Genomic DNA, 57,671 nt, shown 5'->3' with positions numbered 1-57,671 from the left:
CAATTGGCTTGGCGGGTTTGGGTGTGACCCTGGACGCAAACCTTGGGTTGGCCCGGCCGAAAACAGCTAACCCCGATAAGGAGGTGGCAGTAGCCACGGTTAGCGGCAAAGTGCACGCCCAAGGCCAAGGCCTTGCGGGCGTGGCCGTTACTGATGGCATTACCGTGACGCTCACCGATGCCAAGGGCCAGTATACTCTGGAAAGCAGCGGCGCCACTGAGTTCGTGTATATTTCGGTACCGCGCGGCTACGAGTTTCCGCACGAGCAGGGCGTGGCCCGCTTCTACCGCAAAAAAGAACCCGTGCGCGGCCGTGTCAAGGCGGATTTCGAGCTGCGCAAGCTCACTCAGGACGATACACAGCACAACTTTATTGTGTGGGCCGACCCGCAGATGATATCCAAGGCCGATGCCGCCGAGTTCAAAGCCAACGCCGTACCCGACACGCAGAAGCTGATAGCCGGCTACGGCGCAAACACCTTGTTTCACGGCATCGGTTGCGGCGACTTGGTGTGGGACCATTTCGAGCTGTTCGACGATTATCAGCAGGGCGTGGCCAGCACCGGCATTCCGTTCTTTCAGGTTATCGGCAACCACGACCTGGACCTCACGGCCCGCACCGACGACCATTCCGCCGCTACCTTCAAGAAACTATTCGGCCCCACTTACTACTCGTTCAACCGAGGCGAGATTCACTATGTGGTGCTCGATGATGTGTTCTTCATCGGACCACCCAAAAAGTACATCGGCTACCTTACCGAGCGGCAACTGGCGTGGCTGGAACAGGACCTGGCCCACGTAAAGCCGGGTGCCACGGTGGTAGTAAGTTTGCATATTCCGCCTTACACCCGGCAGCATCTGCGCAACAAAGACAAAGAAGAGCCTATGGGCGGCGTGGTGTCCAACCGCAAGGAGCTGTACCGCTTGCTGAAGCCCTACAAAGCGCACATCATGTCGGGGCATACGCACTTCAACGAAGTGCTGCTAACCGAGGAAAACGTGGTGGAGCACGTGCACGGCACCGTGTGCGGCGCGTGGTGGACCGGCCCGATTTGCACCGACGGTACGCCCGGCGGCTACGGCGTGTACGAGGTGCGCGGCAGCGAAATAAAGTGGTACTACAAAGCCATTGGACAGGAGCGTAGCCACCAGTTTCGCATCTACCCGAAAGGCAGCCTGCCCGACCGCCCCGACGATTTGGTGGTGAACGTTTGGAACTGGGACCCGAGTTGGAAAGTAGCCTGGTTTGAAGACGGCACCCGCCGCGGCGAGATGCAGCAATACACCGGCCTCGACCCGCTCTCGGTGCGGCTCCATGGTGGTCCGAATTTGCCTGCCAAACACAAATTCGTAGATCCTACCCTCACCGACCACCTGTTTGTGGCCGGCGTGTCGGCGCAAGCCAAGGAAATCCGCGTGGAAGTTACCGACCGGTTCGGGCAAGTCTACACCGATACGCTGTCGGCATAAGGACTTTGATGGCGTGGAGCCGCGCCGCTGCCCGTCTCCTCGTTGTTACTATAACTAGTGGACTGCCTGGTTCATTTCAAGCAACACGGAGACGAGTAGTGGCGCGGCTCTACCGTTTCTATGCTACCTTTCTTTGGTTATGATAAAGCCCCTGCTTTCGTTTTTGGTGTTGCTGACTGCTCACTTCGCCACGGCCCAAACCACCACATTCGACCGGCAGGGCCACCGCGGCAGCCGCGGCCTCATGCCCGAAAACACGGTTCCGGCCATGCGCAAAGCGCAAGACTTGGGCGCAACCACCCTGGAAATGGATGTGCTGGTGAGCCAGGACAACCAGTTGCTCCTCTCCCACGACCCCTACATGAACGCCGACTTTGTGCTAGCCCCCAACGGGCAGCCCATCCAGAAAGCCGACGAGCAGAAACACCGCCTCTACGCCCTTCCCTACGCCGAAATCCGCCGCTACGATGTAGGAAGCCACGGCAACCCCAAGTTTCCGCGGCAGCAGAAGCTGCGCACCTACAAACCCCTGCTAGCCGAAGTTATCGACTCCGCGGAGGCGTATGCCCGCTTGAAAAAGCTGCCTGCTCCACGCTACAACATCGAAACCAAAACCTCCCCGGAAGGGGACGGCAAGCTGCATCCGGCGCCACCCGAGTTTGTAAAGTTGCTGCTGGCGGTGGTCCGGGCCAAGGGTATAGCAAGCCGCGCCACCATCCAGTCGTTCGATCCGCGCACGCTGGAGCTGGTGCATCAAGCCGAGCCAACGCTGCACACTGCGCTACTGGTGGAGAACCTGCAAGGCCTGAAAGCCAACCTAGCACGGCTCAGCTTCCAGCCCACCATCTACAGTCCCAACTACAAGCTCGTAACCGCCCCGCTGGTCGAGGCTTGCCACAAGGAAGGCATTCAAGTTGTTCCCTGGACCGTAAATGCCACCGCCGACATTGAGCGCCTCACGCAGTTGCAGGTAGATGGCATCATCACCGATTACCCTGACCTATTTGCCACGCTACCGAAGCCTTAACACTCATAATTGGCCGGGAGTTGCAAGTAGTTAGCTACATGCCAATTACTTACGACTTTCGGCCGGCTACTTAATGGTCGCTCTTTACGCCCGCTTCAATAGCCACCGTCAAGCGGTTTTCTGCGGGCGGCACCGGGCAGGAATAAGCTGAGCTGTAAGCACAAAATGGGTTGTAGGCGCGGTTGAAATCAAGTATCAGTTGGCCGTTTTTGATTTGGCTGGTACGCAGGTCTAGATAACGGCCGCCGCCGTAGCTGGTGTGCCCGTTGGTTTGGTCGGTGAAGGGTACGAAGAGGTAATCTTCATAACCCGTTGTGCGCTGCAAGCTCAAGCTTTGGTACACCGTAAGGTGCTGCGGGAGGCCGTTGAAGCTGAAGTGCAGCTCCCCGTATTTGCGGTACAAGGGCTTGCGGCCATTGCTGGTTTGCATCACAAACGGGGTCTGCGTGGAGTCGCGCACAAAACGGGCTTGCACGCAGGCCGCATAGTTGACGGGGAAGAAAGGCAGCCCGGCAAACTCGTTTCGCACTGCCACGGCCAATGGCGAGCGGCTGGCGTCTTTGTATTCGGCATTCAGCTCGGCCTGAAACTCCGCTACCATTTTACTATGCTCTTCTTTCGAGGGCAGCAAGGTAGCTGCTGTAGTTTGGGCTTGCGCCGCAGTTGAAAGCGCTAGTATGTATAGCAAAAACAACTGAATAAAAAGCCGCATGTGGTAAGACGTTAGTGCTGTCATGTAGGCCCTATCCACCTAGAGCAACGTCGTGCTTCAACAAGCTTAGCCTGCTGGTTTTAGGTGGATAGGCTCTTTAGTATTGATTGGTAAAGCTAAACTACCTCCAACAATGCGAGGCAGCCCGCCTATCGGCGCAGCCATTTCGTTGGTGGTTTGCTCTGGAAAGAAGGTGTATGCTCCTTCCTATCTTTTCAAGCTGCCCCTGCGGGCTAGCGGCTAAAAAAGTGCTCGGTGCATCAAGTTTGTCCGCTTCGATGCGGCCCATTTTACTAATTTCTCTATTCCATCATATTACTGATAGGTATGCTTATATTGAACGACCATCTTTAGAGCGGTGCTGGTTGCTTACACCCAGCTATCTAAATTTCCTGATGCTTGTTGTCTAACTCAGTTTGCACACTGCATATTCGCATTTAATTGTTCCGGCGGTAATGATGATTTTTTATTTTAGCTTATGAAATTAACTATTAATTTCTTTCTTCTATTTCTATTTGTGCTTTGTCAGCCAGTGCTTGCGCAATCCGCTTCTGAGGATACAACGCTCGTAACATCGGCCATAACGCAATTCGAAAAGCAGTACGGCGCCTATTATCCCGTTCATCCGCAATTATTCAACGGCCCCCAATATGTAGATTATTCGACGCGGTACCACAAAAAAACCGGGCACCAACTTTTTGCAGTTGCCGAAAAGCAAAATGGGAATCTCTATTACAACAACCAGTATTTCTCTGGCCTGCAATTCACCTACGATGTAGTGCTTCAGCAAATTGTACTGCAACATCCTACTACGCCACTCTACCTACGCCTTATCAACGAAAAAGTGAGCTATTTCACTCTTGGCGGGCACCGCTTCACACGAGTGGTAATAGACAGTTTGTCGGATCAAATTCTTCGCACTGGTTTCTATGAGGTTTTGGTTGATGGAAATGTGGAATTATTAGCAAACCGATCTAAACAAATGCAGGAGAAAATAGAAAACACCTACATAAACGTCGAATTTATTGTAACCGATAAATTATTTCTTAAAAAGAATGGCGCGTATCATACTGTCAATAAAAAAAGCTCCATCTTAAAAATACTGGCGGATCGAAGTGAAGAACTGAAAAAATACAGCAGCTCTAAAAAACTTAAATTCAAAAAATCGACTCGTGAATCTTCTATAGTGCAACTGGTTGAATACTACTGTAGTTTGGCCGCAAAATAATGCACTTAAATATACTAGTGCGTTATTTCCCTTCGAGTTATCTAGCGCTTTCTATGAAACACAGGTACCGCCTATTTCTTTTCCTTCTTACTCTAGCCAGTTTCACCGCCTACGGTCAGCAGCCAATTGAAAGAAAGGTCAGTGGTAATTTCACTCATCTGCCGTTCGAGCAGTTTGCTAGCCAAATAGAGCAGCAAACCACTGTTCATTTCTACTTCGACCCGGCTGCCGTCGACAGCCTCTATGTTACGCTGCAAACGCAGGAGCAACCCCTACGCAGCGTACTAGAGCAAGCGTTGCAGAATACGCCTTTCCACTTCGCTATCGATGATGAAAACCGGGTTTTTATTACCTCGGGCATACCTATTGATCCTACTTTATCGGAAGATTTCTTTCGGCCAGCACCACCGGAAGCCGGGGCGGCTACAGCGCAAACCAACGAAACAGTTGCCCGGCCTAGTGCAACAGTTCGGTCGCGCTACGTGCGTGAAGCTGAGTTTAAAGTGTACGAGCTAGGCGCTGGCGGCGCGGCGGGCAGCAAGGCGACGCTTGCTGGTCATATCCGGGATTTGAAGTCTGGGGAGCCTACCATTGGGGCCACCATCTACACCGATAACCCCGCCGTTGGCACGAGCACCGACCAATTCGGCTACTACTCCCTCACCCTTCCCGTAGGGCGCTACGACATTAAAATCAGGGGCATTGGCATCAAGAACACCAAGCGCCAAGTGATTTTGCGCGGCAATGCCAAGCTGGAAATTGAAGTGGAAGAAGATATCACGCCGCTGAAAGAAGTGGTGATTGAAGCCGAAAAAGACAAGAACGTTTCGGGGATGCAGATGGGCCTCGAAAAGCTCGACATCAAAACCATGCGCCAAGTGCCCACTGCCTTCGGCGAAACCGATATTCTGCGCGTAGTGCTCACGCTGCCCGGTGTGAAATCGGTGGGGGAAGGCAGTACGGGCCTAAACGTGCGCGGTGGAGCCACCGACCAGAACCTGATCCTCTTCAATGGCACTACCATCTACAACCCGTCGCACTTGTTCGGCTTTTTCTCGGCCTTCAACCCCGATATTCTGCAAACGGTAGAGCTGTACAAAAGCGCCATTCCGGCCAAGTACGGCGGGCGCTTATCCTCGGTGCTGGAAATCAAAACGCGGGAAGGCAACAAGAAGAAGTTTTCGGGCTCCGGCGGCATCGGTCCGCTTACCAGCCGCCTGACGCTGGAAGGCCCCCTCGTGAAAGACAAAAGCGCGTTTATTATTAGTGGCCGTACCAGCTACTCCGACTGGATTCTGCGCCGCTTGTCCAACAGCTCGTTCCGGCAGAGTTCTGCTTCCTTTTATGACCTCAGCGCCCATTTCAACTACCAGTTAGACGAGAAGAACTCGGTTTATGCTACCGGTTACCTCAGCGCCGATAAATTTCAACTGGCCAGCGATACTTCGTACCAATATGTGAATCAAAATGCCAGCCTGAAGTGGCAGCACAACTTCAACAACAAGCTTTACAGCGTGCTTACGGGCGCTTACAGCCACTACGCCTACGATATAACCAGCGTGGAAAACGCGGTTAATGCGTCGAGCCTAAAGTACGGCATCAACCAAACCAACGCACAGGTTGATTTCAGCTACTTTCCTAACGCCAAGCACACTATCGATTTTGGCGTTAGCTCGCTGTTCTACAATATCTCGCCGGGCAGCCTAACGCCTAACGGCGATAGTTCACTGATTCGCCCCGACATTCTGGCCCGCGAGAGGGCGGTGGAAAGTGCCTTCTACGCCTCCGACCGGATTGATATCAACCAGCGGCTTTCCTTCTCAATTGGCCTGCGCTACTCGCTCTTCAATGCTTTGGGGCCACGGGAGGTGTACCAATACGCTCCGGGCCTATCCAAAACCGAAAGCTCGATAACTGATACAGTTCAGTACCAGTCGGGAAAGGTGCTCGCCACTTACCACGGCCCGGAGTACCGCTTGTCGGCGCGTTATTCACTGTCCGATAATTCGTCGGTGAAGGTTAGCTACAACCGCACGCGCCAGTACATTCACCAGCTTTCCAATACGGCCTCCGTCTCGCCGGCTGATATCTGGAAGCTCAGCGACTCTAATATCCGCCCTCAAGTTGGCGACCAGGTATCGGTGGGGTACTACCGCAACTTCAAGTCCAACACCATTGAAACGTCCATAGAAACGTATTACAAGTCGCTACGGGACTTTGTGGATTACAAAAGCGGGGCTACCCTCATCTTGAACCACCACATCGAAACCGACATTGTGAATGCGCTAGGCAAGGCGTACGGCGTGGAATTGCTGGTAAAGAAGCTAACCGGCAAGGCCAATGGGTGGGTAAGCTACACGTATTCCCGCTCCCTAGTGCAGGTGAACTCGGGTACCACCTCCGACATGATCAATGGCGGCCGCTACTACCCCAGTAACTTCGACAAGCCGCACGATTTCACGATGATCGGCAACTATCGTTTCAGCCGGCGCTTTAGCAGCTCGCTGAACTTCACCTACAGCACCGGTCGCCCAATCACGCTACCTCTGGCAAAGTACTACGTGGCCAACTCCTTACGGGTGTATTACTCGGACCGGAATGCCTATCGGGTGCCCGACTACTACCGCGCCGATTTTGCTTTGAACATAGAAGGCAGCCACAAGGTGAAGAAACTAGCGCATAGCTCCTGGACGCTTGGCGTCTATAATCTCACGGGGCGCAAAAACCCGTATTCAATCTATTTCAAATCAGAAAACGGCCAAATCAAGGGGTACAAGCTTTCTATTTTCGGCCAGCCCATTCCAACTATCACCTACAATTTCAAATTCTAGATGCGGGCACTTTTCTCTCTTCGAGTGGCTCTGGCCTGGTGCGTAGTCCTCCTCTTATCTGGGTGTATCGATTCTTACATGCCCGAGGCTATCAATGCCGATACTAATTTTTTGGTGGTAGACGGCTTTATTAACAGCAACGGTATTACGACGATAAACCTTTCGCGCACCTACAACATCAGTTCAGCGGCGGCGGCACCCAAGGAAGCGAAGGCAACTGTGTATCTGGAAGAGGAAAACGGGGTGCGCAACGTGCTCCGAGAAAGCAGTCAGGGCACTTACACGTCCGCTCCTTTGCGCTTGAACCCGACGAAAAGATATCGGCTTTTTATAAGCGCAACTGGCGGCAAAGACTACGCTTCCGATTTTGTAATAGTCAAAACCACGCCTCCCATTGATAATGTTGCTTGGCAAGCCGTGCCGACCGGTCTCAACATCTACGTTAACAGCCACGACAACACCAGCGCCACTCAGTACTACCGCTGGGAATACGAGGAAACCTGGGAAATCACGCCTCCCTATGCGCCCGCGGTTGAGTACAGGAACAACCGCATTCAAGACATTACCACCCCGTACCCGCGTCTGTGCTGGGGCACCTTCAAGTCCGTCGATATCGAACTCACCAATACCACCCGGCTGAACCAGGATATTGTCTCCAACTATTTGCTCCGCTCGTTTCCTACCACTGCCAACCAATTCAACACCACCTACAGCCTATTGGTAAAGCAGTACGCCCAAACAGCCGAGGAATATATGTATTGGGATTTGCTTAAAAAGAACACCGAAAACATCGGTACTTTGTTTGACCCGCTTCCGGCTCAGGTTACCGGCAATGTTCACTGCCTCACCGACGAAACGGAGCTGGCCTTAGGCTATATCGGGGCGCACTCGGTAGAGGAAAAGCGCATCTTCATTCGCCGCGCCGAATTGCCCCGTACCTGGTTTGTGCAGACCGGCTACGAGCGTTGTGTCCCCCCTGACAGCGTCTTTTTTTTCAAACCACCCCCTCAACCTCCTATCGCCCAGATACTACTGGGAGCTTTTGGTGGGTCTGCTTATTTTCCCATTGGACCACTCTTTGAATCTAGTGGTCTGATTGGGTACACAGCTCAGTCCCGGGATTGTATCGATTGCCGCACGCGTGGTACGGCAGGTAAGCCTAGCTTCTGGCCTTAATATTCCCGTGAAACGCATGCGCTGCAACAACTATGAGTGTATCTAAAAGTCAGGCTACGGTAGGCCCGGGTGCCTACATCGGGTTGGTGCTGTGGCTGGTGCTGGCCACTATCGGAACGGCGCACAGCCAAACCGACTCTTTGGGCGGCATTGCCAGCAAGTTCCGTCGTTATCAGCAGGCCGCCTTGCCTGAGAAGCTCTTTCTTCACCTCGACCGCCCCCTGTATCTGAGCGGGGAAATGATGTGGTTTAAGGTCTACGCGGTGGAAGGCACTTATTCGCGGCCTCTACCAGTAAGCACGGTAGCCTATGTGGAAGTGCTCGACAAAGCAAAACGGACAGTAGCGCAAGGTAAAATCCCTCTAAAGCAAGCTACTGGTCAAGGTTCTTTCTCCCTGCCGTCCTCTTTACCTTCAGGCACTTACACCGTTCGGGCGTACACCGGCTGGATGAAGAACTTTGGGCCCGAGCACTACTTTCAGAACACCGTTACGATAATCAATCCGTTGGTGGCTTCTGGTTCGGCAGCCCCGAAGGATTCAACTGCCTATGATGTGCAGTTCTTTCCGGAGGGTGGGAATTTGGTGCAGGGACTCAGCAGCAAAGTGGCCTTCAAAATCACCGCCAAGACGGGCACGAGCGTGGCCGCGCAAGGCAAGCTCTTAAACCAGAGCGGCGCGGTGGTGGCCACGTTCAAAACGCTACGCTCTGGGATGGGAAACTTCACGCTCGTGCCAGAAGCCGGCGCCACCTACACCGCCCTAGTTACAGTGGGCAAACAGGTTACCAAGCATAGTTTGCCGCGCGTGTTCGAGCAAGGCTACGTGATGCACCTGGAAAACAGCAGCACCGACCCGCTCACCTTAACGGTAAGTTCAACCGACCTGCAACCCGGCACTGTTTTCCTGTTGGGGCATTCGCGCCAAAAAGTTTCGGTGGCAACTCAGGGACAACTAGTTAACGGGCGCGCAACCTTTACTATCAACAAAAGCCAGCTGCTGGATGGCATTTCGCATTTCACCGTGTTCGATGCCCAGCAGAAGCCTTTATGCGAGCGGCTGTACTTTCAGCAGCCCAAGAAAAAACTTTCCATCACGGCCCGACCCGATAAAAACCAGTACTCTCTCCGCGACAAAGTGACGATAGCGCTAGCCACTGCTACTCAAGAGGCGCAACGCACCGGCGCTACTTTATCAATGGCCGTGTACCGCCTCGACTCGCTCACTACCGCTCCTACAACTGACATCAACAGCTACTTGTGGCTAACTTCGGACCTGAAAGGCGCGATTGAAAACCCGGAATACTACTTCACCGCTGCCAGCCCGGAAATTGCGGAAGCCGCTGATAATTTGATGCTAACCCAAGGCTGGAGCCGGTTTCGGTGGGAAGAGGCGCTTGCCACAACCCCGCCCGTTTTCCGCTACTCACCGGAGCTAAAGGGACACGTTGTGCAAGGGCGCATCACCCAAGCCGGCACCAACAGACCAGTGAAAGGGGCTATAGCTTATTTGTCGAGTCCTAGCCGCATCACCCAGCTCACCACCGACCGAAGCAACGAAGATGGCCTCGTCCAGTTTGAGATGAATCACTTCAATCAACCCAGTGAGATTGTGGTTCAACTTGATCCGCAGCAAGACAGCACCCACCGGATTGACATTCTGAATCCTTTTTCTCAGCAGTTCGCCCCTGCGCCCACGCCGCCTTTCATCCCCCTCACCCGTTTCCAGCAAGCTTACGCCAAGCGGCATTTTCAGACGCAGGTACAAACTATCTACTCCAAGAAGTACGAGAACCGCTATAATATACCGCCCGCCGACAGTATGGCATTTTATGGTAAGCCCGACGAAACCTACTTGCTAGACAAGTACACGCGCTTTAAAGTGTTGGAAGAGGTGATGCGGGAATACGTACCGGGCGTGGTAGTCAGAATTCGGAAAGATGGTTTTCACTTCTTGGTGGTTGATAAAGTCAACAAAACTATGTTCACTGAAAACCCGCTGGTGCTGCTGGATGGAGTGCCCATTTCCAACCTCAATAAGATGATGGCCATGGACCCTCTGAAAATCCGGAAGCTGGATGTAATTGACAGCCGTTACTTCCAGGGCATGGCTTTGTACAGCGGGATAGTGAGTTTTACCACGTACAAAGGCGACCTAGAGGGCTTCCCCCTCGATTCGCGGGTGTTGGTGCAGCAGTACGAAGGCGTACAGAACCAGCGGGAGTTCTACGCCCCCCGCTACGATACGCCCGCGCAAAAGCAAAGCCGACTACCCGATCTGCGTAACCTGCTGTACTGGAATCCGGCCATTACCACCACTACTGGCACCGACGCCAGCAAGCTGGAGTTTTACACCGGCGACCAGGCCGGACGTTACTTGGTGGTGGTGCAAGGTTTGTCCCCCAAGGGAGCTGCGGGCAGTGCTAGTTTCACGTTTGAAGTGAAGCAGGCGCTGTAGCCGTTTAATGCCCTGCCGAATTTAAACAACAAGGGCCGCAAGAAGAACTTGCGGCCCTTGTTGTTGTGCCTATTCTAGCACCACGCGTCGGGTCACGGGACCATCGGCGTAGTCGACGCGGAGCAGATACACGCCGGCCGGCAGATGCTGTACGGGCAACGTTAGCGCCGCTTTAGTTATCGGCTCGCTTAAAACAGTTTTGCCGAGGGCATCGAGCAACACCAATTTCTGCGGCTTCGCGGAGGCATCTAGGCTAAGGTGCAGTTGCTGCCGTGCCGGGTTGGGCCACGCTTCTAGCTGGGCCACGCTTTGGCGGCTACCGACTGCTAGCACGTTGGGAGCCGTAAAGCGGGCCAGTGACACGCGGGGCTGACCACCAATGGTGCTGAAACTCCCACTCACGACAAAGGACTCGTCGGGCTGCAATAGCAGGGCTCCAACGCCAGTCGGGACGGCGTTCAGGAAAGAGGCATCATGAGAGCCATTCGGATTTAGCCGGACGAGGGGCGTGTTGTTGCTCGCGCCGTTTATCGTCAAGAAACTACTGCCAACTAAAACTCGACCGTTGGCGTAGCGCGCCAACATCGATACCCCGTTGCCTGCTAACACCGGCGGAGTGTAGCTCATATCGATAGTCCCGTCGGGGTTGAGTTGCGTTAGGTGCGTGCGGGCCGTGCCGTTGTAGCTAGTGAAGAAACCACCGGCCAACAATTGGTTGTTCGGCAACAACAACAGCTTATTGACGGTAAAAGAAGCGGTGGAAGACCCCATTCCAGCAGCAAAGCTGTTGTCGCGGCTGCCATTAGCGTTGAGGCGAACCAGGCCGGGCGCTGTGCTTAAACCCGTTCCTCCTACGTAATGCTTGCCATCGGGCAAGGCAAGCAGACTAGCAACACTCCCCCCCAGAACACCTGCTCCCACCTGATTGGCATAGCTGGCATCAATGGTGCCGTTGGGCAACAAACGGTGCAGCGCACTATTATAGCCGCCCATATCAATGCGGCTTCCACCAATCAGAATTCCTCCGTCTGCCTGCACCACCAGCGCGCTTATCATGTTGAAAGAGCTTAGTGCGGATGTAAAAACCACAGGCGGCGCTGTGAAGGACGCATCAGCACTTCCGTCGGCTAACAAGCGGGCTACTACGGGTGAAACCTGCGCCTGACTCCCGACAGTAGCAAACGTACCTCCCAGCACTAAGCGCCCATCAGGCTGCACGGCAACTTGCCGAACCGGCCCATCAACGCCCGCTAGCTGGAACGAGGAGTCGAGCGTACCATCGGCGTTGAGGCGGGCCACGTTGCCGGCAGCTTGCCCATTGATCTGCCAAAAACGACCCGCAACAAGTAGTTTCCCGTTGCTTTGCAACTCCATATCATCGACACTGCCCCGCTGCGTAAGGGCCGGGCGCAGCGAGCTTATTGCCTGCGCGTTGTCGTTCACTTGCAGCAGGCTTACGTTGCGGATGGTGCCATACCGGCTGAAATCGCCGCCAATCAACACGTTGCCGTTCGACAAAACTTTCAAGCTATACACGTTGCCGCCCAGCTGACGCCGGATAGCAAACTGCGAATCGCGCTGCCCATTGGCCAGAAAGCGCGTTACGTACGTATCGCCACCTGTGCCACCATAGTCGGCAAAGCAACTGCTCAGGAGCACTCGGCCGCTGGCATCTACCACAAACTGGTCGCTATTCCAAGTACTGAAGCTCAAGCAAGTAGGCGCCGCAGACAAGTTAAATGACGTGTCCAACTGACCATTTGTATTGAGCCGAACAACCTGCTGAGTTGAAAAACTATAGCCGTGAACCAGAATGTAGTTGGTACGCGGGTCCAAGGCGACGGCCAAAACTTCAGCGCCAGTGGTTGTGGACGTACTGGATACGGGGTTGAACGTGGTATCCAGGGAACCGTCGGCGTTCAGCCGTAGCAACCCGCTGCGCCCCGTGTTGTTGTAATTCTGAAAGTTGCCACAAACCAGAATCTTCCCGTCGGGCTGCACCTCTACTCCCCGAACGGTCACTCCGCCAACATTGGCACCAACGAATCCGGCCCCTAAAGCTGTTGTGAAAGCTTGGTCGACACTGCCATCCGCATTCAACCGCACCAAATTATTTGTTGCCACTCCATTGAAGTTGGTAAAGCTGCCACTTACCAAGATTTTACCGTCGGCTTGCACCGCCACATCAGTTACCGTTAACGGCTGGATTCCACTTCCTACTGAAAAGTTTGCCGCCACGCTACCATCCGCATTTAACTTAGCGAGTGTGTTGAACTGCTGGCCACCTACTATAATGGAGAAGCCTTGCAGTAAGATTTGGCCATTGGCGAGTAGCCTGATCTTGAAAATGCTGGACTGGCAGGCCGCCGTATTCGTAAAGGCTTGGTCGAGCGTGCCATCGGCATTCAAACGTGCCAACCCCACGGCTGGGCTGCCGTTTACCTGCGTAAAGGTTCCGCCTACCAGGTACTTGCCGTCGGGTTGCTGGAGGGCATTGTACACGGTGCCCGATTGTTGAATGTCGATAGCGGCAAATGTTGGGTCGAGTGTTTGCGCACTTGCCGTCCGCCCTCCAACGCCGATTGTCACTGCAAGAAAAGCTGTGCGTAATAATTTTTTCATAGTTGAATTTGTTGCTGTTTAAATAAGCTGATCAGCAAAGCTAGCTCATTTCTCTGCCAGGTAGCAGTAGCTGTTTCTTACTTTTGTCCTTATATGACCGACTCTTCCCAACCCGCCAAGAAGTTATTCCTGCTCGACGCTTTTGCCCTGATTTACCGCGCGCATTTCGCCTTCAGCAAAAACCCGCGCGTCAATTCCAAAGGCCTCAATACCGGCGCTATTCTCGGCTTCACTAACACCCTGGTGGAAGTGCTGCAAAAAGAAAAGCCAACCCACATTGGCGTGGCGTTCGATGCCCAGAAGAAGACGTTTCGCCACGAGAGTTTTGCCGACTATAAAGCCCAGCGCCAAGCCATGCCCGAGGACATTGGCACGGCTATTCCCTACATCAAAAAAATCATCCAGGCCTTTCACATCCCCATTCTGGTCGTGGATGGCTTCGAGGCCGACGACGTAATCGGCACCCTGGCCCAGCGTGCCGAGGCGCAGGGTTTCGAGGTGTTTATGATGACGCCCGACAAAGACTACTGCCAGCTCGTCACCGAGAAAATTAAGATCTACCGGCCCGCCTTTATGGGCAACGCCGCCGAGGTGCTCGACGTGAACCACGTACTGCAACGCTTCGAGATTGAGCGGGTCGAGCAGGTGATTGATATCCTGGGCTTACAGGGCGACGCCTCCGACAACATTCCGGGCATTCCGGGCATCGGCGAGAAAACCGCCAAAAGCCTGATTCAGCAGTTTGGCTCGGTTGAGAATTTGATTGCCAACTCCGACCAGCTCAAGGGCAAGCAGCAGGAAAACGTGCGCAACTTCGCCGAACAGGGCTTGATGAGCAAGGAACTGGCCACCATCCACGTCAATGTCCCAATTGATTTCGAAGCCGACAAGCTGGTACTCGACAAGCCCGACGAAACCCAACTTCGCAGCCTGTTCGACGAGTTGGAGTTCCGGCAATTAGCTGCTCGCATTTTGAATGGCGGCGAGAAGGCGGCCGCAGGACCAGCAACCGCTGCTGACCGCGCAAACCCTCGGTCCAGCTCCCGGCGGCCGAAAGTGCCCGCCGGCCAAGCCAGCTTGTTCGGCAACAGCTCCGATGCCGCCGTAGCTATTGGGGCCGAGGAAGGCGAAACGGGCAACTTCGGCGCGCCCGCTGGGCCGCGTCTCACCCTCGCCGACGTGCCCCACCAGTACCACCTCATCGATACGCCCGAGCTGCGCGAGTCGCTGCTCAACTTCTTGCTTCAGCAAACCGAAGTCAGCTTCGACACCGAAACCACTGGTCTCGACACCATGACGGCCCGGCTCGTAGGGCTCTCGTTTTGCTGGCTGCCCGGCGAAGCCTATTACGTACCGGTTCCGCAGGACGACCACGCCGCGGCGCAAGCTTTAATTGACGAGTTCCGGCCGTTTTTCGACGCCTCGGGCATCCTCAAAATTGGCCAAAATATCAAGTACGACCTTACCATTCTGCGGCACTACGGCGTCGAGATTCAAGGGCCGCTCTTCGATACCATGTTGGCGCATTACTTGTTGGAGCCAGATATGCGCCACAACATGGACGTGCTGGCCGAGACTTACCTGCATTACACGCCCGTGGCCATCACCTCGCTGATCGGCAACAAAGGCAAAAATCAGAAAACTATGGCCGACCTCCCGCCGGCTGAAGTATCGGACTACGCCTGCGAAGACGCCGATGTGACCCTGCAACTCAAGCACGTATTCGAGCCGATGCTGAAAGAAGTGGGGCTGTTGGATTTGCTGAACGAAGTGGAAAACCCGCTGGTGCCGGTGCTGTCGGCCATCGAGTACGAAGGCGTGAAGATTGACTCCAGCGCCATGGGTGAGTATTCGGCCGAGTTGCAGGGCTACATTCAAGAAATCGAGCAGCAGATTTTCGCGGCGGCCGGCCAGGAATTCAATATTGGCTCGCCGAAGCAACTCGGCGAAGTTCTGTTCGATAAATTAGGCCTAGGCGGCGGCAAGATCAAGAAAACCAAAACCGGCCAGTACGCCACCGGTGAGGAAATCCTGAGCGTGCTGGCCGCCGACAACCCCGTGGCCGGCCTGATTCTGGAACACCGCCAGCTCACCAAGCTGCGCTCCACCTACGTGGAGGCGCTGCCCCAACTGGTGTGCGAACTAGACGGCCGCGTGCACACCAGCTTCAACCAGGCTGTAACGGCCACCGGCCGCCTCAGCAGCACCAACCCCAACCTCCAAAACATTCCGATTCGCACCGAGAAAGGCCGCGAAATCCGCAAAGCCTTCGTGCCCCGCGACGAACACCACGTACTGCTGGCCGCCGACTACTCACAAGTGGAACTGCGCATCATGGCCGATTTTTCGGGCGACAAAACCATGATTGAAGCCTTCCGCCTAGGTCAGGATGTTCACACTAGTACGGCCAGCAAGGTGTTTCGTGTGCCCTTGGATCAGGTGGATGGCGAGATGCGCCGCAAAGCCAAAACCGTCAACTTCGGCATCATCTACGGCATATCATCGTTTGGTCTGGCGCAGCGCATCGGTATTTCGCGCAAGGAAGCCACCGAAATTATTGAGACGTACTTCGAGGAATTTAGCGCCGTGAAGAAGTTCATGGACGAGAGCATCAATAAGGCGCGCGAGCTGGAATATGCCACTACCCTGCTCGGCCGCCGCCGCTACCTGCGCGACATCAATTCGCGCAACGCCACTCTGCGCGGCTACACCGAGCGTAACGCCATCAACGCCCCCATCCAAGGCACCGCCGCCGATATCATCAAGAAGGCCATGATCAACATCCACGAGTGGCTGCGCGACGAGAAACTGGCCACCCGCATGATCCTACAGGTGCACGACGAATTAGTGTTCGACGCCGTGAAAGAGGAAATCGACTACATCACGCCCAAGGTAAAAGAGCTAATGACTACCGCCCTGCTCCTCCCCCACGGCGTGCCGCTGGAAGTAGAAGTAGGCACCGGCAGCAATTGGCTCCAAGCGCACTAGATTGCAAGTAGTACCATAGGACAGCAAAAGCCCCGCTTCCAATAGCTGGAAGCGGGGCTTTTGCTGTCCTATGGTACTACTTAGCTGAAAAGGTCATACGGTTTACGGTAGTGACGCCGTTGCTCGTCTCAGATTCAGAAAGCACAAATTTAGTAGTGCTAATTTCCTCAATCGTACCAGTAAAGCTGTATTCAACACTTACAGATGAAGACTGAGAAGACTGATCAATGGCAATGGCCGTTAAGGTTTTATCGTTGTTTGTCAGTGCCCAGTTACCGTTGAAAGTCTGCGCCGAAAAACACTTCGATGCTCCTTCATCAGTGGTAAACTTGCTGTTTGCTTCAAACTTGTAGATGTTGTCTTTAGAGCAAGCAGGAGCGGAATCATATTCGTTGGTAGCATTTGCACTGCCTATCTTTTCGGTGTAAGCCGTGATAACCCAGCTTTTAGCCATCAATAACTCCGAGGTGGTTTTGGGAGCTGCATCTTCGTTTTTGTCGCCGCAAGAAGCAAAAATGCCCGTGAGGGCCAGGGAGGAAAGTAATAGTACTCGTTTCATAAAAAAGGTAGTGTGAAAAGATAAATATCCGGCCAAATACAGACCTAGCTATTCAATGATATAACGCACTTTGTAATAGCAGAAAAGAATCGACTCAACAAAGCTACAGATCTTAACAATATAAATATTCTAACTGTGCTCAATTTTAATTTCCACTTAAATTTTCTAGTTTATACATTATTGAATAACTATAAAATGCTTTTTATTTTATCCTAAAGCCCATTCAGACGAATTGGCAATACAAGCAATTGACAGCCAAGCATTATATTACCACAATAATTTATTGAACTTTACCGCTAAAAGCATTTGTAAAACGCACTGCTTGGGCAGCCTGTACCATATAACCACACCTTGAACGAAACACAAACCTCAGCAAGACCCAAGGCGTGGTAGCTACTTCGCGTTCTTCGCGACCACAAACATCCGGTCGCCGAAACGGCCGGTGAGTTGGTTGAGCCAGTAGGTAGGATACTGGCCGAGCAGTTTGCCTGCTTGCTCCACCGGGTTGCCACCTAACCGGATTTGTTGCGGTTTCTTGACGGGGTTCAGTAGATCCACAACCTCGAACTTGTGCTTGGCTAGCAGCTTACGAATAGTGGTAGGCGTGAATTCGTAGAGATGATAGGGCGGCAAATCCATGCGGCGCTGCCGACCGAGCATGCCATAAAGCGCAAAACCGGCCCGCATACTCGGCAAATTGAGTACGCTCGGCAAAGCCAGCACCAGCAAGCCGCCCGGCGCCAGAATGCGCCCGAACTTTGCTACCACCGCCGATGGCGACAGTAAGTGTTCCAGCACGTCACCTAAATACGCTAGGTCAAATTGGTTTTCCTGGAAATCTTCGGTGGTTTCGATGTTGCCCGTCACCACGGGTAAGCCCAGCTCGCGGCGGGCAAAGTCGGCGGCGTGGGCGGATATTTCCAGGCCGTGCGTTTCCCAACCTAGGCTTTGCAGACTTTTAAGCGTGTAGCCCGGCCCGCAGCCTACCTCCAGGTACCGGAAGCGGCGGCTGGGGTAGTGGCGCATCATGTAATCGGTGAACTTGTCGGCGCGGGGCTGGCTTAGGTCGAGGGCCGCGCCTTCCTCAATGAACTTGCGGTCCTGGGCCGTGCGGTCGTAGTTGGGGCGCTCGGTGAAGTACTCTTTGCCGTAGAGCCGCTCCAGTTGGGCCGGCGTGGGCTGCGGGTCCAGAAACACCAACTCGCAGTTTTGGCATTGCATGCCCTGCAAGCGCTGGCCTTCTAGGGTGTAATAGAAAGGGCGCGGCCGAAACGCCGTATGTCCGCATAAGTCGCAAGTGCGCATAGTCTCGAAATCAAACCAAGAAGCAAGTTCGCACTTATCTGCGAAACCCGCGGGTGGGCTTTGCCTGTTTACTAAGAACGTAAGTTGTTGGGATGAACTGTAAGGGCCAGTTAGCCCTCAGGTGCCTAGCGGCTAGGCGACGTATGGCACGGGCTACCGCGCCCGACTAGGCTGACCGTACGTAGGTTAAGCTTTACTTTGATACGAAAGGGCGTTAGCCAATGACAGTAGCAGACACCTTCACTTGTTTACGAAAGGTTGAATATGATTGATGTAGTTGTAATAGGAGCCGGCCCAGTAGGCTTGGCTTGCGCGCTGGAGGTGCAGCGGTGCGGACTGACGGCCGTGGTGATTGATAAGGGCGCTTTGGTGAATTCCATTATCGGCTACCCCACCAACATGGAATTTTTCTCGACGCCCGAGTTGCTGGAAATCGGGGGGCACGCCTTCCCGACTAGCAGCTACAAGCCCCTGCGCGAAGACGGCATCGACTACTACCGCCGCGTGGCGCAAACCGAAAACCTGAGCTTGCGCCTCTACGAACGAGTAACAGGCCTAGAAGGGGAACCGGGCAACTACGAAGTCGTGACCGAGAAAGGGCGCATCAATTGCCGCTACGTTGTAGTAGCGACCGGCTTCTACGACGTGCCCAACTACCTCAACGTGCCCGGCGAGGACCTGCCGCACGTTAGCCATTACTACAAGGAGCCCTACGCCCATGCGCACCAAGACGTGGTAGTGGTAGGCGCCAAAAATTCGTCGGCTAAGGCGGCGCTGCAACTGTTGCGGGCCGGCGCCCGCGTGACGATGATAATTCGGGGCGCGGAAATCAGCAATTCGGTGAAGTACTGGATCCGGCCCGATTTGCTGAACCGCATCAAGGAAGGCCGCATCAAAGCGCATTTCAACACCACCATTCAGCGCATCACGTCTGATACCTTGGAAGTTAGCACCCCGGAAGGCCCACTAACAATTCCGGCTACCTACGTCTACGCCCTCACCGGCTACCACCCCGATTTCAGCTTCCTAGCCGCCCTCGGCATCACCTGTGAGCTCGACGCCGCCCAAACCCCCACGCACGACGCTGAAACGCTGGAAACCAACCGTCCCGGCGTGTACCTAGCGGGCACTGTGTGCGGTGGCCTCAACACCAGCCGCTGGTTTATCGAGAATGGCCGCTACCACGCGCAAGTAATAGCAGCGCACTTGGCGGGTCAGCCGGCACCGGCTTTACCCGAGGTACTACAGCCAGTGCAGTTAACTCCGCAATCATAGTCTTAGCAAACTGTCATTCATAGCAAAGCCCGCCTCCAGTAGTTGGAGACGGGCTTTGCTATTTGGCAGAGACTACTAAGGAAATCTAACTCCGCGGTAATCAGTAGGATTCACCTGCGAGATGCTAGAACCGTATTTAGCATTGATGGCCTTAATCATTTCATTGGCTATAATGGCGTAGCCACGGGGCGTAGGATGCACCCCATCAAGCGAGAACAGGTTACCGGAAATGTAGCTGGTGTTGTTGGCAACTCCGTTGGTAACAATTCCCGATGCAGCAACACCAGCGAAGAACGCATTAGCATCGAAGATGGCTAAGCCTTTCTCGTTGGCTTTGGCTATGATAGCAGCGTTGAATGCGGTAGTAGCCGTGCGGACTAATGTTTGTTCTGTATCGTCCAGCACCAGCGTGCTAGGAATTGGGTTGCCAGAGCTGGCACCGAAAGCCTGGGCGGTATCCACTCCTTGCAACGCCAAGAACACGCTCAAGGTAACAGCCGGTGGCAGCGAAGGCCGCGCTTGGTTGTAGACATCTCGCCAAGCTCTGCCACCAGGACGATTAAAGAGTGCTAAGTACGGCGAAGCAGTTAACGTGAAAAGCTGGTTACCGTTGCCACTTGCGTCCCGGATAGTGTTGGTAAGAATAGTACGCCGTGTAGGCGGCATTCCCGCCGTGACGCTAAACCCACCGGTTGTAATAACAACGCCGGCCGCATTGCCGGCCGTCAGGCTGGCGCGGAACGAGGGCCCAACGGTCGTGAAGAATGGGATGTTGGTCACATCGGGAATGGTGGCAACCAATCCTTTTGCTCCGTTAGCCGTCAGCGCGTCGATGATTTTGTTGTTTCTGTCGGTGAAGACGGCAGTTGTTGTCAGAAAGCTTGCGCCTCCGCCCGCCGTAGCAAATCCTAGCACGTCGTTGTTGCCGAGCCAATTGGTGAAAAAAGTAGGATTTGACGCCGTCACGCGAGCTAAATACGTTTGGGCTGCCTGGGCATCAGGCGTGAGGCGCTCGAAATAAGGATTGCCCAAAAAACTACCATAACCAGCCGTTTCGATATCTGAAAGGCGGATACCAGGTACCCCCAAATTGTTCACCGGCTCCGTAAACTTCGTGTAGAGTGGGCGAGCAGCCGTAGCCCCTGAGCGCAACGCTAGATTAGTTGTGACGCTGGCCGTAATGGGTGAACCAGTGCTCGTAAAACCACTCAGGCGAAGATAGCCCGAACCGTTTTCCTGCCCGGTTTGAAACAGCGGTTGCACAAAGTCGCCACCGCCAGCAGCCCTAAACTGCCCAGCCAGTAAGTTAGGATAAGAGCTTAACTGTCCTTCCAGGTAGAGCCCTCCGTCAGATAAGCCAGCCGTGAGGGAGTTGCCAACGGCAATGTAGCGGGAGAAATCGGCGGAGCCGGCGCTCGGCGTAAAATCGTCCTCCAGGTCGGGTTGGCAGGCGGTGAGGCCCAGACCCATCAGCGCCACAACCGGGGCGTATTTGCGGAATAGAAAAGTAGTCATGAGGTGGGAAGCGAGGCGCGATTAGAAGTTGTAGTTCAGGCCCAGGCCCGGAATTACGATGTTGGTTTTGTAAGTGCCGGCAATCCGGTCGGTGGTGCCGTTGTTGAGCAGGTCCTGCGTGGTTTGGGTGCGCTTCTGGATAGAAACGAACTGGCTTGACAGATCCACGCCGAATTTGCCGAACGAGTACGAAGCCCCGAGTGTACCGCTGATACGGTCATTATCAGGCGTTTCGGGCGTCACGTAGCCGTCCTTCACCGGAGTCATGTCGTAGGAGCCGCCGGCCCGCACGGTTAGGCCGCTGGTAAGCTTGTATTGGCCGCCCACCCGAAACGTGAGGGCATCTTCGTAGAAACGCTTCGACTCGCTGAAGGTATTACCATTCACTTGCTTGTCGAAGTCGAAGCGCAACACACGGTATTTGCTCCACTCCACAAAGTTGGCATCCAGCCCGATGGTCAGGTTCTCGTTGGGCATAATACCGATACCGATGCTGGTAGTAGCGGGCAGGGGCAGCGTGGCGTCGAACTTGGTAGCTTCGAAGCGAGAAGCGAAGCTCGCCGACACGTTTGAAAAGGTCACGTCGCCGCCCTTCACTTGCGCGTCAATCTTGGAGCGGTAGCTGATGCCGACGCTCAACTTATCGGAAGGCTTGAAAAAGATACCTGCGTTGTAGCCGATCTTGTTTTCGGCTTTGCCATCTAGTTCGATGTGGCCGAAGGAATCAGGCAATGGGATGTCGCGCTGTAGATTTACGGAGCCGTAAGCCAGTATCATCAACCCCGCGCCGATGCTTAGCTTGTCGGTAATAGCGTAGCTGAACGTCGGCTGCACATAAATCGACTCCAGCGTAATGTCAGTAAGTGAGGTGCGGCCTTCCCAGCCGTTGGCGTACTGTAGCTTGCTGCCGAAAGGCGTGTACACCGCAATGCCCGCCCGGAATTTGCCTTCGGCTGGCCCAAAGCCTGCGTACAGGTTGAATGGCGTTACGGTACTATTACGAAGTTGGCGCTGCTGGCTGCCACCTTCCGCCACGAAAGCATTCCGGGCCAGCGTGGCATTTACACCCAACTGCACGCCCCGATCCTTCACCATAGCCAAGGCACCAGGGTTGTAGAACATGGCGGCCTGGTCGAGGGACAAGCCCACACCAACGCCGCCCATACCGTTATTCTTCTGCCCGGCTAGCGTTACTTGGTAGCCGCCCGCCGAAGCTGCCGTGCTTGAAAGCAGCACCCCCCCTGCGAGGAGTAAAAATTTGAAGCTCATATAAAAAGGAATGTGGGTGAGAATTTGGGGTTATGGCATTAAATGTATGCTAAAAAAACCAAGGATAGTAGGCTTGCCTAACAATTTTGAAACACACTTTATATAAATAAAAGCGTATTCTGCCGGCTCCGGAAAACCCGGCGCAGTAGAACAACAAGCTTCGTAAGTAGGCCCCAAACTATCAGCTGGCTATTCTTTGGCAATATTAGCACTGATAGTAGGATTGCCACCGACTGGTCGCTAATTGTTCAGTCTTGCTCGTTGTTGGTAACCTGCCGGGTGCGCAGGTCTAGCTGCTGACCAGCCACCAGCATATGCACGCGCAGATCTTGCCCGCTCACTGGCTCGCCCCGGCCGGCCCGCCCGATGTTATTGCCGCGCAAGTGGTGCGCATCAATCGTCATCACTACGCCGTCGCCAAACACTTCGGCCACCGTACCACCCCGAACAATAATGCCGGTTTCTTCTGATAAGCCCAAGCCCAAACAAAGCGGATGGGTTAGCAAGGCGTGCATCAAGCGGCCGAACCGGCCACGCTCCACGAAATGCTGGTCGATGAACAGGTTTGGCAGGAGCCCGAGGCCCCGCACGGTTTGAATCCCACCTTTGCGCAACGCCCGCCACCCGTAGCCTTCCACTAGCATATGGTCGGGCAGCGCGGCAGCGCCGGCGCTGGTACCCGCCACTATAAAAGTGGCCTCGGTACGAAAACGGTGCTTTAACTGGGTTAGAAATTCGGTGCCGCGAATGAAATCGGTGATGCGCTCCTGGTCGCCGCCCGTGAAGAACACGAGGCCCGCGCGGGCGAGGCGGCGCAAGGTGGCAGGCGCATCGGCGGGGTGCCGCTCGTTGAGCGGCAAGTGGCGAGCGGCCGTGCAGCCAAGTTCCCGAAAAGCTTTTTCGTAGGCCGCGGCCGTTCGGGCATGGTCGTGAGAAGCCGTGGTCAGGATTTCAACCGGCGTATCGAGGGAGGGCAGCATGTCGCAGAGCAAAGCCAGCAGGGCATCATCGTCGCCACCGCCGAGGGCAACGAGTGTGCCGAGTGGCAAAGCAGCAGGCGTCGATTGGGGCATGGGCAGCACGGGAAGAACGGCTCAAATGTACGGGCCGCCCGGAATTTTGGCTGGAATGCCTGCTGGCTCCTAAAGAATAAATAACAGAGCAATTTTTGAAGCTGCTTGAGCAAGCTGAAACTACACGAGGCAAGTTGATTGCTGGCAAGACAAGCGTTGCGCATCGCACACGGGCAGGATAGTGGGCGGCTCGCCTCGTGGCTCCGCCGTATGTGCAGAACAAACCACTTTTTCCAACGATAATGCTACTTATTTGCTGGACTGCGCCTAGGCAGCGTGAGCGTCGCAAACGGTAAGCCTGTCGGACGGCGGCTTTCGGCGCTACGGGTAGCTGGTATGGTGGGTCGGAAAGCGTAATCAATGTTGTCTGGCAAGCCCTTGGGCGCCGGAACCTGCTTCGCTGTGCGCCAAGCAATGGCTTCGCGTTATAGCCACTATTTTTCTGATGCGGTGCTGTTGAGCCGCGGAAACCCAAGGGAATCCGGCTATTTTTGCGCGCCTTTTGGTCACTAATTCCATCTGCCTAGCGAGACACTGCCCTTCTACTTTTCATGAATCAGAATCCGACCACCGAACATATTACGTCCCTGATTCAGGAGGGCGAGTTTTTTAAACTCAAGGAACTCCTCAAAAATTACGAACCGGCCGAGCTGGTGGAGCTGATTGAGGAAGAAGAAGAACGGGAGCAGCTTATTATTTTCCGGCTCTTGCCGCTCAAGCTGGCCACGCAGGTGTTCGAGTACCTGGACCTGGAAGTGCAAAAACACTTCCTCACCAACCTGACCCAGGAGAAAATTACCAACATCCTCAACGAAATGTCGCCCGACGACCGGACGGCGCTGCTGGAGTTCCTGCCCGATGATTTCGTGAAGGAACTGATTCAGACGCTCTCGGAGCCAGAGCGCAAGGTGACGCTGGAGCTGCTCGGCTACCCCGAATACTCGGTGGGCCGCCTGATGACGCCCGACTACATTGCCATTCGCGAGAGCTGGACGGTGCAGCAGGTACTCGACTATATCCGGCGCCACGGCGGGCAGTCGGAGACGCTGAGCGTGCTCTACGTAACCGACAACCGGGGCGTACTCATCGACGATATTCGTATTCGGGAGTTTTTGCTGGCCGACCCGCACAAGCAAGTGCGCGAGCTAATGGACCACCGCTACGTCTACCTTAAGGCTATGCAGGACCAGGAAGAGGCAATTGACGTGTTCCGGCGCAACGACCGGGTGGCCCTGCCCGTCGTCAACGACGAAGGGGTGCTGTTTGGCATTGTCACGATTGACGACATCCTCGATATCCGGGAAGAAGAAGACACCGAGGACATCCAGAAGCTGGGCGGTTCGGAAGCTCTCGACGAGCCGTATTTGGCTACCTCTATTTGGGGAATGGTGAAGAAGCGGGCCGGCTGGCTGGTTATTCTGCTCATCGGCGAGATGCTAACCACGTCGGCTATGCACCATTTCGAAGACGACTTGCAGAAGGCCGCGGTGCTGGGCTTGTTTATTCCGCTTATTATTTCGGCGGGGGGCAATGCCGGCTCGCAGGCTACTTCCCTCATTATCCGGGCCATGAGTTTGGGCGAGTTCACGCTCAGCGACTGGTGGCTGGTGATGCGGCGGGAGCTTCAGTCGGGTGTACTGCTCGGGTTGATTCTGGGCGTCGTAGGCTCGTTCCGCATTGTGCTGTGGGCCACCGTCGTCGACCCCGGCTACTTCGGCCCGTATTGGCAGCTGATTGCGGTTACGGTCGGCTTCTCGCTGCTGGGCATCGTGCTTTGGGGCGCATTGGCTGGGGCTATGCTGCCCATGCTCCTCAAGCGCCTGGGCCTCGACCCCGCCACGGCGTCTGCCCCGTTCGTGGCCACGCTCGTAGACGTAACGGGACTGATTATCTACTTCTCGGTGGCTACTATGGTGCTGAGCGGCACGCTGCTGTAGGGAGTAGCAGAGTAAGTCGTGCTGTCATGGCGAGGAGATGTGGCGCATCAAGCCAGGGGACGAGGCAATCCTTTCTCTAGTGCGCCAACCCTAGAAATACGACAAGCCCTCTACGTAACCATTCGTCGAGGGCTTGTCTGTTTAAGAAAGTCCTCGCTTTGAGAGGACAGATTGCTTCGTTCCTCGTCATGACAGCACGACCTACTCCGTTACTTTCTCAGCTCCCTACTACCGTAGAGAGGCGCTGCGTAATGGCTACGTGCTCCTTGATGGTGGCCAAGGCCAGGGTGGCAATGTGGCGGCCGTGCATTTCCATCATGTTGGTTTTGGCGGGGGCGGGGCTGGCGAGGTAGCCTTGGGTGAGGGTTTGCAGCAACTGGTGGGTTTGGAGCTGGGCGGTGATGTAGGCTTTGTCGAAGGCCGCGCCGGTGGCCGCTTTCATTTGCGTCATCATGGCTTGCGCTTTGGCATCCGGGGGCGGGGGCGTGGTGCCCAGGTCTTTCAAGATGCTGATCATGCCTTTAGTTTCTTCTAGCTCGAAACCCGCGAACTGCTTGGCATACGGATTAGTGGCTTGCGCAACAGCCAGTTGGCTACTCATCATCGACGTGTTGACTGGTCCCGCTACGGCCGCCCGAAACTGCGCCTCGGTGGTAACAGCGCCTGCTCCTTGCAAAAGCAAGCCCGAATCTTCGTCTTCGGCGAAGGTGAAGGACTGGAGCAGTGACGCCAAGGTGGACATACCGACGCCGAGCGTCAAGGTGCCTTTCACGGAGTTGGTCAGAAAATTCCGACGCGGAGTGGGTTCATTCAGTTTGTTCATATGCGTGTTTTTGAAAGGGTTGGAAAAGGATTTGCAGCGCTTCCTCTTGATAAGAAATCAAAGGCCGGCGCGTAGGAAATATAGTTCTAACATCAACGCAGACAGAAAGTTAAGTGCCGAGCTTACGTCAGACCAGCGCAAGCTCAACACTTGCAATCCATACTCAAGTGCTTGAGAAACCTGAACTTCGGGCTTGGCTTACACGGGTCTACGCCCAAGGGCTGCCGAACCAAGAACCACCGGAATAGCCTGCCGCCGGGCGCTTTGCGGGTGGACCGCAACGGAAAGCTTCGCGCCATTGGTCAACTCTTCCGCCGCCCCAAGCCGTATGTAGTAAACGCAAGCCGGCCAGAACCTACACGATGCCGTGCACCGACTGCTTTTTGTATATGATTGAAAATCTTCTCACGCGGCAAGAAGCCGACTTTGCCTGGCTCGACATCACTAGCCCCACTGCGGCCGAGCTGCAAGCCGTGGCCGAGCAGTACGACCTCCCCGACTCCTTGGTGCGCGACTGTTTGGAACCCACGCACCTGCCCAAGTTCGAAGCCACCAACGGCTTGAACTTCGTTATTCTGCGGGTGTTCAGCATGCCCGAAAACAGCCAGGCCGACACCATCCAGGAGCTCACCACCAAGATTGCTATTTTCTACACTTCCAAATACTTAATTACGGTACACCGGCGGCCTCATCCGGTATTAAGTGCCCTGAAAAATGTAGCCCGCGCCCCCGGCGAAGAATGCGACTCGCCCGTGGAGGTGGCCATTCATATTGTGCGCTATGCTCTCAATAGCTATGTGCAACCCGCCATGCTCCTTACGAAAGAGCTGGACGACTACGAAACCGAAATATTCCTGAAGCAGGAAGTGCCCAATGCCCTCCAAGGTCTATACTTTCTGAAACGCAAGGCCTCGGCCGCCAAACAGTTGCTCTTGCTCACGCGCGACATCCTGATCATGCTGCGGCGGCAAACGGCGGCCAATACCACCGATAGCACGCTGCTGCAAGACACGCAGGATTTGCAAGTGAAAGTGGAAACCCTCTATCAGCAACTCGACGGAGGCGCTACCAACCTTATGAACCTGTACCTCTCGTTGTCGTCGCAGCGCACCAATGAGGCCATGCGGGTACTAACGGTATTCTCCGCTTTTTTCCTGCCCCTCACCTTTATTGCGGGTATCTACGGCATGAACTTCGAGTACATGCCCGAGCTAACCTGGAAGTTTGGCTATCCGGTAGCCATGGTGAGTATGGTGGTGATATCCGTCGGGATTTATATGTGGTTCAAGCGCAAAGGCTGGATTTAACGTTCGTGTTCAGAGCCTTTAACGCCGCTGGTATGCTGCTTTTTAACTTTTCGCGCCGAGGCGTTGCCCGTCGGCTCCTATTGCTAGCCCAGTTAATGGCTGTCGGCGGGTGGCTGGTAGGCTGCGCTGCGGTGGGACACCTGCCAAATCTGGAGCCCGGCAACTACCAGTTTTTCCGCACCAATGACCCGGCTCTGGCGGCTACTATCGGTAAGGAGCGAGCCGTGTATGTGGAGCAGAAGCATGATTCCCTGGCGTTTCTCTTGCAGCCGCCGAACGGTACGCCGCGCCGCTTCAATTATCCGTTGCACCGGGGTCAGCACGTCATTTTGCTGGATGGCAAATTTGACCTCGATGTCTTTACCATTCCTTTCAAAGCGCGTCCGCCCCAGGGGCCCGTACCCGTGCAGCTCAATACCAACTTCAACGCCGCGCTTTATTTCGGCCGCCGCCTCGATTTCTACCACGTCAATAGCCGCCTGTTGCTGAATGGTCAGCAGCAACCGCAGGTCCGGACGGTAGGCTTAGGATACGGGCTGTTCACAGGCCTGGGCTCCACCATCATCAACCCCGATGTTACCAACCAGCAAGCCCGCATAGCTGAGTATGAAGGCTTTGTGGTACACGTTGGGGCCGCGGCTATTTATGATGCTCGCATTTTCAACTTGGGGCTAGCCATCGGGGCCGATCAGCTACTCGGCCCCGATGGCCCCAACTGGGTTTATCAGCGCAAGCCTTGGTTCGGCGTATTGTTCGGGTTGGATTTAAATTGAGAGTTGCTAATCAAACCAACAGGAATATTCACTCTTAATGCGTCTTGGCGTGTATTGCCGTTGCCAAACTACCCGTCATGCTGCGCGGAGTGGAAGCATCTTGCCAGGGTAGTAAACCCTAACGCTTGCGCACCGATTCGAGCGAGATGCTTGGGCGAGCGGACGCCACATCAAGCAGGGCACTTAGCTTGGCAACACCCGCGACGGAAGCTAAAAATTCAGCTTGCCCCGATTCGCCTTTTTCTCGCCGTGCTTTTTCTTGGATTCTAGCCGCTGACGAACGGCGCCTTTGCTTGGCTTGGTGACTTTGCGGGGCTTGGGTTTGTGCAGAGCTTTGGCTAGCATCTCATGAAACTTACGCAGCGCAATTTCGCGGTTGCGCAGCTGGCTCCGGTCTTCCTGGGCTACCACCAGCAGTTTGCCTTCCGCCGTGAGCTTCGAGGCGAGCTTTTGTTGCAGTGTTTGCTTCTGCTCGTCGGAAAGCAGTTCGGAATCCATTAGGCGGAAGCGCAACTCCACGCGGGACTCCACTTTGTTCACGTTCTGGCCGCCAGGACCACTGCTCCGGCTGGTTTGAAACTCTAGTTCGGGTAGGAAATCAGTAGCGGGAGGCAGCATTCAGCAAGCAATAATAGATGCGCGAAAGAGCGGAAGATATAGAACACAAGGCACACTTGCAGATGTGACAGGATTCACAAGCCGCTTGTCCTTCCGACCGGAAGGAGGAATCTGAGTGAAGTCTTTCAACGAATCAAGTCAGATTCCTCCTGCGTCGGAAGGACAAGCGGCTTGTGGGTTATACAGCAACGAAAAGCCCCGCCAAGAGCGCACCACTACGTGCCACTCCCAACGGGGTTTCGTGTATTTGGAAGCGGACCGCTTTACAGCTTGCCGTCCATTTTCTGCAATTCTTTGTACGTTTTCTGCGACTGAGCGTACTGGCGTTCCACTTCCAAACGTAGAGGCCCGGCCAAAGTATTGTCGCTGAGAGCTTCTTCGTAGGCTTTTATGGCCCACTCTTCCCCGTAGATATTAGAACCCAGGATGGCTTTTTCATCGGCGCCCGTAACGGCAGCTTTCGTGTCCATCCAAGCTCGGTAGAGCTTGCCTTTCAACGTAGTGCCGCTTTCCTCGCTCCCCTCCTGCTGGCGCAGGTACGTGTTGAGCTTAGTAGCGAACTTCTGGCTCTGGCTTACGAGCTGCTTGTAATAGCCTTGCAGCTTTGCGTCCTGGCTTTCATCAACGGCGCGCTGGTAGCCTTCAATCCGGTCATTGACGAAAAGCAACAACTCGTGCAAAGTGGCCGCTTGCCCAGTTGATTTAGACTTGCGGCTGCGCACTGCCAGATAGCCTACGCCCGCAGCTAGCAAAGCCCCACCAACAACTTTCTGCGTGGTACTGAGCTTGTTGACCTTCGACAAAGCGCCGGTGCCAGCATCTTTGAGAGACTTTGGCAGTTGAATCTGGGTGAGCATGTCGCCCATGCTGCCCTGGTTCAGCCACTGCTTGGCTTGATCGACCAGTTTCCCAGCACCGTTGCTGTCCGAGGTATTATCTGAATTGGCGTGACTAGCGTTGAAAGAGTCGTTGCCGGCTGAATTCGGTTGCTTAGGTTGTTTCATGGTGGAGATGCGTGAGATAAGATGACGTAAAACTCTTGCGCCATACGCTGTTCGGCCTCAATGAGTTAGGTTGAGCTTGCATTAAATGGTAACAAATTCATCACAATCGCTTCACAGTTAAGCCGGTGGGCTACTTCATATTATTCGCAAGACCACCCGCTGGGTTTGGCTATTAGCTCTACCCCTCCTACTGCACCAAGGTGTGCCAGCAACCCGCTTCACCACTCACAAAAGTTTCCACAGCAACCAGCCCAGCAGTCCACTCCGGGCGGTCCAGGCCAGGGTGCGGACCCAGTTGGTGCGCACCAGCCCGTCGATGGCCACGTAGTCGTAGCCGTGGGCCAGGCGATTGTGGAACGGCACGGAGATAAAGAAAGTGGCCGCCCAAATCAGCAGCACCAACGCTAGGCTCCACCACACGGCCGTGCCTAGTGCGCGGCCCTGCCAGGCCAGCCACGCCGCCAGCCCCAGTTCCAGCACCATCGGGGCCATTACCACCCAACCGATGCGGTTGGAATGCTGCTGGTGAAAGGCTACGAACTTATCGGGAGCCACCTGGGCGAAACTCGGATAATGCACCACTTGCACCGTCCAGATTAGGCCCGTGAGGTAAACAGCCAGCGCGAAATTGAGGAGTAAGAGCAGCTTGAGCGACATAGTATGCAACCTAACGGACGTTTTCGGTACCTGTTAGCGTTTCCTAGCTGATTCATTCGGAAACTTCTACCGGGCTATACGGTCCAGTTCAGCGTGATTCGGCGAAAACCTAGCTGGTCTGCCAAAGACCTGTTAGGTTACAGCTATGTTTAGTTCAACTCTCCCTTTCATGAAAACCTTTCCTTTGCGCCCCTGGCTGCTAGCCGCCCCGGCGCTGCTCCTGGTCTTGGCCAGCTGCCAGCCGGGTAACAAACCCGGCGCCGGCCAGCCCGACCTGGTTCAAGCCAACCTCGACACTACCGTGCGCCCCGGCGACGACTTTTTTATGTACGCCAACGGTACTTGGTTGAAGAAGCACCCGATTCCGGCCTCGGAAAGCAGTTGGGGTATTGGCAAGGAAGTGCAGGACGAAGTGTACGCTCGGCTGCGGACCCTCAACGAGGAAGCTGCTAAAACCAAAGCCGCGGCCGGCACCACCCAGCAGAAGATCGGGGACTTTTGGGCTACCGGCATGGACTCGGTAACAACTGACAAGCAAGGCATTGCGCCGCTCAAGCCGGAGCTAGACCGCCTCGCCGCCCTGCGCACTCCGGCCGATGTGCAAGCCGCTATTGCCCGCCTGATTCCGCTGAACGTGAATGCCCTGATTGGCCCCTACGTGAGCCAAGACAGCAAAAACAGCGAGAAGATGGCGCTCTACCTCTACCAGGCCGGCTTGGGCTTGCCGAACCGCGACTACTACTTCAACAAAGACAAGCGCACGGCTAATATCCGCAAAGAGTACGGCGGGCACGTAGCCAAGATGTTGGAGCTGATGGGCGAAGATGCCGCCACCGCCCAACGCCACAGCGCCCAAATAGTGAAGCTGGAAACCGCTTTGGCTGGTTCGTCGCGCAAGCTGGAAGCCCTGCGCGACCCGTACGCCAACTACAACAAGATGGCCGTGGCCGACCTCAACAAGCTCACGCCTGGCCTCGACTGGAAAGCGTGGCTCTCGCAGATGGAGCTAGCCAAAGTGGATACCGTGCTTGTGGGCCAGCCCGAGTTCTATCGCGAAGCTGGCCGCCTGCTGCGCACCACGCCCGTCGAAGACTGGAAAGCCTACTTGCAGTGGCAGCTGCTGCACACCTACGCCGACTACCTCAGCCGGCCCATCGACAACGAAAACTTCCGCTTCTACGGCACCGTGCTACAAGGTCGCAAAGAGCAGCGTGCCCGCTGGAAACGGGTGCTTGATGAGGAAGAAGATGCCATGGGCGAAGCCTTGGGCCAGTTGTTTGTGAAGGAATATTTCTCGCCCGAAACCAAAGCCCGCTACGCCAAGCTAACCGAGAACGTGGTAGCCGCTTTCCGCGAGCATATTCAGGCCCTGACCTGGATGAGCGACTCCACCAAGCAAAAGGCGCTGGTGAAGCTCACCAAAATCACCCCGAAAGTAGGCTACCCCGACAAGTGGAAAGACTACTCGGCGCTGCAAATCAACCGCGACTCGTACGCAGCCAACATGATGCGTGCCAGCCAGTGGCGCTACCGCTACGAGCTTAACAAGCTCGGCAAGCCCGTCGACCGCACCGAATGGGGCATGACGCCGCAGACGTACAACGCCTACTACAACCCGAGCAACAACGAAATTGTGCTGCCGGCCGCCATCTTCGCCATTCCCGGTTTGCAAGATGCCAACGCCGACGACGCCATCATCTACGGCTACGCCGGGGCCTCCACCATCGGCCACGAGCTTACCCACGGCTTCGACGACGAAGGCAGCCAGTTCGATGAGAAAGGCAACCTGCGCAACTGGTGGAGTAAGAAAGACCGGGCCGCTTTCCAGCAGCGCGTCAACCAGATTGTGCGCCAGTTCAACGGCTACACCGTGCTGGATTCCTTGCACATCAACGGCAAAGCCACGGCCGGCGAAAACATTGCCGACCTCGGCGGCATCGTCATTGCCCTTGATGCCTTCAAGAAAACCGAGCAGTACAAGAAAGGCGAGAAGATGGGCGGCCTCACGCCCACGCAGCGCTACTTCTTGGGCTACGCTCTGGGCTGGCAAAACCACCAGCGCGACGAGGTATTGGCCCAACGCATCCTCACCGATGTGCACTCCCCGGCCAACTACCGCGTCAACGGCCCCTTTGCCGACGTGCCTGCCTTCTACGAGGCGTTCAACGTGAAGCCCGGCGACAAGCTCTACCGCCCCGATTCCGCCCGCGTCACCATCTGGTAGCCCACATGGAGCCCCCACTGACACCCGGCGAAACCAACCTGAACGCACTGCTCCGCACGATGGAGCCCGTGCTGCACCCCGAGGTCTACGTGTTCTGCACGGTGCCCCCGGGCCACTTGCTGTTGCAGATTACGCCCGTAGCCACGTTTCGCGAAGCGGAAGGCCTGACGCTTATTGTGTCGGCAGTTGAGGCGGCGCAGGCTGGTTTAGCGGCGGTGTATCCTTGCCGCTGGATCACGCTCAACGTGCATTCCAGCCTGGAGGCGGTTGGTTTTCTGGCGCGCATCACCAGCCAACTGGCGGCTCATGGCATCAGCGTCAATCCCGTATCGGGCTACTACCACGACCACCTGTTTGTGCCAGCGGAACGCGCCGAGAAGGTAATGCAACTCTTGAATGAGTTGCGCGGGTAATTCGCTCGATATTCTTGAAAAGCCGCTTTCCTATTGGGAGCGGCTTTTCTTTTTATCCTTGCCAATACTCACCTCATCTCACTGCTCGACAGGGAAGTACAGGACGCAGTGCTGCCGACAATGCAATAGAATTGAATTCCACTCTCGGTTTCGATTCTTACTATGAAAAGAAGTTTTCTCCTGATTGTTACCAGCCTGGTATACGGCTTAAGCACCACGTGGGCGCAGCAGCTACCGAGCAGCCAAGTTATACCGGCAACCCGCCCGGCCTCATTGCCGGCTACTATTCTGGTTCCGGCGTCGGATTTTTTGCAGGAGATACCGAAGGGTAACATTATTGCGGATGCCGATGCGCTGAAAGCGCCTTGGTTGTTCAACAACACGGCGTTGGTGCTGAAATCGGAAACCAACTTGATGACGAAGGTGACGGTGACGGAGCCGGGTACGTACTATTTGTATGTTCGGAGCCAGGGCGAGAAAGGCACGGGCTTCAAGGTGGCGGTCAACGACAAGGTGACGGCCGCCAGTTTCGGGCAGACACCGCTGAGCTGGCAGATGGGCGGCACGTTCAAGTTGCAGCCGGGCGCGGTCAACATCAAAGTAACCCGCATCGACAGCGGCCCCGCGTTTGACTTGCTGGCACTCAGCAAAAACGCCAACCTGCGCGAAGCCGATGTGCGGCCGTATCAGCTCCCCGATGACGTGAAGCTGCTGAAGGACTATAGTATTCCGCTTTCTAACGCGGTAAAATTCGGGGACGTAACGGGTGACGGCAAAACCGATTTCATGGTGCTGGAGCCCAACTTCTCGGCCCACGTTTTCGATAACGACGGCAAGGAGCTGTGGAGCTACCAAGCACCGACCGAATACACCAAGGAACGCTCGGAGTTTGAAGCGCCCGGCCTGGTGTGGGACTTCGACCGGGACGGTAAGGCGGAAGTGGTGCACTGGCGCCAGCTGGCAGGCCAGGAATACCTAGTGGTGGCCGACGGCCGCACCGGCAAAATCAAGCGCCAAACGCCGTGGCCCACTCAGTCCCTACCTCACGTCTACAACAACTTTCGGCTGGCCATCGGCAAGCTGCACAAAGATGGACCTAACGACGTGGTGGTGTTTACTGATACGGGTGGCACCATCACTGTCTGCGCTTACACGCCCGAACTCAAGCAGCTTTGGAAGCACACCGAAACCCGCAAGAAAGACAACCTGGGCCACTACGTCTACCCCGTCGACCTGAATAAGGACGGGCTTGACGAAGTGCTGGTGGGCACGCTGTTGCTCGACAGCAAAGGCCAGAAACTATGGGACCGGTTCGACCTGCTCCCCGACAACCACGACCACGCCGACAGTTACAAATTCGGCGACGTGAACAACGACGGCCAACTCGACATCGTGACGGCCAACAGTGAAACGGGCGTGTTCGTGTACGAAGCCATGACCGGCAAAATCATCTGGCAAAACACCGCCGAACACAGCCAGCAGCTTGCCGTGGGTAATTTTCTGAAAAACGTACCCGGCCCGCAGGTGGTGATAGGCGGCCGCACCTACGGCAACCGGACCATCGGCGAGCCTTACCTATCCAGCCAGCTTTATTGGTTCGACAACCAAGGCAACTTAATGAAGAAGTGGCCCGGCAACCCCATCAACGGCAACCCGGACTTCGTGCGCGGCAACTGGCGCGGCGACGGGTCCACGCAGCTGTTCTGGCACAAGTTCCGCCTCAACGAGGCCGGCACCGGCGAGCTGTACTTCCCGGATCCGGTGTTTCACATGTTTGATTTCATGGGCCAGGGCGCCGAAGAAGTGATAACGCTAGCCCGGGGTCGGCTCCGGGTGTACGGCAGCCGCCAAGCCCGCCACAGCAACCAAGACGCCAAGAAAAACCGCGACTATCTGAAAAGCACCGTCGTTAACCACACGCATTACTAGGGTCTATCTAAGTAGGACGCTGTCTTTCCGGCACCGGAGGAATCTGGCTACGATATAACTCGAATTCCTCCGGCGCCGGAAGGACAACGCTGGAGTAGTCTGGCAAGCCGAACCAGGCCATAAACTACAGCCAGACAACTCTTTGTCACATGATTATGTGATATAGAAAAGAGCTGGTAAACAAGTAGCCCATGCTACCTTCAGGTGAAGCAAACACCGGATACGCATGAATACCAAGCTCCTTCTTTCACTGCTTTGTTGGTTGATGGCCACGCAAGGCATTGCTCAACCAGAATCCGACGCAGGAGAATGGAAAACGTGGGTAATTCCGTCGGGGGAGGCCTACCGGCTGCCGCCGCCGCCATCGGCCAAGGCCACCCGAGTTGAGGTGCAAAGCTTACTGAACTTAGCTCAACGGCGTGACTCAGCGGACATGCAACTTGTTCGGTATTGGAGTGCGGGCGCGCCGGGCTACCGCTGGCAAGCTATTATAGACAACCTAACGACCGATTTAGGAGTCGTGGCCCGCACTAAGCTGCTCGTCAACGTTGCTATCTACGATGCCACCGTGGCCGCTTGGAACACCAAGTATGCGTACCGGCGGCCCCGGCCAACTGCGAAACACGCCCAACTAGCTGCTTGTCTACCTACTCCTGACAGCCCCTCTTACCCATCGGAACACGCGGTGGCAGCGAGTGCCGCCGCCGAAGTGCTGGCTTATTTGTTTCCTGCCAAAGCCGATTCGCTCCGGCAACTAGCCAACGATGCCGGCCGCTCACGGTTGTTGGCGGGGGTGGCTTATCCCAGCGACGTAGAGGCCGGCATGGCGCTAGGGCGGCGCGTGGCTGCCGCCGTCATCGAGCATGCCAAAACCGACAGTTGCGACGCTGTTTGGAAGGGCACTATGCCTACGCAAGCCGGCCTCTGGCACGACAAACGCCCCCCTATGGGTGCCATGCAGGGACACTGGCGGCCGTTCGTCTTGGCTTCGGGCCGGCAGTTCCGGCCTGGCCCGCCACCGGACCCGGCAGCGGGCATGAAGGAATTGAAAGAGTTTAAACGCACGCCTGCGGCTATTTTCCGGGCCTTTTATTGGGCTGCTAATACCTATTGGAATGAGGAAACCGACCGGAAGCTGTTTGAAACTAATCTTTACCTCAATGCGCCCCGCGCGGCTCGCGTGTATGCGTTGTTTAGTATAGCAACCTACGACGCCAGCATTGCTTGTTGGGACACCAAGTATACCTACTGGTACATCCGCCCTTATCAGTATGATTCCACTTTCGTATGCGCGTTGCCTGGTACCCCGCCCCACCCGAGCTACCCCTCCGGCCACGCCACCATTTCCAACGCCCGCGCAACGGTGTTGAGCTACCTATTTCCCGAAAACAGGATGCTGTTTCAGCAGAAAGCCAAGGAAGCCGCCGAATCGCGCTTCGAGGCCGGCCTCCATTTCCGCATCGATAACACCGTGGGACTGGAAATGGGCGAAAAAGTAGGCCTTGAAGTAGTGAAGCGGGCCCGCCAAGATGGGGCCGATACGCCGAAGTTGGCTAAGCGCTAGGCAACTGGTGGGGTTGAGGCGCGCTTAGCGGTCCATCGTTCTGGCAGACTCAGCTCTGTATTTTGCCAAGCTTGCGGCGGCCGATTTGCGCACTTTGTTTTGCAACCAACCCGACCAGCCCAGTAGCCAACCCACCGGCCCCAATGCCTGCCGCGCCCAGCGCCAGAAACTGAACTGGTCGTGGTGGGTGCGAATAAGCCCGTCTTGGAAGGTGAAGCGAGCTTGAATGTGGTTGTGTACCAAACGACCGGTTTGGGAAAACGTGTAGTGCGCATCCCAAGTGACAGTGCCCTGCTGCTCGTTGGCTTGAATGTCGTTGTAAGCTAGGCGCATATCCTTGCCCTGCTCGCAAAGCATGCGCCACATCTTGCCTATCGCCTGGCCCTGCAACTGAAAAACAGCGTCTTTGAACGTGGCTTCAGGGTGATAACAGGCGGCCATGCCAGCATGGTCGCGGCGCTGAAAAGCTTGGTAGAAGCGGTGCAGAAGCTGTTCATGTGCGTGCATGGCAAAGACGGAAAAGCGGCCGTAGCCCGGTCATTGTCGGAAACCTAAAGCTGCACAAAAAAACAAGGCCCACCGCATATGCGGTGGGCCTTGTTTTCAGCTAGGCAAGCAGGAGGTGGCTAAGCTGGCTAGGCGGCCGAAGCCCCCTGAAAGGCTGGGACAAACACCGTTTCAGCGAATTCCTGGAGTGTGGTAGGGCTGGTAGCAGCAGCAGTGCGCTCCTCTTTCACCATCACCTTTTCCTCGTTCATGTTGCGGGTCATTTCGTCGTAGAGGTTGGCCATATTTTCGGAGAGGCCGGCTTGCAGCATACCCTGCTTGGCTTGGTCGTAGGGAAACTGCACGTACGGCAAATCAGGACGGCCGATAACTTGGCTAACCACTTGGGCTACCTCCTGCATGGTGTAGTTCTGGGGGCCGAGCACGTAGTGTACCGAGCCAGGTTCGAAACCTTGGGTAAGCAGTTCGGCGGCTTTGGCGGCAATATCCTTGGTGGCTACCATTGGGAAGGAAAGATTCGGCCGCATGGCAGAACCAATGATGCTCATGTGCTGAATGAGGCCGATGTTGCTTAGCAGGTTTTCCATGAAATAAGCTGGGCGCAAGTGTGCTACTTGCAAGCCGTCGATGGCATTGAGGCGGGCTTCCTGGTGGTACAAGCCCAATACCGGACCGGTGCCAGCCGGCTGGTCGGCACCGATGCTACTTAGGTGTACAGCTTGTTTGAGGCCGGCGGCCCGCACGGCTTGCGCTATACTCTCACCCACCTGGCCCATGTGCTCTAGCACGTTGGGAGCCGTTACGTTGGGGGGTATCATGAGAAAAGCGGCGTCCGCGCCTTGCAGGGCTTCAGTTAGCGAAGCAGTGTCCTTCAGGTCGCCGGCTTTGATAGTAGCCCCAGCGTCGCGGAGGGCATCGAGGCGGTGGCTGGGGCGGGCCACGGCCGTCACGCGGTGGCCTTGTTGCAGCAGGGTATGCGTGAGGGCCGTACCGATGTTGCCGGTGGCGCCCGTGATTACAATGTGTTTCGACATGGAATGCGTTGCTTAAAGTGAATAGCCTGTAAATCAGCAGCTTCAACTACCTGCTCGGCGGCCGACTACTACTACAAAGGAAAGTTGCTACCTTCCCTTTAAGCAAGTACCTACCAAAAAGTCAGCTACTTACTTTTTCCACAGAATCACTGATAATCAGGCACAAATATTTTCATGCAAAAGCAAACTAAACAGCAAGCCGCCGAAGTACTATGGCAAACTGCCACCGAGTCCACGCCCTTCGACTTCTGCCCTGTACGCACCACGCTCAATGTGCTTGGCGGGAAATGGAAACTGCTTGTTCTCTCCTACCTCTTACAAGGCACTCGCCGCTACGGCGAACTGCGCCGCCTCACGCCCGAAATCACCGAGAAGATGCTGATTCAGGAGCTGCGTGAGCTAGAGCAGGATGGCATTGTGGAGCGCACCGTGTACCAGCAGGTGCCGCCCAAAGTGGAATATACCCTCACCGAGCGAGGCCAGCGCGTCAGGCCGCTACTAGAAGCCATGACCACTTGGGGGCTGGATTATTTGCAGCGGGAGGGGTGTACCGTTCCGCTGTCGGCCCCGAGTAGCCAGATGGCCGCCGTGCAGCAGTAGCCGCCGGTGCTTAAAGATTTATTTTCAATCAATTGCGTTACTAGGCAACGGTTGCAAGTGAGCCTACATCTTTCCATCCAGATAGCTCACTTTTAACTAACCACTTGCCATGAAGACTTTGCGCAACTTTCTCTCTCCAGTTTTTGCCGGCGCGCTGTTGCTGTCGGGTTTTGTGGCCACGGCGGGCCGCGAAACGCGCCAAGTAGCCAGCTTCAACCAAGTGACCTTGGCTGGTTCGGCTACGGTAATACTCGTGCAAGGCAGCCCGCAGAAGGTGGTGGTAGACGCGGAAGCCGAAGATCTTTCTCACCTCGAAACCACTGTCAGCGGCGAAAAGCTGCGCATTGGCACCAAACAAGAGCAAGGTATGAACTGGTCTAACTACCGTTTCAAAGGGCCCGTAACAGTGTACGTTACGGTGCCCTCCATCAGTGCTTTAACGGTGAGTGGTTCAGGCAAAATGAGGGCAGAGGATGGCGTCAAAGCCAAGAACTTAAACTTAACCGTGAGCGGCTCGGGCCGCATGGAACTAGGTGAAGTGCAGGCCGACGACTTGGAAACGGCCATATCCGGTTCCGGCGACATTTCCATCAGTGGCGGCAAGGTACCGCGCCAAGACGTTAGAATCAGTGGCTCGGGTGGGGTGCAGGCCACCAAGCTGCGCACCGAAAGATGCAACGTACGGATTAGTGGCTCCGGCAACTGCCGCGTAAACGCCACCCAAACGCTGGAAGCTAGCATAGCTGGCTCCGGCAACGTGTACGTAACAGGTGGCGCCAAAGTCAGCAGTTCCACTGCTGGTAGCGGCCGGGTGCGCCAGGAGTAGTAAGTAGTTGCGGGCAGTTAACCCGCAAGGAGAGAAACAGAGAGGGGTTCCCGTTGCGTGAATTGCGCAACGGGAACCCCTCTCTGTTTCTCTCCTTGCGGATTCGTTTTTTATTCGACAATCATTTTTTGCGTACCTGTTCCGTTATCGGTTATCAGGCGCAGCATGTACATTCCAACGGGCAGGTCAGACACCGACAGCTTAACTTCTTGCTGCACGAGGCCCGGTACTGCCTTCTCGTAGCAAATCCGACCGAGGATATCCACCAACTGAAGCTGGCCGGCATCTGCCTGGCTTTGCTTTATATGTACCGTAAAGGCGCCATTGTTTGGGTTGGGCGCAACCGTCAGGGTATGAATATTCTTCTGGCTGGCTACTACAGACTGTGGTATAGGGCTAACAGCCGAGCAGAAGGCCGAAGCAGGAACTACTTGCCGTGCGACGTTGGCATTCGTGCTGGAATATTCTAAAACCAGCACATTGCTGCCGATTCCTTCGCCATAGTGCAGCAAGATGTCATGGAATCCGGCGGTTAAGGTAACCGTAGCTGTTTCCGTTAGCGCACTATGCTGGCCCCCATTGTTAATCAACGCATCTGCGTTGATGGGAGTGGCCTGCACGGCCGCGTTGTCGAGCCAGAGCCGGGCCCCGTCGTCCGCCGTTAGATAGAACGTGTAGGTGCCGGCGGCAGGAATAAGAATGCGGCCACGGAACCGAGCGCTGTACATGTCGGGGTCGGTGGATAGGCCACCAGCCGTGGAAGCCAAGTTGCCCCAGCTGTCATCAGCATCGAAATTCAACTGAGCGTCTACCCGCGTCAACTTTGGCGTGTTGGTTGCAAAAAAGGCCGGGTTGTCGTTGAAATAACCGGTGTAGTACTCGGCAAAGATGCCCCCGGTGGCCGGGCCCCCATCAGGACGAGTGCCCGTGCAGTTTAGCGGTGCAGCCGCGGCTACCGTGAAGGTATAGGCATTCCGAAACGTTGCTGCTCCCTGAGCATTGAGCACTGCCACCTCGGCCTGGTAATTACCAACGGGCACCGTTGCATTTAAACTCAGCTGCCCAGTGGCAGCATTGATGGTAATTCCGCTTGGCAAACTACCGCTGTTGGCCAGAATAAATTGCGGCGTGCTAGCACTCGTGACGGTTGGAACAGCCGAGGTAGCGCTATTGCCAACCAGCACCGTTTGGAAAGCAGGCGAATAGCTTAGAGCAGTCGGCTGAACAATGGCTGGTTGGATGGAGGTGCAGAACTCGGTTGACGGTATCACCTGCCGAACCACTCCAGCCGCGGCACTTTCGTATTCCAATATCAACGAATTGTCTTGGATCAAATCACCGTAGTGAATCAACACGTTGTGCAAACCAGCCGTGAGGTAAACGGATGCTTGCGCCGTAGTCTCCGAGTGGTCGCCCCCGTTGTCGATGGTAGCCTGGCTTGCGGTGAGGTTGGTACCGAGCGCTGCGTTGTCGAGCCACAAGTAAGCGGCATCGTCAGAGGTCAGATAAAGCGTGTAAACGCCGGCAGTGGCAATGCGCAGGCTGCCCCGTTGGCGCAAACTAAAGGCATCAGGGTTGGTAGATGTACCGCTGGCGGTAGGAAGCAGGTTGCCGAAGGGAGACGTAGGGCCAAATAGAACGTTGGCATCAATGCGGGTTAAGCCGACAGTGGTGGTAGCAAAGAAGTTCTGGTTGTTGGCGAAGTAGCCCTTGTAATACTGCGCGTACAAGCCATTCGTGGCTGGGCTGCCGCCCGGATCATTGCCTGCGCACACAGTTGGTTGAGCTAGAGCTTCTAGATTCGGCCATAATCCCAGCAGTCCAACGAGCAGCAATAATAGCTTGGTGCGTTTGAGATAAGTAGTAAAAAGTGTTGACATAGTGAGTTAAAAAAAGTTTGGTATTACAAAGAAGCTCAACAAACTCCTGAACTCAATATATTGTTGCACAATATTTATCTTGTTTATAATATACTAATAGGCTGATTGAAATTTAAAATAAGAAAGTGATAAAACAGCGATACTATTTATGCGGCTGATTATATATATAACTATTTGTAAATTAAACGAGTACTGAGATTTTATAGATAAAGAAGCCTGGTAATACGCTTAGCTACTCAAGCACTACTGTTCGAAAAATGCAAGACCAATTTTTATGGATTCAAGTGAAAATTTATCAGTCGAAGAGTCCGCGCCGCTTACTTGATTTTGTTTTCGTCTTCCCCTTGTCTTTGCTGCCGTTAAACAGGCCGTTGAAAAGCCCGGTCTTTTTCTCTTTGACCAGAATGTATCGCACTGATATGCCGGTGGCAAAACGGGCCCAATCATCGGAATTGAACTCGATGGTGGGCTTGAAATCGGCGGAAACAACAAAGCGAGTGAGTGCTATTTTGTATTCCAGGCCGGCAATGCCATCAACCCCGCCGAAGGCTCCCGTGTCCTTGTTGTTGCCAATGTGCGCCCCTGCGCCGAAATAGTAATTGAGACTCGGCCCTAGCAAGCCGAAATGCTGCTCGGCCAACACGGTGCCCGTAACCTCGCGAGTACCAGCCAGCAACAGTCCTTCGAGTGTGGTTTTGGGCAGAATCTTCTGCTGTACAGTAAGACCATAAAGGCCGGAGCTAAAGCGTAGTCCAGCCGCCGTACGATACTTTTGGGCTAGTGCCGGGCAAGCAGTACCCAGGGTCAGCAAGGCAAGCAGCAAAAGGCTCTTTTGGAATACGGAAAAAAGAAACATCATAATCTTGTAACCAGAGCAGAGGAACTCCCCCCTTATTTCGGCGTTGAACGCGAAAACACCTTGCAAAGTACGGGCCGCTTCGTCGTTTGAGACTTACTGTCCGAGTAGAGTCTCGTACCTTGCTGCTGTTTTCGCCTAACTTCCGACTGTTTTCCTCTGTGTATATTCATCAGGTGGCAGCCTATCTGCCCGACTACGTAGTTACCAACGAGCATTTTACCCGTCTCAATGGCCTTGCCTCCGAGTGGATAATTGAGCGCACCGGCATTCGGGAGCGGCGCAAAGCTGCCCCTGACGAAAACACGAATACAATGGCCGTTGAGGCCACCCGGCGAGCCCTTACCCAAGCCCCCGACTTTGCGGCCACCATCGACCTGATAGTAGGCGCCACCTACACGCCGCACGACACCATTTATACTCTCGCACACGCCGTGCAACGCGACTTAGGAATCAATGAAATTCCGGTGGTGAGCATATCCTCGGCGTGCTCTTCGCTGCTGAACGCTATTGAAATAGTGGAAGGCTATTTTGCCCTGGGCAAAGCATCAAGGGCCGTAGTAGTAGTAAGTGAGCACAACACGGCCTACAACAACGAACAAGACACGATGGCGGGCCATTTGTGGGGTGATGGGGCTTCTACTTTGCTGATCAGCAAAGAGCGTCTTTCTCCCGATGACCTCCGCGTTGTGGAAGTGGTAACCGGTGGCGCCGCCGTAGTAGGCAAAGCCGACGAGGCAGTAACCCTGAAGCCAGTGGAAAAAGGCATTGTTATGCCCCACGGCCGCGACGTTTTCACGCACGCTTGCACGTACATGGCCCGCGTGACCGAGCAACTACTGACGCGGCAGCAACTCACCGTCGAGGACGTAACGTTTTTAATTCCGCACCAAGCCAACCTGCGCATCACCAAAAATGTGCTCAAGCAATTGGGCATGCCTGCTGAGCGCGCGGTATCCAATATCGAGCAGCTCGGCAACACGGGTTGCGCCGGTGCCGCCATCGGCCTCGGCGATACTTGGCACCAGCTCCGCAACGGTAACCGAGTGGTTATTACGGTGTTTGGTGGGGGTTATTCCTACGGGGCGATGCTGCTCGAACGGTAGCTCCACCGCCGACCGGACCAGCATTGAAGTGAAGTGTAGCTCGGCAAACAAACGCAGCTAAACTGCGCTTTCGAAGTGTAGTCGTCCTTTCTAGCTGCTATGTCCTTCTTGCTGCGCCCGCTTCTGTTCCTGCTTTCTGTTCTGGCACTGCCCGCGGCAGCTCAGCAACTACCGCCTGCCTCCTTACCCGACTACAACGCCCAACGCACCGCCCTCGACCAGCGCGGCAGGCCAGTACTTGGAGTTTGGGCCATCGGCAATGTGGGTATAAGCGGGGCGCGCGCTTTTGCCACCGAGGGCCGCGAGAAGTACTTTCATCAAATGAACGTGGGCTGGGGCGTAGTAAACTTGGCGCTAGCTGGTTCGGCGCTGCGCGCCGCCCACCACGCTGCGCTTCCTACCAACAGGGCCAGCACGGTAAAGGCTCAGCTACGCACCGAAAACCTTTACCTCTTCAACGCCGGCCTCGATGTAGCGTACCTGGCCACCGGTCTCTACCTGCAAGAGCGTGCCCGTAGTCGTTCCACTCAGCGCCAGCAAGACCGCCTAACCGGCTATGGCCGCTCTTTACTTCTGCAAGGTGGCTTCCTGCTAGCCTTCGATGGCATATTGTTCGCAGCGCATTATGCCCACGGGAAGAAAGGCCTTTATCCGCTTCTGAGCCACGTGCAAGCTGGCCCAAACGCAGTAGCTTTCGTGGTGAGGCTGTAAAGGGCGAAGCTGCGCTCCGTTCGGCAACAAGAACGTCAACTTAAGCTTCCACAATACCACCGTCTTCATTCCACCCGCAAAAACGGCAGATTAACTTCTTGGCCTTCGGACGTACGCAGACGGAGCACATACCAACCAGGGCGCAGTAGGGCAGTGGGAATAGCTAAAAAGTTGAGGCCGGACTGATAATCCAACCCGAGTAGACTATGCTGCCGGCCAATAGCATCAACAATAGAAACCCGGAGGCGGCCCGCAGCCGTGGCCGGGTACTGCAAGCGGAGCCCTGTAGCCCCGGCCGGATTAGGGAATAGCTGCGGCTGCCCAGCGGTGGCGGCGTTGCCATAGGCGGCCTGTGGAGCGGCCGCATCGAGGCTGCCGTTGGGGCGGCGCAGGCGCAGGCGGTAGTACCGCAGGCCAGACTGGGGCGCAGCATCGAGGTAGCGGTAGGCGTTGCCCGTGCGCGGCACGGTGGCTAGCGTTTGCCAGGCAGTGGTGTCGAAAGCCAAGGAACGTTCGACTACAAAGTTTTGGAGAAAACATTCGTCCTGGGTGGTCCAGGTTACGGCAATGCCATCGGCGCCGGTAGTTGCGGCAAAGCTGGTGAGTGGGGCCGGCAGCATCGGGCTGGGGCCGCAGCTCGGCGTTACGAAACTACGACTGCGCAGCAGCAGGCGCGCCCCCGTGATGTCGTCGGCGCTGATGGCGCGGCTGGTTTGGCCGCGGGCCACGGCGTAGTGCATCACGGCGCGGGGTAAAATTACGTGGGCGAGTTGCTGGGCGTGTCCTAGCTCGTGCACGGCTACCGTTTCGAAATCCAACTGAGGCGTTACGGCCGACGCGGGGCCAAACTGCCAGTTGGTACCACTATCAAACTGCATGTCGATTTCCTGCACGGCAAAGGCTATCGTACCGTCGGGTTGGAAGCAGCCCTGGTAGTAGCTGGTCGTGCGGCCCAGCACGTTGACGGGCAGTTCGGTTCCCTCATCGAACCCAACGCTGTTTTCACTGTCTTGCTTGGCGCCGCGTTCGGTGCGTGTGGCGGCTTCCACGTCCCAGTTCACGCCGCTCTGGCAGCGCCAAGTAGCTAAGGCATTTCGGAAAGCCGTTACGGCGCGGGTATTGGCTGCAAAGCCAGCTTCGAAGCGGAAGGCATAGCCTCCACGCCCGTTTTGGTTGAGATGACTCGGGCGTATCACCTGGCTGGAGTCGTTGGCAGGCAGCACGTTGCTGATGGCGTAAGGAATCGTAACGGCGCTTAAACTGGTGACGAAGAGCTGGTCGGCGCTGGTAACGCGCACGGTGCCGCTGCCCGCCGGACTACGGCTCCCCCCACTGGTCTGGCTCGTAGACGGCACCCGCACCTGAATACGGGTATCAGTCCAGCTTACGTAGTCGGTGGCGCGGGGCTTCACGAACGAGCTGCCCCCGTTATCGGCATTGCGAAACTCTACGAAACCCCCACCACGCGTTGGCCCGAAGCCGCTACCCGAAATAGTAAGCACAGCCCCTGTGCCGGCTGGCACCGTACTCGGGCTTAACGTGGTAATGACAGGAGCTTGCCCGCGGGCCTGCGGTGGGGCGGCTAACTGCCGCGCTACCGCCGTAGCTAGCGCCGGGTTGGGCTGCACAACGCGCCTGGCTTGGCCGGTAGCGGCCGTTAGCGTCTGGTAGAAATCCTCGTTGATGAGGCCATATTCCCGGAATGGCTCGGCGGCCGTGGCGTCGCTTAAATCATATCCAATAAATCCTTGTTGGCTGCCATAAGCAACCCAAGCGGCTCCCACGCTTTCGGTGCCCGGAAAGGCAGCGGGCGTCAGGAACAGGACGCCTTGCTGGCCCGGTTGCAAGGCCAGTGTGTTGGTGAGGTCTTGCCGGGCTAGGTCCACGCTGCCGCCCTCGGTTAGCACCGTCAGTACAGCCGGAGCCGTACCTTTTAGCGCGCTGAAAACCCGAAATTGATGAGCCGTATAAATGCGCTGGTGCCTGCTGTCCCACACGCTGCGGCTGGCTGTCACCTCGCCTTCTACCACCAGCGTCGCTTGCGCTGCTCGTTGGGCCGGGTCGAGGGCCAACAGCAGGCAGTGCGTTTCGGGGGCGGCAGTGGGAGTTTGGGCCGAGGCCGCCCCCATCATCAGAAACAAAGAGAAGAAGCTGGCAGAGAAACGAAAGCGCATAGAATAACACCAGTAGAGGACTGCTCAAGATACGGGATTTGAGCGGTTGCGGACGGCTCCGCCCGCGCACAACTACACAATATCCACTGTGCTTGGCACAGCTGGCTAGTTGAGGCGGAAGCAGCCGTCCGAAAGTCTTCCGAACAGAGGGCTTGTGCTTCGTTGGCTTTTTTTCTGCTTGCGCCAACCTTTGCGCGGCTTGGGTTCCCTTTACATCAAATAACGGCCCGTGACTTCGCTTCCTGCGTTCAACAATTCTGAAGAACAACAACTGCTGACTGGCTGCCTTGCGCAAGACCGCCAAGCACAGTATCAGTTGTATCAGCGTTACAAAACGGCTATGTTTTCCTGTGCGTTGCGCATTCTGGGCGGCGACTATGATCTGGCCCAGGATGCGTTGCAGGATGCCTTTGTGGATGTGTTCCGGCAGTTGGCCAGCTTCCGGCAGCAGTCCACGCTAGGTGCCTGGATTAAAACCATTGTGGTGCGGCGGGCCTTAGCCACGCTTCGGCGCGAACAGCGCATGGAAGTCTATGACCCGGAGCGCCACCCCGAGCCGCTCGTAGCCTGGCACGACCAGCTAACCGGCCAAGCGCTGGAAAAAGCCATCGACGAGCTACCCGCGGGCTACCGCGCCGTATTCTGCCTGATCGAGGTAGAAGGCTATTTGCACCGCGAAGTAGCCGAGATGCTTGGCATTTCGGAGGGCACCACTAAGTCGCAGCTTTTTCATGCCAAGCGGCTGCTCAAAATCAAACTTCATCACCTGTATTTATGAACCAGACCCCCGACCTGCCTGAAGAAGGGCACCAAAACCTGCGGCGGGCACTGAAAGAATTGCCCACCCACGAGCCGGCTCCTGCCACTTGGTCCTGCATTGAGGGCCAACTGGCGGCCGACGAAGCCATACACCGTACCCTTCCCCAATTACCCACCCACGCCCCGGATGATGCCGTATGGGCCGCCATTGCCGGCCGCCTCGACCAGCCCCAGCCGGAGCCAACACCCCTGACGGCAACGCCGGTAGCGCCCGTTGCAGTTCGGCAACTGTGGCCCGCCAAGCACCTCCGCCTTGTCGCCAGCGTGGCCGCGGCTGTTCTGCTACTGGTGCTAATTTGGTGGCAGCGCCCCGTCGCCAACGAGGCATCCTTCCCCCGCGAAACCATCACCTACACCGAAGAAATCGTGGAAAGCCCGGTGGCTACGCTGCCCGTCCAAAGTGCCGCCGATCCGCTAGGCCAGGAAGGCGTGGCCTTTATTGATGCGCACTGCACCTCGTTGCCTACCGTCTGCCAGTCGGGCGAGTTCAAGGAGTTGCGCACGCAACTCACGGAGTTGGAAGGCGAGGAATTGCGTTTGCAAAAAGCGGCGCAGCGCTTTGGAGCCACGCCGGAGCTAGTCCGCAACCAAGTGCGGGTCACTACCCTCAAAGCGGCCATCACCCGGGAGCTTATTCAACTCCTAATCTCATGATTGCCTTGCTTTTAAATATAGGAAAGACCCGTCGTTGGGGTGAGATCCTGCTGCTGGGGCTGCTCTACTTTGGCCTGCTTGATATGGCCCAGGCGCAGCGCAAAGTCCAGGTGCTCACGCGCACCATCGAGCAGACCTTGCCCTGCCCGACGGGTACGCTCGTCCGCATTCGGGCCGAAAAAGCCACCCTGAAAGTGCAGGGTTGGGATAAGCCGAGCGTGCAGGTGGTGCTGCGCCTAAGTGCCCGCCACCCCGAGCGCGCCACCGCCGAACGGGAATTGCCGGCTGCCCGCTACCGAATAGCCAAAAAAGGTAGTACCGTTGACCTAGTCAACTACTTCGCAATACCCGTTGGGGCCCCACCCGTCCGCAGCGACTTGCGCGCCGAATACACCGTGATGATGCCCGCGGGCAATGCCTTGGAGCTAGTGAATGCCTACGGTCGCACCGAGCTACTCGACTTGATCGGCCGTCAAACGCTGGTGCAGGACTTCGGCGAAATTACGCTGCAAGACCTGCGGGGCAGTCTGGAAGCTACCATTCGCTACACCGAGCTAACGGGCACCAACCTCAACTGCGCGTTTGTGTGCCACGCCGACAAGTCGGCGGTGCAGCTAACGGGTGCCGGGGGCACCTATGCCATCAGCAACGCCTACGGCACCATTGTATTCGAGCCCAACGATGAACTGAAAAGTGCTTTCGTTGATGCCAGCCGCACCGAGGTAACAATTGGGGTACCACAACTCTCGCTTTTCAACTACAACTTGGGCACCAGCCAAGGCAAGCTGGTAGTGCCGGCTAGCTACCCCTCCAAGCGTACCCTCACGGGTCGCAATACCTTGCAAGTCACCAACGACGCCAAGTTGCCGCTTATCCGCGTCAGCACCTCCTACGCCCCCATCACGCTCCAGACCCAACCACTCCTCGTCCAGCCCTGATCTGCTCTGTTACCTGCTCTATGAATCAAACTTCTATTTTCAACCTGGCTGCCCGGCGCGGGCTCCTGCTTTGCTTGCCGCTTTGCCTAAGCTTGCTGCGACTAGCAACTGCCCAAACCGCGCCCGACACCACCCGCGTGCGGTACAGCGAAGAAACAGTTGCCGAGCCCGACTCCTTGCGCACTAGTGCAGTAAAGCAGAGCTATGGCAAGCTGACGCGGTTGCAGATCGAAGAGCAAAGCCTTTGGAAGCTCGGACTAAATAGTTTCAGAGGCGCACTCTCTACCCTCCCGGTGCGCTACACGCGCTACGGTTTGTATCTGATTTATGAGCGCAAGCTGCGGTCTGATTTATCGGTTATGGCAGAATTGGCGCCCGATTTTACCCGGTACCGGCCAGCTGAGGACGCCCTGCTGCGCAAAAGATTCAGCGTACGGTCGCAACTAGCCGGGCGCTTCTACTACAACCTTGACCAGCGCATTCGCAAAGGCAAAAGCGCCAGTAACTTCTCCGCCAACTACTTGTCTCTGGCAGTGGGCAATGGCTTCGGCCGCCGCGCCCACGAAACGCCCTTCTATTACTATCAATCCAGCAAACCCATCGTGCGCGCTGACCTAGCCCTTCTCTATGGCCTGCAACGCCGGCTAGGCCAATACGGCTTCGTTGACTTCAACGTGGGTATTCGCACCAAATTAGTCCCCGAAATCGACGATTTTGATTTTACTACTACGCTGCGTTTGGGCTTGGCCATGGGCCGGTAGGGCAGCGTTTGATGGCTACTGCCTGGTGGAGTAGGCAACCAATGAAACAGGTCTGCTTCGACTCCGCGCAGCAGACCTGTTTCATTTTAGATTTATACTACGCACTGCCCTCTAGAATAAGCTGCCTTGCACTGGCTGCGGGATGATGTGGGGTGCCGGAACTGTGATGCCCGATAAGGTGTGGAGCTTTGCCAGAAAATATTGGGTCCAGAGGGGCGTGTGCATGATGTCTTTTTGGTGCACAAACAAATACACGGTGTGCAAGCCCTGTTGCAGCCATTGCGCGATGCGCGCCGCCCACATATCAGCGCGCTGATAGTCGGAATTGATGAGGCCGTGGCCGTTGAAGCGGATAAAGGCGGCTGGAGTGGTCAGGCGCATTGCCAGCACGTCGCGGCGGCCAGCCACATCCGAAAGCACCAGCGTCTTGTTGAGGGCTTCGAGCATGGCGGCCACGGCAGCAAAGGCCACTTTATCGGTGTACCAGCCCGGATGGCGTAACTCCACGGCCAACGGCACATCGGGTGGGAAGTCGAGCAGATACCGCTCTAACCGGGGCAGGTGCTCGGGGCCAAACGTTGGCGGCAGTTGCAGAAAACACCACCCCAACCGCTCATTCAATTCCCGAATGGAGCGACAGAAGCTGATGGTTAGATCATCAACGTTATAGAGTGCCCGGTCGTGGCTGATAACCTGGGGCAGTTTGGGGCAAAAGCGGAAGCTAGGCGGCACCGCGTCGCGCCACTTGCGCACTGTGGGCGCATCCGGAATGCGGTAGTGCGTGGTGTTAAGCTCTAACCCATTGAATTGCCGAGCGTAGTGGTGCAGATAGTCGGCGTCGCGGATGCCAGCCGGGAAGTACGAACCCAGCCACGCCTTATTGGTCCAAATAGGACAGCCGACAAACACTTGGGGCACGACGGGCGTAGCCGCGGCACGGGCTAGCACGGCGGCCGTGTCGGCATGATCGGGGGGCAAACGAAAATCTACGTAGCGCAGGTCGGAAAGGCGGCCAAAATCCATGCAGCAAATTACGGCGAAATGAATTGGCAGGCTAGTAAGGCCACCAGAACTGAAGCGGAATCCTCGTGCCGTCTTTTATTGGTTTCAGGGAAGCGTTTTTCCAGATTTTCCAGAGGAACTCTCTCCTTGAAGCCCGGCAACAACCTAGCTTTTCAAACCGCAGAGCAAACCAACTACCCATTACGCGCCGCCACGCTTCCGCAAAATAGACAAGCCACTGGACCGACAGCAACTCTCACTACTGCGCCAGTCGAGCCCCCTGATTTTTGCATAGCTCCTCCGCTAACTACCGTTGGTTTCATTTACTATCCTTATGAAAATTCCGCGACTTTTACAACCCGTCTGAAACCACAAAACTGGCTTGGGTTTTAGTTTTTTTTTACCAGCAGATAATCTCATTTTTTACAAAGCAATTATATAGTCTATTAATAATGCAAAACACGGCTTAGACAAACACAAACGCATATTTACTGTAGTTACATCCAATAAGTTAAATGCAAATTTTATTAAAAATGCACAATTTTACTCTTGCTTGATAACCTGTCTTAATGAGAGAAACGGTGCTAGTTTGAAAGTCGCTGCTAGATTTGTTTTGTTCACAACACAGCGTAGCGATGAAATTGACCTCACGACTGAGTGCTTCGAGCTTACTAGCAATTTTGTACTTTTCAACTTTGTCCTTCCTTGCTCCGGAGGCTAGTGCTGCGCGCTTTAGCGTCGACGACGACAAAAATCCAGCTCTTGCGGCACGCCGCGCCGCTGTGCTTCGAGGCCGCGCTTCGTGGTACGGCAAAGACCATCAGGGCATGCGCACCAGCAGTGGAGAGCGGTTCGACCGCAACAAATTCACTTGTGCGCACAAGACCTTACCCTTCGGCACCAAGTTGCGCGTTACCAACCCCGAAACGCACGCATCGGTTGTTGTCCGGGTTTCCGACCGGGGCCCGTTTCGGCACCAGCGCATCCTCGACCTTTCCGAAATTGCGGCTCGCCCTCTAGGTATTGTCGATCATGGCGCTGTATCGGTGCTGGCTGAAATAGTGCCCGACGATACTCCCCTCGGCCCAGCCAACGCGCCTGCGGACCTTGCCCTGCTACTCAACGATCCAACTATTGTCACGGAGGCCGGCTTACACACTGATATCCGCACCGGCGCCACCGAGGCCGACGACATAGCTATTCTCCCCGAACCCGCTGCCACGTATGTGGTACAAGCCGGCACGTTCGGCGATGTCCGCAATGCCCAAGCGCTAATCGATCGGATTCAGAGTCTCGATCCAAAGTTGTTGGTGACGACAGTGACCACAAATACGGCAGGCGGCAAAACGCTGAACCGGGTGGTGGTAGGTCGCTTTGCTACCCCGGCAGAGGCCAAGGCCGTTTGCCAACGCCTCAGCAAAGTAGGCGTAGTGGGCATGGTACGCCAAGGCGAGAATCTATAGAAATTAACGCCTATACTTTGAGAGGCTGCCGACACGTTGTGTTGGCAGCCTTTTTTATGTCGCCGTGGCAGAAAGTATTCGGGCCTTCAACATGATTTGTTTTTTATTCTCCTATCAGTTTTATGAAAACACTGCTTCTACTGGGGTTAGGATGCGTCCTAACTACATCTGCTACCGCTCAAGCGCAGAAAGGAACTCGTTATCTAGGAGCTAGTATCGGCAGCTTCAGCTACAGTCACGAATACGACCGCAACAGCTTCTCGGCTGCGTTGGTCCCCACTGGTGGCCTATTTTTGACGAACAGACTGTTACTTGGCAGCGAAGTACAGCTTGGATATAGTTTACTGCGTTTCCGCAATCGGAACAGCAGTGCCTTGAATTATCGTCGTCGCGTTTTCAGCTACGGTTTTGCGCCTGTCGCCCGCTACTACTTTAACAGCACTGGGCCACACCGTTTTTTTGGGCAGTTGAGTGCCGGAGTCTTTTGGCTGAATAGCCGCAACAATGATAGCATCCTTGGTAGCTACGACGGGAGAAGCCAAACCCAAAACTACGCCAAGGCGGGCATTACTTTGGGATATAACTACTTCGTAACGCCCGGTGCGGCTCTGGAGGTTACTGCTGGCTATAGCCATACCAGCAGCCTAGCCGCCTTCAATACTGGCTTTCTTGATGTGCGTGCCGGCTTTGCGGTCTTCCTGCCTTCTAAGCAAGCAGCCACCGTTCCAGCTCAGTAAATACCCTTGTACTACTTGCAGCGCGGCACGTAACCTACCCTGGTTTGCGTGCCGCGTTTTTTTGTCGGATGTTGTGTTGCAGACGCACTCATCTGCTTGAATCTATGCTCCGCTACATTCGGGCGCTCTTGGCCCTCCTTGTTGCCTCTATTCTGACCTGGGCCCTCAATACCAAACATGGCGACGTACCGCCGTTCGGCAAGTTTCTAAGCCCTTTCCGGGGGTTCTGGCAGAACGGCGAAACCGCTGATGCGCTACCAACCCAGCAGACGCTGCAATTGCCGGGCCTGCAACAACCCGTGCAAGTGCGCTTCGACGATCAGCGCGTGCCGCACATCTTCGCCCAGAACGACCATGACCTGTACTACACCCAAGGCTACCTGACGGCCCAGGACCGGCTTTGGCAGATGGATTTCATTGCCCACGTAGCCGGCGGGCGGCTGGCCGAAATAGTGGGGCCGGCCCGCCTGGAAACCGACCGGTTCTTCCGCCGCATGGGCTTGCCATTCGGGGCCCGCAAGTCGCTGGATTCGGCCATGACCGACCCCGTGGTTCGCACCGTGCTTACCTCGTACGCCGATGGCGTGAATGCCTACATTGGTACGCTCAGCCCCCAAACATTGCCCTTTGAATACAAGCTACTCGATTACGCGCCCGAGCCCTGGGAGCCGCTGAAAAGCGCGCTGATTCTGAAGTACATGGCGTTTGATTTGAGTGGCCGCTCCGACGACCTGCGCATGAGCAACGCCTTAGCCAAATATGGGGCGGCCGTGGTGAAAGACCTGTTTCCCGACTACCCTACCCGGGAAGACCCCATCGTGCCCATCGGGACGCCGCTGGACTTTCAGCCGCTGCCGGTGCCGCCTACGCCGCCCAGCTTTCTGGCGGCGATGTCGGGTGAAACGCCGCAAAACGAGCCGGACCCGGAACTAGGCTCCAACAATTTTGCGGTCAGCGGGGCAAAGTCAGCGACGGGTTACCCGCTGCTCGCCAACGACCCGCACTTGCAGCTCAACCTGCCCAGCATCTGGTATCAGGTGCAACTGGCGGCGCCCGGCGTGAACGTGTACGGGGTAAGCATTCCGGGGACGCCTTTCACCATTATCGGGTTCAACGAGCAGGTGGCCTGGGGTGTAACCAACGTGGCCGCCGACGTCATGGACTGGTACCAACTCAAGTTCAAAGACAGCAGCCGGCGCGAGTACTGGCACGACGGCCGCTGGAAACCCGTGCGCCGGGTAGTGGAACGCATCAAAGTGCGCGGGCAGCCCGACCAACTCGATACGGTGCTCTATACGCACCACGGCCCCGTTGTGTACGATAAGCCGGAAAAGCCCTTCCTGGCCCAGACGCCCATAGCCCACGCCATGCGCTGGACCGCCCACGACGCGGCCAATGAGTTCCTGACCTTCTACCGGCTCAACCGCGCCCGCAACTACCCAGACTATGTGGCAGCGCTTAGCACGTACGGCACTCCGGCCCAGAACTTTATTTTCGCTAGTGCTGCCAAGGACATTGCCATCTGGCCCAACGGCCACTTCCCGCTGAAATGGCGCGACCAAGGCAAGTTTATTCTCGACGGCACCGACCCCACCTACGACTGGCAAGGCTGGATTCCGGCCGCCCAGAATCCGCACGTCAAGAACCCGGCGCGTCAGTTTGTGTCGTCGGCCAACCAGTTTTCCACGGGCCCCGATTACCCGTACTACCTGAACTGGAACTACGGCGACGGTAGCTACGACCGGGCGCACCGCATCAACCAGCGGCTGGCCCGCATGAGCCAGGCCACCCCCGACAGCCTGCGGTTGCTGCAAAACGACAACCTCAACCTGAACGCCCAGTTGATGCTGCCCCGGATGCTGGCTTTAGTAGCTGGCGCCGCCAACGGCGACACGCTGCTTTCCGATGCTTCGCCCGAGGGCCGGGTGCTAGCCGAAATGCGTCGCTGGAATTACGCCTATACCGCCGATGCTCTGGCTCCCAGCGTGTTTGATCTGTGGTACGGCAACTTAGTGAAGCGCATCTGGGAAGATGATTTCGGCTTGAAAGCCACCGGCTTGGAAATGCGCGACCCCGCTCGTGACCGAACCAACACGCTCATCCTACAAGAGGAAAACAGCCCCTGGGTGGATAACCGACGTACGCCGCGGCGCGAAACCTTACCGGAGCTTGCCCGGCGCAGCCTGCGCTTCGCCACCGATTCCCTGACCCGTAAATATGGCCCCATCGGCCCGAAATGGCGCTGGGCCAGTCAAAAAAGCACCGATATTCTGCATATGCTTCAAATCCCCGGCTTCGGCCACATGGACTTGGACTGCGGCGGCGGGGCCGGCATTGTGAATGCCACCACTACCCGTACGGGACCTTCGTGGCGCATGGTGGTAGCGCTGGGGCCACAGGTACGCGCCTATGGCGTGTTTCCGGGTGGCCAAAGTGGCAATCCTGGTTCCGCTGCCTACGACGATATGCTGGAAACTTGGCGCGTAGGCAAGCTCAACGAGTTGGTGTTTCTGCGTAGCGCCGGCGAGCCGAATCCGCGTGTACGCGCCGCCTGGACGTTATCCAACTAGTTTTTCACCTACTCCTATGCTGCTTTTCCTACTAATTTCACTACTTGCCGCGGTAGCTCAGCTTTTCTTGCCTTGGTGGGTGATAACGCCCTTATGCTTCGCGCTGGCCGCTTGGCGCAACTTATCCGGCGGCCGGTCGTTTGTGGCTGGCTTCTTGGGTGTTGGGGTGGGCTGGCTGGTACTAGCCAGTTGGCTGAGCTTTCGCAATGAGGGCTTACTGGCCCACCGGGTAGCGCAGCTATTGCCACTAGGCGGCCAGGGCTGGCTGCTGGTGGTAGCAACGGCGGTGATAGGCGGCTTGGTGGGCGGCTTGGCAGCATTAGCTGGCGCTTGGGTCCGGCAGGCCGTAACGCCCAAGGCACCTATACCAGCTAGATAAGGCAGTTTCCTTGTTGATATAAACAGAAAGCAGCGTGGAGTTAAAGCTCCGCGCTGCTTTCTGTTTAAAGTAGTTGGGACGTCAAGACCTGCCCAACATAGCTTGAACGCGCAACAAAACGGGCGCGGCCTGCTAAGCTTAGTACTGCGAGATAAAGCCTAGCGCCTCTAGCGTGTACTGCGTGATGGACGTGAAGTGGTTGCCACCCCGAATAGGATGCAACGTTACCTGCGTGGCGCCGCGGGCACGCATGGCCTTGTAAGCGTCTTCCGAGTTGAAGTAAGGCACGTAGTCATCGGCGGTGCCGTGGAAGAGGGCCAATGGGGCCTTTGGTTGCCAGTCGTGGATGTCGTTGTCGCGAAAGGCGGCCGCCATGGGAGCGTCCGTTTTGTTGAGGATAGTGGTCCGGAAAGTAGTGGTAAACAAGTCACTTGGCGTTTCCGGCACGTCGCTGAATGGGTTGGCTTGCAGTTGCGTCGCCCAGGGCTGATTGAAGTAGTAGCTCGGGGCCCGGTTGATGTTATACACCCGGTTGTAGGTATCCAGCACCCACACATAGGAACTCAGGAAACTAAGGTCCTGGTTGGAGCCCAGGATGTAGTTGGCAAAGGCAGTTTTGTGGTACGCCCCCGCCCCCGGAGCACTCGCCGTAACCGCAAATTCGGTTGGAAACTTCTCCTCAATGAGCTTGTGCAGCGCCATCGTGGCATACCCGCCTTCCGAATAGCCCAGCAAGAAATTCTTCTTGTTGAGGGCTACCTTTTCCTTTTCACAAAACTCCTTCACGGCCCGCATCATATCCAGCGACGCCGACGCCAGAGAAGCCGCATGCTCGTAGGGGTGCGGCAACGCCTTGCTCGCCCCGTAGCCAATATAATCGGGAACCGACACAACGTAGCCCGTGGATGCCAGCAACGACACCGCCGAGTACACCTCACTGCTAGCGCTATAGTAGGACGGGGCCCGGTCTTCGCCGTCGGGGCTGATGGTGCCGTGCTGGTAGCTGAGCAACGGCAACGCCTGCGTGGTCACGGGCACCAGCAGCGCCCCCGATGCCGTAATCTGCTGGCCGTCGGTGTTGCGCGTAGTGTACGTTAGCTTATAGACCCGGATTGGGTAACGAACCAGTGCTCCAGCCAGGGGAATACCTGACACGCGGCTGGTTAGTGCGGTAGGGCTGTACTCCCCGATGAGGGTGCTGGTAAGTAAGTGGGTTTCGACGGCAACCGGCGCTTCGGGCTGCGGTGAAGTTTCTTTCGAGCAACTGCTGCCAGCTGCTACGCCCAAACCGGCCCACAAGATCAAAGTGAGGCGCAGTCGGCGGAAATCAAGTTTTTTCAAGAACACGTTGGAGGCTTAGAGTTAACTATCACTCTTATAACACCACCTGCACCAAAAGATTTCCGCTAAGCTGCCGCAAATCCAACTCTCTTACCTCACTACCAATCGATAGGCAAATACTGCTACTCTTGGTGCGCCTCAAACCTACTCAATAGGATAATTGTCATGCCGAGCGCAGCGAGGAATCTGGGTTTCTTCGTTGAACAACTAAATTCAGATTCCTCACTGCGCTCGGCATGACAATTATCCTGGTGCATTGTCACCAATTATTTTTATTATAACTAAATAATTAGTTGAATAACTAAATTATTAGTTATACCTTCAATCCATTACCTCTCCGCTTATGCAAACCTTCCCCGAACTGACCAGAGCCGAAGAGCAAGTGATGCAGGTGCTCTGGCAGCGCGGTCCTTCTTTCGTGAAGGACGTGCTAGCCGAAATGCCTGCTCCGCAACCGGCCTACAATACGGTTTCCACCATCATCCGCATTCTAGAGCAAAAACGCTTCGTAGAACACGAAGCGTTTGGGCGCACGCACCGCTACCGCGCCCTTGTGGCC

The 57,671-nt window shown here is 55.9% G+C and carries 45 protein-coding genes (1 of these 45 only partly in view); 27 read left to right on the top strand and 18 right to left on the bottom strand.

The genetic code is table 11. The annotated features are described in order from the left end of the window. Positions 1 to 1,469 carry the 3' portion of a calcineurin-like phosphoesterase C-terminal domain-containing protein gene (locus ACFE7X_RS11965; protein WP_375435903.1) on the top strand. It extends 31 nt beyond the left edge of the window, so only the last 1,469 of its 1,500 coding nucleotides appear in the window; the start codon falls outside the window, past its left edge; its stop codon occupies positions 1,467 to 1,469. 139 nt (positions 1,470 to 1,608) lie between these two features. After that, positions 1,609 to 2,496, top strand: coding sequence for a glycerophosphodiester phosphodiesterase family protein (locus tag ACFE7X_RS11960; RefSeq protein WP_375435902.1), 888 nt, complete (start codon positions 1,609 to 1,611; stop codon positions 2,494 to 2,496). Positions 2,497 to 2,566: 70 nt separating this feature from the next. Here ACFE7X_RS11960 and ACFE7X_RS11955 read toward each other — a convergent pair whose 3' ends face one another. Then, positions 2,567 to 3,208, bottom strand: coding sequence for a DUF1684 domain-containing protein (locus ACFE7X_RS11955; protein ID WP_375435901.1), 642 nt, complete (start codon positions 3,206 to 3,208; stop codon positions 2,567 to 2,569). Positions 3,209 to 3,686: 478 nt separating this feature from the next. Between ACFE7X_RS11955 and ACFE7X_RS11950 the strand changes: the two genes are divergently transcribed. From ACFE7X_RS11950 to ACFE7X_RS11935, 4 genes are all read left to right on the top strand, one after another. After that, positions 3,687 to 4,436 carry a hypothetical protein gene (locus tag ACFE7X_RS11950; protein ID WP_375435900.1) on the top strand — a complete coding sequence of 250 codons (750 nt, stop codon included), beginning with the start codon at positions 3,687 to 3,689 and terminating at the stop codon, positions 4,434 to 4,436. Positions 4,437 to 4,489: 53 nt separating this feature from the next. Continuing rightward, the gene (locus ACFE7X_RS11945) at positions 4,490 to 7,267 is read left to right on the top strand and encodes a carboxypeptidase-like regulatory domain-containing protein (RefSeq protein ID WP_375435899.1); all 2,778 of its coding nucleotides are present in this window, start codon (positions 4,490 to 4,492) and stop codon (positions 7,265 to 7,267) included. A 78-nt stretch (positions 7,268 to 7,345) separates the two neighbouring features. Next, a complete protein-coding gene (locus tag ACFE7X_RS11940; protein ID WP_375435898.1) occupies positions 7,346 to 8,443 on the top strand; it encodes a DUF4249 domain-containing protein in 1,098 nt (365 codons plus the stop codon). 32 nt (positions 8,444 to 8,475) lie between these two features. Beyond that, positions 8,476 to 10,899, top strand: a complete 2,424-nt coding sequence (locus ACFE7X_RS11935; RefSeq protein ID WP_375435897.1) for a hypothetical protein — start codon at positions 8,476 to 8,478, stop codon at positions 10,897 to 10,899. A 69-nt stretch (positions 10,900 to 10,968) separates the two neighbouring features. Here ACFE7X_RS11935 and ACFE7X_RS11930 read toward each other — a convergent pair whose 3' ends face one another. Next, positions 10,969 to 13,521, bottom strand: a complete 2,553-nt coding sequence (locus tag ACFE7X_RS11930; protein WP_375435896.1) for a T9SS type A sorting domain-containing protein — start codon at positions 13,519 to 13,521, stop codon at positions 10,969 to 10,971. A 93-nt stretch (positions 13,522 to 13,614) separates the two neighbouring features. On the opposite strand from ACFE7X_RS11930, the gene polA reads away from it, so the two are divergent. Next, positions 13,615 to 16,509, top strand: coding sequence for a DNA polymerase I (gene polA, locus ACFE7X_RS11925; RefSeq protein WP_375435895.1), 2,895 nt, complete (start codon positions 13,615 to 13,617; stop codon positions 16,507 to 16,509). A gap of 76 nt (positions 16,510 to 16,585) precedes the next feature. Here the strand turns inward: polA and ACFE7X_RS11920 are convergent, their stop codons facing one another. Beyond that, positions 16,586 to 17,068: a hypothetical protein gene (locus ACFE7X_RS11920; RefSeq protein ID WP_375435894.1), complete on the bottom strand. Its 483-nt coding sequence runs from the start codon at positions 17,066 to 17,068 to the stop codon at positions 16,586 to 16,588. Between the two features lie 393 nt (positions 17,069 to 17,461). Further along, positions 17,462 to 18,373, bottom strand: a complete 912-nt coding sequence (locus tag ACFE7X_RS11915; protein WP_375435893.1) for a class I SAM-dependent methyltransferase — start codon at positions 18,371 to 18,373, stop codon at positions 17,462 to 17,464. A 264-nt stretch (positions 18,374 to 18,637) separates the two neighbouring features. Here ACFE7X_RS11915 and ACFE7X_RS11910 point away from each other — a divergent pair, with 264 nt between their 5' ends. After that, positions 18,638 to 19,648 carry a YpdA family putative bacillithiol disulfide reductase gene (locus ACFE7X_RS11910; RefSeq protein ID WP_375435892.1) on the top strand — a complete coding sequence of 337 codons (1,011 nt, stop codon included), beginning with the start codon at positions 18,638 to 18,640 and terminating at the stop codon, positions 19,646 to 19,648. Positions 19,649 to 19,723: 75 nt separating this feature from the next. Here the strand turns inward: ACFE7X_RS11910 and ACFE7X_RS11905 are convergent, their stop codons facing one another. The 3 genes from ACFE7X_RS11905 to ACFE7X_RS11895 all read right to left on the bottom strand — a co-directional run bounded on the left by ACFE7X_RS11905 (position 19,724) and on the right by ACFE7X_RS11895 (position 23,505). After that, positions 19,724 to 21,163, bottom strand: a complete 1,440-nt coding sequence (locus tag ACFE7X_RS11905; protein WP_375435891.1) for an SGNH/GDSL hydrolase family protein — start codon at positions 21,161 to 21,163, stop codon at positions 19,724 to 19,726. 21 nt (positions 21,164 to 21,184) lie between these two features. Further along, positions 21,185 to 22,432, bottom strand: coding sequence for an OmpP1/FadL family transporter (locus ACFE7X_RS11900; protein WP_375435890.1), 1,248 nt, complete (start codon positions 22,430 to 22,432; stop codon positions 21,185 to 21,187). A gap of 248 nt (positions 22,433 to 22,680) precedes the next feature. Further along, on the bottom strand, positions 22,681 to 23,505 hold the full coding sequence (locus ACFE7X_RS11895; protein ID WP_375435889.1) for a cyanophycinase: 825 nt from the start codon (positions 23,503 to 23,505) through the stop codon (positions 22,681 to 22,683). Positions 23,506 to 24,056: 551 nt separating this feature from the next. Here ACFE7X_RS11895 and mgtE point away from each other — a divergent pair. Then, positions 24,057 to 25,442 (top strand): magnesium transporter, encoded by a 1,386-nt coding sequence (gene mgtE / locus ACFE7X_RS11890; protein ID WP_375435888.1) that lies wholly within the window; start codon positions 24,057 to 24,059, stop codon positions 25,440 to 25,442. A gap of 217 nt (positions 25,443 to 25,659) precedes the next feature. Here mgtE and ACFE7X_RS11885 read toward each other — a convergent pair whose 3' ends face one another. Continuing rightward, on the bottom strand, positions 25,660 to 26,265 hold the full coding sequence (locus ACFE7X_RS11885; protein WP_375435887.1) for a DUF4142 domain-containing protein: 606 nt from the start codon (positions 26,263 to 26,265) through the stop codon (positions 25,660 to 25,662). Positions 26,266 to 26,654: 389 nt separating this feature from the next. Here ACFE7X_RS11885 and ACFE7X_RS11880 point away from each other — a divergent pair, with 389 nt between their 5' ends. Together ACFE7X_RS11880 and ACFE7X_RS11875 are read left to right on the top strand one after the other, a co-directional pair. After that, complete coding sequence (locus ACFE7X_RS11880; RefSeq protein WP_375435886.1) at positions 26,655 to 27,572, top strand: CorA family divalent cation transporter; 918 nt, start codon at positions 26,655 to 26,657, stop codon at positions 27,570 to 27,572. Positions 27,573 to 27,604: 32 nt separating this feature from the next. Beyond that, the gene (locus ACFE7X_RS11875) at positions 27,605 to 28,345 is read left to right on the top strand and encodes a hypothetical protein (protein ID WP_375435885.1); all 741 of its coding nucleotides are present in this window, start codon (positions 27,605 to 27,607) and stop codon (positions 28,343 to 28,345) included. A 210-nt stretch (positions 28,346 to 28,555) separates the two neighbouring features. Here ACFE7X_RS11875 and arfB read toward each other — a convergent pair whose 3' ends face one another. The 3 genes from arfB to ACFE7X_RS11860 all read right to left on the bottom strand — a co-directional run bounded on the left by arfB (position 28,556) and on the right by ACFE7X_RS11860 (position 30,624). Then, complete coding sequence (gene arfB / locus ACFE7X_RS11870) at positions 28,556 to 28,963, bottom strand: alternative ribosome rescue aminoacyl-tRNA hydrolase ArfB (RefSeq protein ID WP_375435884.1); 408 nt, start codon at positions 28,961 to 28,963, stop codon at positions 28,556 to 28,558. A 263-nt stretch (positions 28,964 to 29,226) separates the two neighbouring features. Further along, positions 29,227 to 29,967 carry a PA2169 family four-helix-bundle protein gene (locus ACFE7X_RS11865; RefSeq protein ID WP_375435883.1) on the bottom strand — a complete coding sequence of 247 codons (741 nt, stop codon included), beginning with the start codon at positions 29,965 to 29,967 and terminating at the stop codon, positions 29,227 to 29,229. 225 nt (positions 29,968 to 30,192) lie between these two features. Next, positions 30,193 to 30,624, bottom strand: coding sequence for a hypothetical protein (locus ACFE7X_RS11860; RefSeq protein WP_375435882.1), 432 nt, complete (start codon positions 30,622 to 30,624; stop codon positions 30,193 to 30,195). 169 nt (positions 30,625 to 30,793) lie between these two features. Between ACFE7X_RS11860 and ACFE7X_RS11855 the strand changes: the two genes are divergently transcribed. The 4 genes from ACFE7X_RS11855 to ACFE7X_RS11840 all read left to right on the top strand — a co-directional run bounded on the left by ACFE7X_RS11855 (position 30,794) and on the right by ACFE7X_RS11840 (position 36,754). Further along, on the top strand, positions 30,794 to 32,848 hold the full coding sequence (locus ACFE7X_RS11855; RefSeq protein ID WP_375435881.1) for a M13 family metallopeptidase: 2,055 nt from the start codon (positions 30,794 to 30,796) through the stop codon (positions 32,846 to 32,848). Positions 32,849 to 32,853: 5 nt separating this feature from the next. Further along, a complete protein-coding gene (locus ACFE7X_RS11850) occupies positions 32,854 to 33,261 on the top strand; it encodes an ACT domain-containing protein (protein ID WP_375435880.1) in 408 nt (135 codons plus the stop codon). A gap of 162 nt (positions 33,262 to 33,423) precedes the next feature. Then, a complete protein-coding gene (locus ACFE7X_RS11845; protein WP_375435879.1) occupies positions 33,424 to 35,190 on the top strand; it encodes a hypothetical protein in 1,767 nt (588 codons plus the stop codon). Positions 35,191 to 35,416: 226 nt separating this feature from the next. Then, positions 35,417 to 36,754: a phosphatase PAP2 family protein gene (locus ACFE7X_RS11840; RefSeq protein ID WP_375435878.1), complete on the top strand. Its 1,338-nt coding sequence runs from the start codon at positions 35,417 to 35,419 to the stop codon at positions 36,752 to 36,754. A gap of 24 nt (positions 36,755 to 36,778) precedes the next feature. Here ACFE7X_RS11840 and ACFE7X_RS11835 read toward each other — a convergent pair whose 3' ends face one another. Next, positions 36,779 to 37,261: a nuclear transport factor 2 family protein gene (locus ACFE7X_RS11835; RefSeq protein ID WP_375435877.1), complete on the bottom strand. Its 483-nt coding sequence runs from the start codon at positions 37,259 to 37,261 to the stop codon at positions 36,779 to 36,781. Positions 37,262 to 37,389: 128 nt separating this feature from the next. Continuing rightward, positions 37,390 to 38,295: an SDR family NAD(P)-dependent oxidoreductase gene (locus ACFE7X_RS11830; protein ID WP_375435876.1), complete on the bottom strand. Its 906-nt coding sequence runs from the start codon at positions 38,293 to 38,295 to the stop codon at positions 37,390 to 37,392. Between the two features lie 174 nt (positions 38,296 to 38,469). Between ACFE7X_RS11830 and ACFE7X_RS11825 the strand changes: the two genes are divergently transcribed. Further along, positions 38,470 to 38,895, top strand: a complete 426-nt coding sequence (locus tag ACFE7X_RS11825) for a winged helix-turn-helix transcriptional regulator (RefSeq protein ID WP_375435875.1) — start codon at positions 38,470 to 38,472, stop codon at positions 38,893 to 38,895. A gap of 109 nt (positions 38,896 to 39,004) precedes the next feature. Then, the gene (locus ACFE7X_RS11820) at positions 39,005 to 39,721 is read left to right on the top strand and encodes a head GIN domain-containing protein (protein ID WP_375435874.1); all 717 of its coding nucleotides are present in this window, start codon (positions 39,005 to 39,007) and stop codon (positions 39,719 to 39,721) included. Positions 39,722 to 39,831: 110 nt separating this feature from the next. Here the strand turns inward: ACFE7X_RS11820 and ACFE7X_RS11815 are convergent, their stop codons facing one another. Then, a complete protein-coding gene (locus ACFE7X_RS11815; protein ID WP_375435873.1) occupies positions 39,832 to 41,601 on the bottom strand; it encodes a PA14 domain-containing protein in 1,770 nt (589 codons plus the stop codon). 295 nt (positions 41,602 to 41,896) lie between these two features. Next, positions 41,897 to 42,460, bottom strand: a complete 564-nt coding sequence (locus ACFE7X_RS11810) for a hypothetical protein (RefSeq protein ID WP_375435872.1) — start codon at positions 42,458 to 42,460, stop codon at positions 41,897 to 41,899. A gap of 158 nt (positions 42,461 to 42,618) precedes the next feature. Here ACFE7X_RS11810 and ACFE7X_RS11805 point away from each other — a divergent pair, with 158 nt between their 5' ends. Both ACFE7X_RS11805 and ACFE7X_RS11800 read left to right on the top strand, forming a co-directional pair. Beyond that, positions 42,619 to 43,563: a 3-oxoacyl-ACP synthase III family protein gene (locus ACFE7X_RS11805; RefSeq protein WP_375435871.1), complete on the top strand. Its 945-nt coding sequence runs from the start codon at positions 42,619 to 42,621 to the stop codon at positions 43,561 to 43,563. Positions 43,564 to 43,662: 99 nt separating this feature from the next. Further along, the gene (locus ACFE7X_RS11800) at positions 43,663 to 44,274 is read left to right on the top strand and encodes a DUF6992 family protein (protein ID WP_375435870.1); all 612 of its coding nucleotides are present in this window, start codon (positions 43,663 to 43,665) and stop codon (positions 44,272 to 44,274) included. A 65-nt stretch (positions 44,275 to 44,339) separates the two neighbouring features. Here ACFE7X_RS11800 and ACFE7X_RS11795 read toward each other — a convergent pair whose 3' ends face one another. Continuing rightward, entirely contained in the window at positions 44,340 to 46,448 is a 2,109-nt protein-coding gene (locus tag ACFE7X_RS11795) for a matrixin family metalloprotease (RefSeq protein ID WP_375435869.1), read from the bottom strand. A gap of 229 nt (positions 46,449 to 46,677) precedes the next feature. On the opposite strand from ACFE7X_RS11795, the gene ACFE7X_RS11790 reads away from it, so the two are divergent. From ACFE7X_RS11790 to ACFE7X_RS11775, 4 genes are read left to right on the top strand one after another with little or no spacing between them, the layout of a single operon-like run. Next, positions 46,678 to 47,226 carry an RNA polymerase sigma factor gene (locus ACFE7X_RS11790; protein ID WP_375435868.1) on the top strand — a complete coding sequence of 183 codons (549 nt, stop codon included), beginning with the start codon at positions 46,678 to 46,680 and terminating at the stop codon, positions 47,224 to 47,226. Beyond that, positions 47,223 to 47,921: a hypothetical protein gene (locus tag ACFE7X_RS11785; protein ID WP_375435867.1), complete on the top strand. Its 699-nt coding sequence runs from the start codon at positions 47,223 to 47,225 to the stop codon at positions 47,919 to 47,921. The genes ACFE7X_RS11790 and ACFE7X_RS11785 overlap by 4 nt, the downstream gene beginning before the upstream one ends. Further along, positions 47,918 to 48,859 carry a hypothetical protein gene (locus ACFE7X_RS11780; protein WP_375435866.1) on the top strand — a complete coding sequence of 314 codons (942 nt, stop codon included), beginning with the start codon at positions 47,918 to 47,920 and terminating at the stop codon, positions 48,857 to 48,859. Before ACFE7X_RS11785 ends, ACFE7X_RS11780 begins: the two co-directional genes overlap by 4 nt. Positions 48,860 to 48,879: 20 nt before the next feature. Then, positions 48,880 to 49,620, top strand: coding sequence for a hypothetical protein (locus ACFE7X_RS11775; RefSeq protein WP_375435865.1), 741 nt, complete (start codon positions 48,880 to 48,882; stop codon positions 49,618 to 49,620). 111 nt (positions 49,621 to 49,731) lie between these two features. On the opposite strand, the gene ACFE7X_RS11770 is transcribed toward ACFE7X_RS11775, so the two are convergent. After that, the gene (locus tag ACFE7X_RS11770) at positions 49,732 to 50,643 is read right to left on the bottom strand and encodes a DUF72 domain-containing protein (protein WP_375435864.1); all 912 of its coding nucleotides are present in this window, start codon (positions 50,641 to 50,643) and stop codon (positions 49,732 to 49,734) included. A 674-nt stretch (positions 50,644 to 51,317) separates the two neighbouring features. Between ACFE7X_RS11770 and ACFE7X_RS11765 the strand changes: the two genes are divergently transcribed. From ACFE7X_RS11765 to ACFE7X_RS11750, 4 genes are all read left to right on the top strand, one after another. After that, complete coding sequence (locus ACFE7X_RS11765; protein WP_375435863.1) at positions 51,318 to 52,085, top strand: septal ring lytic transglycosylase RlpA family protein; 768 nt, start codon at positions 51,318 to 51,320, stop codon at positions 52,083 to 52,085. Between the two features lie 122 nt (positions 52,086 to 52,207). Then, entirely contained in the window at positions 52,208 to 52,822 is a 615-nt protein-coding gene (locus tag ACFE7X_RS11760; protein WP_375435862.1) for a hypothetical protein, read from the top strand. A gap of 104 nt (positions 52,823 to 52,926) precedes the next feature. Beyond that, positions 52,927 to 55,392 carry a penicillin acylase family protein gene (locus tag ACFE7X_RS11755; RefSeq protein WP_375435861.1) on the top strand — a complete coding sequence of 822 codons (2,466 nt, stop codon included), beginning with the start codon at positions 52,927 to 52,929 and terminating at the stop codon, positions 55,390 to 55,392. Positions 55,393 to 55,408: 16 nt separating this feature from the next. Beyond that, a complete protein-coding gene (locus ACFE7X_RS11750) occupies positions 55,409 to 55,771 on the top strand; it encodes a hypothetical protein (RefSeq protein WP_375435860.1) in 363 nt (120 codons plus the stop codon). Between the two features lie 138 nt (positions 55,772 to 55,909). Here the strand turns inward: ACFE7X_RS11750 and ACFE7X_RS11745 are convergent, their stop codons facing one another. Beyond that, positions 55,910 to 57,118 (bottom strand): alpha/beta hydrolase family protein, encoded by a 1,209-nt coding sequence (locus ACFE7X_RS11745; RefSeq protein WP_375435859.1) that lies wholly within the window; start codon positions 57,116 to 57,118, stop codon positions 55,910 to 55,912. Positions 57,119 to 57,671 lie beyond the last annotated feature (553 nt).

The sequence above is a fragment of the uncultured Hymenobacter sp. genome, from assembly GCF_964242765.1.
Lineage (GTDB): Bacteria > Bacteroidota > Bacteroidia > Cytophagales > Hymenobacteraceae > Hymenobacter.
Note: the sequence above shows the minus strand (reverse complement) of the source record. Positions and strands in the feature narration are given on the sequence as shown.

Coding starts and splice junctions, on each gene's coding strand:
- ACFE7X_RS11910 (WP_375435892.1), top strand. CDS start 18,638: ATGATTGATGTAGTTGTAATAGGAGCCGGCCCAGTAGGCTTGGCTTGC.
- ACFE7X_RS11905 (WP_375435891.1), bottom strand. CDS start 21,163: ATGACTACTTTTCTATTCCGCAAATACGCCCCGGTTGTGGCGCTGATG.
- ACFE7X_RS11860 (WP_375435882.1), bottom strand. CDS start 30,624: ATGTCGCTCAAGCTGCTCTTACTCCTCAATTTCGCGCTGGCTGTTTAC.
- ACFE7X_RS11880 (WP_375435886.1), top strand. CDS start 26,655: ATGATTGAAAATCTTCTCACGCGGCAAGAAGCCGACTTTGCCTGGCTC.
- ACFE7X_RS11895 (WP_375435889.1), bottom strand. CDS start 23,505: ATGCCCCAATCGACGCCTGCTGCTTTGCCACTCGGCACACTCGTTGCC.
- ACFE7X_RS11830 (WP_375435876.1), bottom strand. CDS start 38,295: ATGTCGAAACACATTGTAATCACGGGCGCCACCGGCAACATCGGTACG.
- ACFE7X_RS11915 (WP_375435893.1), bottom strand. CDS start 18,373: ATGCGCACTTGCGACTTATGCGGACATACGGCGTTTCGGCCGCGCCCT.
- ACFE7X_RS11845 (WP_375435879.1), top strand. CDS start 33,424: ATGAAAAGAAGTTTTCTCCTGATTGTTACCAGCCTGGTATACGGCTTA.
- ACFE7X_RS11785 (WP_375435867.1), top strand. CDS start 47,223: ATGAACCAGACCCCCGACCTGCCTGAAGAAGGGCACCAAAACCTGCGG.
- mgtE (WP_375435888.1), top strand. CDS start 24,057: ATGAATCAGAATCCGACCACCGAACATATTACGTCCCTGATTCAGGAG.
- ACFE7X_RS11755 (WP_375435861.1), top strand. CDS start 52,927: ATGCTCCGCTACATTCGGGCGCTCTTGGCCCTCCTTGTTGCCTCTATT.
- ACFE7X_RS11780 (WP_375435866.1), top strand. CDS start 47,918: ATGATTGCCTTGCTTTTAAATATAGGAAAGACCCGTCGTTGGGGTGAG.
- ACFE7X_RS11795 (WP_375435869.1), bottom strand. CDS start 46,448: ATGCGCTTTCGTTTCTCTGCCAGCTTCTTCTCTTTGTTTCTGATGATG.
- ACFE7X_RS11865 (WP_375435883.1), bottom strand. CDS start 29,967: ATGAAACAACCTAAGCAACCGAATTCAGCCGGCAACGACTCTTTCAAC.
- ACFE7X_RS11760 (WP_375435862.1), top strand. CDS start 52,208: ATGAAAACACTGCTTCTACTGGGGTTAGGATGCGTCCTAACTACATCT.
- ACFE7X_RS11875 (WP_375435885.1), top strand. CDS start 27,605: ATGCTGCTTTTTAACTTTTCGCGCCGAGGCGTTGCCCGTCGGCTCCTA.
- ACFE7X_RS11945 (WP_375435899.1), top strand. CDS start 4,490: ATGAAACACAGGTACCGCCTATTTCTTTTCCTTCTTACTCTAGCCAGT.
- ACFE7X_RS11920 (WP_375435894.1), bottom strand. CDS start 17,068: ATGAAACGAGTACTATTACTTTCCTCCCTGGCCCTCACGGGCATTTTT.
- ACFE7X_RS11840 (WP_375435878.1), top strand. CDS start 35,417: ATGAATACCAAGCTCCTTCTTTCACTGCTTTGTTGGTTGATGGCCACG.
- ACFE7X_RS11810 (WP_375435872.1), bottom strand. CDS start 42,460: ATGATGTTTCTTTTTTCCGTATTCCAAAAGAGCCTTTTGCTGCTTGCC.
- ACFE7X_RS11825 (WP_375435875.1), top strand. CDS start 38,470: ATGCAAAAGCAAACTAAACAGCAAGCCGCCGAAGTACTATGGCAAACT.
- polA (WP_375435895.1), top strand. CDS start 13,615: ATGACCGACTCTTCCCAACCCGCCAAGAAGTTATTCCTGCTCGACGCT.
- ACFE7X_RS11935 (WP_375435897.1), top strand. CDS start 8,476: ATGAGTGTATCTAAAAGTCAGGCTACGGTAGGCCCGGGTGCCTACATC.
- ACFE7X_RS11770 (WP_375435864.1), bottom strand. CDS start 50,643: ATGGATTTTGGCCGCCTTTCCGACCTGCGCTACGTAGATTTTCGTTTG.
- ACFE7X_RS11885 (WP_375435887.1), bottom strand. CDS start 26,265: ATGAACAAACTGAATGAACCCACTCCGCGTCGGAATTTTCTGACCAAC.
- ACFE7X_RS11800 (WP_375435870.1), top strand. CDS start 43,663: ATGTCCTTCTTGCTGCGCCCGCTTCTGTTCCTGCTTTCTGTTCTGGCA.
- arfB (WP_375435884.1), bottom strand. CDS start 28,963: ATGCTGCCTCCCGCTACTGATTTCCTACCCGAACTAGAGTTTCAAACC.
- ACFE7X_RS11750 (WP_375435860.1), top strand. CDS start 55,409: ATGCTGCTTTTCCTACTAATTTCACTACTTGCCGCGGTAGCTCAGCTT.
- ACFE7X_RS11940 (WP_375435898.1), top strand. CDS start 7,346: ATGCCCGAGGCTATCAATGCCGATACTAATTTTTTGGTGGTAGACGGC.
- ACFE7X_RS11955 (WP_375435901.1), bottom strand. CDS start 3,208: ATGCGGCTTTTTATTCAGTTGTTTTTGCTATACATACTAGCGCTTTCA.
- ACFE7X_RS11855 (WP_375435881.1), top strand. CDS start 30,794: ATGAAAACCTTTCCTTTGCGCCCCTGGCTGCTAGCCGCCCCGGCGCTG.
- ACFE7X_RS11835 (WP_375435877.1), bottom strand. CDS start 37,261: ATGCACGCACATGAACAGCTTCTGCACCGCTTCTACCAAGCTTTTCAG.
- ACFE7X_RS11850 (WP_375435880.1), top strand. CDS start 32,854: ATGGAGCCCCCACTGACACCCGGCGAAACCAACCTGAACGCACTGCTC.
- ACFE7X_RS11930 (WP_375435896.1), bottom strand. CDS start 13,521: ATGAAAAAATTATTACGCACAGCTTTTCTTGCAGTGACAATCGGCGTT.
- ACFE7X_RS11900 (WP_375435890.1), bottom strand. CDS start 22,432: ATGAGCTTCAAATTTTTACTCCTCGCAGGGGGGGTGCTGCTTTCAAGC.
- ACFE7X_RS11815 (WP_375435873.1), bottom strand. CDS start 41,601: ATGTCAACACTTTTTACTACTTATCTCAAACGCACCAAGCTATTATTG.
- ACFE7X_RS11820 (WP_375435874.1), top strand. CDS start 39,005: ATGAAGACTTTGCGCAACTTTCTCTCTCCAGTTTTTGCCGGCGCGCTG.
- ACFE7X_RS11960 (WP_375435902.1), top strand. CDS start 1,609: ATGATAAAGCCCCTGCTTTCGTTTTTGGTGTTGCTGACTGCTCACTTC.
- ACFE7X_RS11950 (WP_375435900.1), top strand. CDS start 3,687: ATGAAATTAACTATTAATTTCTTTCTTCTATTTCTATTTGTGCTTTGT.
- ACFE7X_RS11775 (WP_375435865.1), top strand. CDS start 48,880: ATGAATCAAACTTCTATTTTCAACCTGGCTGCCCGGCGCGGGCTCCTG.